This window comes from Xanthomonas maliensis, from assembly GCF_009192945.1.
Lineage (GTDB): Bacteria > Pseudomonadota > Gammaproteobacteria > Xanthomonadales > Xanthomonadaceae > Xanthomonas > Xanthomonas maliensis.
The window spans coordinates 1-57,038 of record NZ_NSET01000030.1 but is presented as its reverse complement, the minus strand read 5'-3'; the positions used below and the strand labels follow the sequence as shown (position 1 = coordinate 57,038).

52 protein-coding genes, 1 other RNA gene and 1 pseudogene (1 of these 54 running past the window's edge) are annotated in these 57,038 nt (G+C 67.2%); 18 read left to right on the top strand and 36 right to left on the bottom strand.

All coding sequences use genetic code 11. The features are described from left to right. A protein-coding gene (gene prfB / locus CKY51_RS10015; RefSeq protein WP_152249164.1) for a peptide chain release factor 2 occupies nt 1–346 on the bottom strand; the annotation gives its coding sequence in 2 pieces (ribosomal slippage) (nt 1–270 and nt 272–346; 1,125 coding nt in all) (it extends 780 nt beyond the left edge of the window). A 257-nt stretch (nt 347–603) separates the two neighbouring features. Beyond that, nucleotides 604–1,551: a LytTR family DNA-binding domain-containing protein gene (locus tag CKY51_RS10010; RefSeq protein ID WP_031339103.1), complete on the bottom strand. Its 948-nt coding sequence runs from the start codon at nt 1,549–1,551 to the stop codon at nt 604–606. Between the two features lie 159 nt (nt 1,552–1,710). Here CKY51_RS10010 and CKY51_RS10005 point away from each other — a divergent pair, with 159 nt between their 5' ends. Together CKY51_RS10005 and CKY51_RS10000 are read left to right on the top strand one after the other, a co-directional pair. After that, entirely contained in the window at nt 1,711–2,922 is a 1,212-nt protein-coding gene (locus tag CKY51_RS10005) for an acyltransferase family protein (protein ID WP_052172232.1), read from the top strand. A gap of 119 nt (nt 2,923–3,041) precedes the next feature. Further along, on the top strand, nt 3,042–4,073 hold the full coding sequence (locus CKY51_RS10000) for a DUF1176 domain-containing protein (protein ID WP_022971557.1): 1,032 nt from the start codon (nt 3,042–3,044) through the stop codon (nt 4,071–4,073). Nucleotides 4,074–4,157: 84 nt separating this feature from the next. Here the strand turns inward: CKY51_RS10000 and recJ are convergent, their stop codons facing one another. The 12 genes from recJ to CKY51_RS09940 form a co-directional block, all read right to left on the bottom strand. Next, entirely contained in the window at nt 4,158–5,897 is a 1,740-nt protein-coding gene (gene recJ, locus CKY51_RS09995; RefSeq protein WP_022971556.1) for a single-stranded-DNA-specific exonuclease RecJ, read from the bottom strand. Further along, a complete protein-coding gene (locus CKY51_RS09990) occupies nt 5,894–6,814 on the bottom strand; it encodes a hypothetical protein (protein WP_022971555.1) in 921 nt (306 codons plus the stop codon). Before CKY51_RS09990 ends, recJ begins: the two co-directional genes overlap by 4 nt. A 19-nt stretch (nt 6,815–6,833) precedes the next feature. Next, nucleotides 6,834–7,298, bottom strand: coding sequence for a transcription elongation factor GreA (gene greA, locus CKY51_RS09985; protein ID WP_031339100.1), 465 nt, complete (start codon nt 7,296–7,298; stop codon nt 6,834–6,836). Nucleotides 7,299–7,306: 8 nt separating this feature from the next. Further along, entirely contained in the window at nt 7,307–10,549 is a 3,243-nt protein-coding gene (gene carB, locus CKY51_RS09980; RefSeq protein WP_022971553.1) for a carbamoyl-phosphate synthase large subunit, read from the bottom strand. A gap of 8 nt (nt 10,550–10,557) precedes the next feature. Next, a complete protein-coding gene (locus CKY51_RS09975; protein ID WP_022971552.1) occupies nt 10,558–11,001 on the bottom strand; it encodes a DUF6973 domain-containing protein in 444 nt (147 codons plus the stop codon). Then, nucleotides 11,001–12,125: a glutamine-hydrolyzing carbamoyl-phosphate synthase small subunit gene (carA, locus tag CKY51_RS09970; protein WP_022971551.1), complete on the bottom strand. Its 1,125-nt coding sequence runs from the start codon at nt 12,123–12,125 to the stop codon at nt 11,001–11,003. The genes CKY51_RS09975 and carA overlap by 1 nt, the downstream gene beginning before the upstream one ends. Nucleotides 12,126–12,360: 235 nt before the next feature. Continuing rightward, a complete protein-coding gene (dapB, locus tag CKY51_RS09965; protein ID WP_022971550.1) occupies nt 12,361–13,077 on the bottom strand; it encodes a 4-hydroxy-tetrahydrodipicolinate reductase in 717 nt (238 codons plus the stop codon). A 111-nt stretch (nt 13,078–13,188) separates the two neighbouring features. Further along, nucleotides 13,189–13,884, bottom strand: a complete 696-nt coding sequence (locus tag CKY51_RS09960; protein ID WP_022971549.1) for an MOSC domain-containing protein — start codon at nt 13,882–13,884, stop codon at nt 13,189–13,191. Between the two features lie 8 nt (nt 13,885–13,892). Continuing rightward, nucleotides 13,893–15,173, bottom strand: coding sequence for an aminotransferase-like domain-containing protein (locus tag CKY51_RS09955; RefSeq protein WP_425509509.1), 1,281 nt, complete (start codon nt 15,171–15,173; stop codon nt 13,893–13,895). A gap of 81 nt (nt 15,174–15,254) precedes the next feature. After that, nucleotides 15,255–15,509, bottom strand: coding sequence for a DUF6587 family protein (locus tag CKY51_RS09950; protein WP_022971546.1), 255 nt, complete (start codon nt 15,507–15,509; stop codon nt 15,255–15,257). Next, nucleotides 15,509–17,368 carry a ferrous iron transport protein B gene (feoB, locus tag CKY51_RS09945; protein ID WP_022971545.1) on the bottom strand — a complete coding sequence of 620 codons (1,860 nt, stop codon included), beginning with the start codon at nt 17,366–17,368 and terminating at the stop codon, nt 15,509–15,511. The genes CKY51_RS09950 and feoB overlap by 1 nt, the downstream gene beginning before the upstream one ends. Continuing rightward, a complete protein-coding gene (locus CKY51_RS09940) occupies nt 17,365–17,613 on the bottom strand; it encodes a FeoA family protein (RefSeq protein WP_031339093.1) in 249 nt (82 codons plus the stop codon). The genes feoB and CKY51_RS09940 overlap by 4 nt, the downstream gene beginning before the upstream one ends. 114 nt (nt 17,614–17,727) lie before the next feature. On the opposite strand from CKY51_RS09940, the gene CKY51_RS09935 reads away from it, so the two are divergent. The 5 genes from CKY51_RS09935 (at nt 17,728) to CKY51_RS09915 (ending at nt 21,148) form a co-directional block, all read left to right on the top strand. Beyond that, nucleotides 17,728–18,528 (top strand): enoyl-CoA hydratase-related protein, encoded by an 801-nt coding sequence (locus CKY51_RS09935; RefSeq protein ID WP_022971543.1) that lies wholly within the window; start codon nt 17,728–17,730, stop codon nt 18,526–18,528. Between the two features lie 85 nt (nt 18,529–18,613). Beyond that, complete coding sequence (locus CKY51_RS09930) at nt 18,614–19,510, top strand: hydroxymethylglutaryl-CoA lyase (protein ID WP_022971542.1); 897 nt, start codon at nt 18,614–18,616, stop codon at nt 19,508–19,510. Nucleotides 19,511–19,613: 103 nt separating this feature from the next. After that, nucleotides 19,614–20,384, top strand: a complete 771-nt coding sequence (locus CKY51_RS09925) for an SDR family NAD(P)-dependent oxidoreductase (protein ID WP_022971541.1) — start codon at nt 19,614–19,616, stop codon at nt 20,382–20,384. Nucleotides 20,385–20,444: 60 nt separating this feature from the next. Further along, complete coding sequence (yeiP, locus tag CKY51_RS09920) at nt 20,445–21,011, top strand: elongation factor P-like protein YeiP (RefSeq protein ID WP_022971540.1); 567 nt, start codon at nt 20,445–20,447, stop codon at nt 21,009–21,011. A gap of 61 nt (nt 21,012–21,072) precedes the next feature. Further along, nucleotides 21,073–21,148: non-coding RNA, sX9 sRNA (locus CKY51_RS09915), on the top strand. A gap of 112 nt (nt 21,149–21,260) precedes the next feature. Here the strand turns inward: CKY51_RS09915 and CKY51_RS09910 are convergent. Genes CKY51_RS09910 through CKY51_RS09900 form a run of 3 tightly spaced genes read right to left on the bottom strand, consistent with a single transcriptional unit; the run spans nt 21,261 to nt 24,880 of the window. After that, nucleotides 21,261–23,138, bottom strand: coding sequence for a DUF7844 domain-containing protein (locus tag CKY51_RS09910; RefSeq protein ID WP_484606915.1), 1,878 nt, complete (start codon nt 23,136–23,138; stop codon nt 21,261–21,263). Continuing rightward, a complete protein-coding gene (locus CKY51_RS09905; RefSeq protein ID WP_022971538.1) occupies nt 23,138–23,428 on the bottom strand; it encodes a DUF2388 domain-containing protein in 291 nt (96 codons plus the stop codon). The genes CKY51_RS09910 and CKY51_RS09905 overlap by 1 nt, the downstream gene beginning before the upstream one ends. Before the next feature lie 33 nt (nt 23,429–23,461). Beyond that, on the bottom strand, nt 23,462–24,880 hold the full coding sequence (locus tag CKY51_RS09900) for an FAD-binding oxidoreductase (RefSeq protein WP_022971537.1): 1,419 nt from the start codon (nt 24,878–24,880) through the stop codon (nt 23,462–23,464). Nucleotides 24,881–25,076: 196 nt separating this feature from the next. Between CKY51_RS09900 and serA the strand changes: the two genes are divergently transcribed. Next, complete coding sequence (gene serA / locus CKY51_RS09895; RefSeq protein WP_022971536.1) at nt 25,077–26,318, top strand: phosphoglycerate dehydrogenase; 1,242 nt, start codon at nt 25,077–25,079, stop codon at nt 26,316–26,318. 83 nt (nt 26,319–26,401) lie between these two features. Here the strand turns inward: serA and CKY51_RS09890 are convergent, their stop codons facing one another. After that, entirely contained in the window at nt 26,402–26,950 is a 549-nt protein-coding gene (locus CKY51_RS09890) for an NUDIX hydrolase (RefSeq protein WP_022971535.1), read from the bottom strand. A gap of 170 nt (nt 26,951–27,120) precedes the next feature. On the opposite strand from CKY51_RS09890, the gene CKY51_RS09885 reads away from it, so the two are divergent. From CKY51_RS09885 to CKY51_RS09860, 6 genes are all read left to right on the top strand, one after another. Continuing rightward, on the top strand, nt 27,121–28,593 hold the full coding sequence (locus CKY51_RS09885; RefSeq protein ID WP_022971534.1) for an amino acid permease: 1,473 nt from the start codon (nt 27,121–27,123) through the stop codon (nt 28,591–28,593). 73 nt (nt 28,594–28,666) lie between these two features. Beyond that, nucleotides 28,667–30,097 carry an amino acid permease gene (locus CKY51_RS09880; RefSeq protein WP_022971533.1) on the top strand — a complete coding sequence of 477 codons (1,431 nt, stop codon included), beginning with the start codon at nt 28,667–28,669 and terminating at the stop codon, nt 30,095–30,097. 71 nt (nt 30,098–30,168) lie between these two features. Beyond that, the gene (locus tag CKY51_RS09875; RefSeq protein WP_022971532.1) at nt 30,169–30,822 is read left to right on the top strand and encodes a methylthioribulose 1-phosphate dehydratase; all 654 of its coding nucleotides are present in this window, start codon (nt 30,169–30,171) and stop codon (nt 30,820–30,822) included. A gap of 30 nt (nt 30,823–30,852) precedes the next feature. Beyond that, nucleotides 30,853–31,419 carry a 1,2-dihydroxy-3-keto-5-methylthiopentene dioxygenase gene (locus CKY51_RS09870; protein ID WP_022971531.1) on the top strand — a complete coding sequence of 189 codons (567 nt, stop codon included), beginning with the start codon at nt 30,853–30,855 and terminating at the stop codon, nt 31,417–31,419. Between the two features lie 2 nt (nt 31,420–31,421). Beyond that, on the top strand, nt 31,422–32,120 hold the full coding sequence (mtnC, locus tag CKY51_RS09865) for an acireductone synthase (RefSeq protein WP_022971530.1): 699 nt from the start codon (nt 31,422–31,424) through the stop codon (nt 32,118–32,120). Nucleotides 32,121–32,399: 279 nt separating this feature from the next. Continuing rightward, the gene (locus tag CKY51_RS09860) at nt 32,400–33,491 is read left to right on the top strand and encodes a C13 family peptidase (RefSeq protein ID WP_081641342.1); all 1,092 of its coding nucleotides are present in this window, start codon (nt 32,400–32,402) and stop codon (nt 33,489–33,491) included. Nucleotides 33,492–33,833: 342 nt separating this feature from the next. Here the strand turns inward: CKY51_RS09860 and CKY51_RS09855 are convergent, their stop codons facing one another. From CKY51_RS09855 to CKY51_RS09810, 10 genes are all read right to left on the bottom strand, one after another. Further along, nucleotides 33,834–35,423 (bottom strand): calcineurin-like phosphoesterase C-terminal domain-containing protein, encoded by a 1,590-nt coding sequence (locus CKY51_RS09855; RefSeq protein WP_022971528.1) that lies wholly within the window; start codon nt 35,421–35,423, stop codon nt 33,834–33,836. Between the two features lie 172 nt (nt 35,424–35,595). After that, complete coding sequence (gene hisIE, locus CKY51_RS09850; RefSeq protein ID WP_022971527.1) at nt 35,596–36,216, bottom strand: bifunctional phosphoribosyl-AMP cyclohydrolase/phosphoribosyl-ATP diphosphatase HisIE; 621 nt, start codon at nt 36,214–36,216, stop codon at nt 35,596–35,598. Further along, entirely contained in the window at nt 36,206–36,982 is a 777-nt protein-coding gene (gene hisF, locus CKY51_RS09845) for an imidazole glycerol phosphate synthase subunit HisF (RefSeq protein WP_022971526.1), read from the bottom strand. The genes hisIE and hisF overlap by 11 nt, the downstream gene beginning before the upstream one ends. Then, on the bottom strand, nt 36,976–37,710 hold the full coding sequence (gene hisA / locus CKY51_RS09840; RefSeq protein WP_022971525.1) for a 1-(5-phosphoribosyl)-5-[(5-phosphoribosylamino)methylideneamino]imidazole-4-carboxamide isomerase: 735 nt from the start codon (nt 37,708–37,710) through the stop codon (nt 36,976–36,978). The genes hisF and hisA overlap by 7 nt, the downstream gene beginning before the upstream one ends. Continuing rightward, nucleotides 37,707–38,309, bottom strand: a complete 603-nt coding sequence (gene hisH, locus CKY51_RS09835; RefSeq protein WP_022971524.1) for an imidazole glycerol phosphate synthase subunit HisH — start codon at nt 38,307–38,309, stop codon at nt 37,707–37,709. The genes hisA and hisH overlap by 4 nt, the downstream gene beginning before the upstream one ends. Continuing rightward, nucleotides 38,306–39,433 (bottom strand): bifunctional histidinol-phosphatase/imidazoleglycerol-phosphate dehydratase HisB, encoded by a 1,128-nt coding sequence (gene hisB, locus CKY51_RS09830; RefSeq protein WP_022971523.1) that lies wholly within the window; start codon nt 39,431–39,433, stop codon nt 38,306–38,308. The genes hisH and hisB overlap by 4 nt, the downstream gene beginning before the upstream one ends. Next, nucleotides 39,430–40,518 carry a histidinol-phosphate transaminase gene (gene hisC / locus CKY51_RS09825; RefSeq protein WP_022971522.1) on the bottom strand — a complete coding sequence of 363 codons (1,089 nt, stop codon included), beginning with the start codon at nt 40,516–40,518 and terminating at the stop codon, nt 39,430–39,432. Before hisC ends, hisB begins: the two co-directional genes overlap by 4 nt. Further along, a complete protein-coding gene (gene hisD / locus CKY51_RS09820; protein ID WP_022971521.1) occupies nt 40,515–41,810 on the bottom strand; it encodes a histidinol dehydrogenase in 1,296 nt (431 codons plus the stop codon). The genes hisC and hisD overlap by 4 nt, the downstream gene beginning before the upstream one ends. After that, nucleotides 41,807–42,721 carry an ATP phosphoribosyltransferase gene (gene hisG, locus CKY51_RS09815; protein ID WP_022971520.1) on the bottom strand — a complete coding sequence of 305 codons (915 nt, stop codon included), beginning with the start codon at nt 42,719–42,721 and terminating at the stop codon, nt 41,807–41,809. Before hisG ends, hisD begins: the two co-directional genes overlap by 4 nt. A 9-nt stretch (nt 42,722–42,730) precedes the next feature. Beyond that, nucleotides 42,731–43,057: a YerC/YecD family TrpR-related protein gene (locus tag CKY51_RS09810; RefSeq protein ID WP_022971519.1), complete on the bottom strand. Its 327-nt coding sequence runs from the start codon at nt 43,055–43,057 to the stop codon at nt 42,731–42,733. Between the two features lie 133 nt (nt 43,058–43,190). Between CKY51_RS09810 and CKY51_RS09805 the strand changes: the two genes are divergently transcribed. Further along, nucleotides 43,191–43,961 carry a hypothetical protein gene (locus CKY51_RS09805; RefSeq protein WP_022971518.1) on the top strand — a complete coding sequence of 257 codons (771 nt, stop codon included), beginning with the start codon at nt 43,191–43,193 and terminating at the stop codon, nt 43,959–43,961. A gap of 42 nt (nt 43,962–44,003) precedes the next feature. Here CKY51_RS09805 and hisS read toward each other — a convergent pair whose 3' ends face one another. After that, on the bottom strand, nt 44,004–45,419 hold the full coding sequence (hisS, locus tag CKY51_RS09800) for a histidine--tRNA ligase (protein WP_022971517.1): 1,416 nt from the start codon (nt 45,417–45,419) through the stop codon (nt 44,004–44,006). Between the two features lie 229 nt (nt 45,420–45,648). Between hisS and CKY51_RS22955 the strand changes: the two genes are divergently transcribed. Further along, nucleotides 45,649–46,272 (top strand): Crp/Fnr family transcriptional regulator, encoded by a 624-nt coding sequence (locus CKY51_RS22955; RefSeq protein WP_202902248.1) that lies wholly within the window; start codon nt 45,649–45,651, stop codon nt 46,270–46,272. 6 nt (nt 46,273–46,278) lie between these two features. On the opposite strand, the gene CKY51_RS09790 is transcribed toward CKY51_RS22955, so the two are convergent. Both CKY51_RS09790 and thrC read right to left on the bottom strand, forming a co-directional pair. Beyond that, nucleotides 46,279–47,040: a murein L,D-transpeptidase catalytic domain family protein gene (locus CKY51_RS09790; protein WP_022971515.1), complete on the bottom strand. Its 762-nt coding sequence runs from the start codon at nt 47,038–47,040 to the stop codon at nt 46,279–46,281. A gap of 303 nt (nt 47,041–47,343) precedes the next feature. Continuing rightward, complete coding sequence (gene thrC, locus CKY51_RS09780; protein ID WP_038219982.1) at nt 47,344–48,648, bottom strand: threonine synthase; 1,305 nt, start codon at nt 48,646–48,648, stop codon at nt 47,344–47,346. A gap of 164 nt (nt 48,649–48,812) precedes the next feature. Between thrC and CKY51_RS09775 the strand changes: the two genes are divergently transcribed. Beyond that, nucleotides 48,813–49,127, top strand: coding sequence for an EthD family reductase (locus CKY51_RS09775; protein ID WP_031339081.1), 315 nt, complete (start codon nt 48,813–48,815; stop codon nt 49,125–49,127). A 747-nt stretch (nt 49,128–49,874) separates the two neighbouring features. Here CKY51_RS09775 and CKY51_RS09770 read toward each other — a convergent pair. Beyond that, the gene (locus tag CKY51_RS09770; protein WP_152249174.1) at nt 49,875–51,530 is read right to left on the bottom strand and encodes a tannase/feruloyl esterase family alpha/beta hydrolase; all 1,656 of its coding nucleotides are present in this window, start codon (nt 51,528–51,530) and stop codon (nt 49,875–49,877) included. Nucleotides 51,531–51,760: 230 nt separating this feature from the next. Here CKY51_RS09770 and CKY51_RS09765 point away from each other — a divergent pair. Continuing rightward, a pseudogene (locus CKY51_RS09765) lies at nt 51,761–51,952 on the top strand (hypothetical protein); the annotation flags it as partial. A gap of 127 nt (nt 51,953–52,079) precedes the next feature. On the opposite strand, the gene CKY51_RS09760 reads toward CKY51_RS09765, so the two are convergent. The 4 genes from CKY51_RS09760 to CKY51_RS09750 all read right to left on the bottom strand — a co-directional run bounded on the left by CKY51_RS09760 (nt 52,080) and on the right by CKY51_RS09750 (nt 56,740). Further along, nucleotides 52,080–53,048: a homoserine kinase gene (locus tag CKY51_RS09760; RefSeq protein ID WP_022971510.1), complete on the bottom strand. Its 969-nt coding sequence runs from the start codon at nt 53,046–53,048 to the stop codon at nt 52,080–52,082. Then, nucleotides 53,045–55,552, bottom strand: coding sequence for a bifunctional aspartate kinase/homoserine dehydrogenase I (gene thrA / locus CKY51_RS09755; protein WP_031339075.1), 2,508 nt, complete (start codon nt 55,550–55,552; stop codon nt 53,045–53,047). The genes CKY51_RS09760 and thrA overlap by 4 nt, the downstream gene beginning before the upstream one ends. A gap of 91 nt (nt 55,553–55,643) precedes the next feature. Next, the gene (locus CKY51_RS22445; protein WP_022971508.1) at nt 55,644–55,790 is read right to left on the bottom strand and encodes a hypothetical protein; all 147 of its coding nucleotides are present in this window, start codon (nt 55,788–55,790) and stop codon (nt 55,644–55,646) included. 455 nt (nt 55,791–56,245) lie between these two features. Continuing rightward, nucleotides 56,246–56,740, bottom strand: a complete 495-nt coding sequence (locus tag CKY51_RS09750; protein ID WP_031339074.1) for a TspO/MBR family protein — start codon at nt 56,738–56,740, stop codon at nt 56,246–56,248. Nucleotides 56,741–57,038: the final 298 nt, after the last annotated feature.

The window sequence follows — 57,038 nt, the reverse complement described above, 5'->3', positions numbered from 1 at the left end:
GAACTCCAGCTTCTCGACCTGCAACTGGTAGCGATCCAGGTCGGCAACCACGGCCAGCGCGGTTTCCTCATCCTGCTCGCTCTCGGCCAGCTCCAGCAGGTCGACCGCGTCGGCCAACCCGGACAGCACATCGGCGATGCCGCCGACGGTCTTCTCGAGCATGGAGCGCTCGCGGCCCAGGCCCTGGGCGCGCTCGGCGTCGTTCCAGACTTCCGGGCTCTCCAGCTCGCGGCTGACTTCCTCTAGACGCTCTTTCTTGGCGTCGTAGTCAAAGATACCCCCTGAGCGAGAGCACGCGATCGTTGAGATCGGTGATGCGCTGGCGGATCGGATTGGTTTCGATCATGACGGAGTTCCGGCAAACAAGCTCGCTAGTTTAGCAAGCGGGCGCCGGTGGCGAAACGCGGCGCTCCCCGCGCGCAGGCAGCAGCCGCAGCACGCTGACGGTTGCGGCAACCGCACTCAGCCGCAGCGCATCGTCCGGCCTCCGTGCGTGATGGCGTCGCGGTGGCACCGGACCGATGCATTGATATGCGTCCAAAGAGGTCGGTCAGGACGCGCAACGGGGCCCCACCGTTGCCCCGTCGCGCTCGACCCGGCCGATCACGCCACCGCGGCTTCAGCTCTCGGCGTCGCCGGCACCTGGCCGGCACGCGCCCGCAGGCCAGCCAGCTGGCTGCGGCTGCAGGGCAGCACCGCGGCATCGCGCAGATGCACGCGTGCGTCGCCGGAATCGGACGGCTCGATCGCCTGCACCTGGCCCAGATTGACCAGATAACTGCGATGGATCCGCACGAACACGCCCGGATCCAGCTTGGACTCGATCGCGGCCATCGTGCTGCGCAGCGGGTAGTCGTGCCCCCGGACGTGCAGGTTGACGTAGTTGCCGGAGGCCTGGATCCATTCGATATCGGCGGTGGCGACCAGGAAATCGCGGCCAAGCGTGCGCACCAGAAAACGTTCCGGGCGTTCCAGTGGCTCCACCGGTGGCCCCTCGTCCGGCGCCGCCAGCAGATGCGCCTCGCCCTGGCGCCTTCGCGCGTACCAGCCCAGCGTGTGTTGCAAGGCAACCAGCAAGGCGAAGGTGCGTAGATCCTTGGACAGTTCGTAGAACCACTGCAACCAACCGCCGAAGTCGTAGTGGGTGCCTGCCAGCACATAGATCGCCTTGCGCAGCAGCACCATGCCGCCGACATGCAGCAGCCACCAGCCCACTGCAGCGGCGAGATACATGGGCAGGCGTCGACGCCAGCCATCGGCATGCAGGGGCCAGCGCGTGCACAGCCACAGGACCGGCGGCAGCAGCAATAGCGAGACCGTGGCGCTGCTCAGCTCCCAGCTCAACACCTGCCACGGGACCAGGACCTCGCCATCGCGGCGCGCCGCCAACCAGGCGGTCAGCACGTTGCCCAGCGCACCGAGGTAGAACACCAGCGACCAGATCACCACGGCCCAGCGCCTCGCGGCCTGGCCGGCCGGGTCACGGGGGATCGGCGGGCGTGGCCCGGTTGCTTCCATTGCAGACGTCCCCAGTTGGCAGCTGCCGATCATAGAGGCCTGCGCGGCGCGGCGAAACTGCCGTCGCGGCCGTCCCGATTCGTCCCTGGAGGGGGGCGATTGATCACTGCGGGAGGGCGATTCCGCCCCTGACCCCAGTACCGGTGCGGGCCAGCGGGCACGATGCCCCCACTTCTCCGCCGATCACCGACCATGACCGAACGCCGCCACGATATCGACGCCCTGCGCGTCTTCGCCTTCGCCTTGCTGATCCTCTACCACGTGGGCATGGCCTATGTGGCCGGCTGGGACTTCCACCTCAAGAGCGCCTACACCAGCGACTGGCTGCAGGCGCCGATGATTGCGCTCAACCGCTGGCGGATGCCGTTGCTGTTCATGATCTCCGGCATCGCGATCGATCTGGCACGTGCCGAGCGCGCGCCCTGGCAGTTCGCCTGGCGCCGCTGCGGCCGGCTGCTGCCGCCACTGCTGTTCGGCATGTTCGTCGTGGTCTCGGTGCAGGCCTACTGCCAGGGCGTCAGCAACGGCAAGGTCGTGCCTGGCTTCGGCAGCTTTCTGCTGCGCTATTGGCAGGTGCAGCCCTGGCCGGCCGGCAGCTTCGATGGCTGGGAGCACGGCATCACCTGGAACCACCTGTGGTACCTCGCCTACCTGCTGCCCTACACCTTGTTATTGATGGCGGTGATTGCCCTGGGCCGCGTACTGCCGCTGACCCTGCCGCAGCTGCCGGCCCGCATTGCCGTCCCCGCCCTGCTGCTGGCACCGATCGCGTGGGAAGCCTTCTGCGTCCTGTGGGTACTGCCGCGCCACCCGCCCACCCATGCGCTGGTCGGCGACTGGTTCGTGCATGCCGAATCCTTACCCTTGTTCGTGCTTGGCTACGTGCTGTCCCGCAATGCACGGTTCTGGGACTGGTCCGTGCAACTGCGCTGGCCGACGCTGATCGTGGCGCTGCTGGCCATTGCCACCGAGCTGAGCATCCGTCATCTGGGCCGTACACTCGATGGCGCCCAGCTCGGCGATCTGCTGGCCAGCGTGCGCTGGGACGTGATCGAACGCCTGGCGCGCGCGGCGTATACCTGGCTGGCGCTGCTGACGCTGCTGGGCTGGGCCAAGCATGCACTGAACCGCCCGTTCGCGTGGCTGCCGTACTGCACCCAGGCGGTGTTCCCCTGGTACATCCTGCACCAGAGCCTGATCATCCTGGCGCTGTACTGGCTGGCACCGCTGCAGCTGGGTCCCTGGCTGGAGCCGACGTTGGTGCTGGCGACCACGGTGGCTGGTTGCCTGCTGCTGCACGAATACCTGATCCGCCGCGTGCGCTGGCTGCGGCCGTTGTTCGGCATGCCGATGCGGGAGCCAACACCCCGCATCCACGAGACGGCACTGGCGATACGAACCTGATCGCTGCCAATGGCGGGTGTGGTCGTACGAGCGCATTCGCCCCTTGCAACGGGTTGTGGCTGGACGCAGTGCAACCAGCATCGCAAGCTGCCGGCCCGACCTGCGTTGAAGGAACCACGATGCGTCCCGCCCTGCTCGCCGCGGCATTGCTGCTCAGCCCTGTGTCCGCCCTGGCCGCACCGGCCACCAACGTCGCGTTCAGCCACGACGATTGGACCATCGCCTGCGACAACACCCGTACCTGCCGCGCAGCCGGGTACCAGCCGGACGAAGGCGAACACCTGCCGGTCTCGGTGCTGCTGACCCGCAAGGCCGGCGCCGGCCAGGCGGTCACCGCAGAACTGATGCTGGGCCAGTACGACGAGGCCAAGCTGCCGGCTTCGCTCAGCCTGCAGATCGATCAGCGCAATCTGGGCAAGCTGGCGCTGGACGGCAACAGCGGCACCGCGTCGCTGAGCAGCGCCCAGGTCGCCGCACTGCTGGCGGCCCTGCCACGCAGCAGCACGATCGTCGCACTCGGCAACGATGGCCGCCGCTGGCAGCTGTCCGACAACGGCGCGTCGGCGGTGCTGCTGAAGATGGATGAATTCCAGGGCCGCCTGGGCACGCGCGGCGCGCTGGTACGCAAGGGCGATCGCGACGAATCCGCCGTGCTGCCGCCGCTGCCGGCACCCCAGGTTCACCAAGCCAAGCTGGCTGCGCCGCAGGCTGGCGACGCACGCCTGGGCAAGATGCCTGCGCTGTATCAGGCGCTACGCGCCACCCTTCCCGCCGATGAGGAATGCAAGGGACTCGACCGCGGGGAGGCATCGGAACCACTGACCATCACCCGCCTGAGCAGCGACAAGCTCCTGGTCTCCACCGACTGCTGGACAGCCGCCTACAACACCGGCACCGGTTTCTGGGTCGTCAATGCACGCGCGCCGTTCGCGCCGACCTTGATCACGCTAAACGCCAGCGACCTGGATGGCGCCACCATCCTGGCCTCGCAACGGGGGCGTGGCCTGGGTGATTGCTACAGCCAGTCTGCGTGGACCTGGGATGGCCGCCGCTTCGTGCAGACTGCCGAATCCAGCTCCGGCCTATGCCGTTTAGTGGCTGTCGGCGGCGCATGGGAACTGCCGACCATCGTGGCGGACGTCAAGCAATAACCGGGCCGATGCCTGCGCGGGCGACGCGCACGCTGGCGCGGAGACGCGTTGCCCGCCTGGCAACAAGCAGGGCGAACGCCGGCATCAACCTGCGGACGATGCCGGTTCGCAATGCTCGACGATCAACTGCACCGCCGTGCCGCCCCGATAGTCGTCGCCGACCAGCCGGTACGCCAGGCGCAGCACGCGCGCGGGGTCGCTGCCGTGCCAGCCGTTGAAGTGGATGGCGTTGAGCGGCTCGGCGCGGCCGGCGCAACGCAGGGTCAGTTTCAGATGGCGTTCCTTGAGCACCCGCCATTGCAGCACTTCGAACTGACCGTCGAACAAGGGTTCGGGAAACCCCTGCCCCCACGGGCCGGCCAGGCGCAGCGCTTCGGCATGCACATGATCCAGTTCGTGCGCGGCCAGTTCGCCGTCGCTGTGCAGTTCGGCCTGCAGCAGCGTGGCGTCCACCATCGTCTGCACCTGCGATCGAAACGCCTGCTCGAAGGCCGGCAACGCCGCGGCCTCGATGCTCAGGCCCGCCGCCATCGCGTGGCCGCCGAACTTCTGCAGCAGACCGGGATGGCGCGCATCCACCGCCGCCAGCACGTCGCGGATATGCAGGCCAGGAATCGAGCGCGCCGAGCCACGCAACTGGCTGCTGCCTGGCTCGGCCGGCGCCAGCGCGATCACCGGCCGGTGTAGCCGATCCTTGAGGCGCGACGCGACCAGGCCGATCACCCCCGGATGCCACTCGGCATCGAACAGGCAGGCCGCGATCGGCACGGCGCCGTCGGCGTCCAGCATCACCTTGGCCACGGCCTGCTCGGCGTCGTCGGTCATCAACTGCTGCACCGCACGGCGCTCGGCATTGATCTCCTCCAGCAGGCTGGCGATCTCGCGCGCACGCGTCCAGTCCTCGCACAGCAGCAGCTCGATACCGAGCGCCATGTCTTCCAGCCGACCGGCGGCATTGAGTCGCGGCCCCAATGCGAAGCCGATGTCGCTGGCGGTCAGGCGCGCCGCGTCGCGGCCGCTGGCCTCGATCAGGGCGCGTAGCCCGATGCAGGCCTTGCCTTCGCGCAGTCGTCGCAACCCCGCGGCCACCAGCGCGCGGTTATTGCCATCCAGCGGCACCAGGTCGGCCACCGTGCCAACCGCCACCAGGTCCAGCAGCGTCGCCAGGTCCGGTTCGGGCCGGCCGACGAAGGCATCGCGCGCGCGCAGCACACCGCGCAAGGCCAGCAGCACGTAGAAGATCACCCCGACCCCGGCCAAGGTCTTGCTGGGAAAGCCGTCGCCGACCAAATTCGGATCGACGATGGCATCGGCAGGCGGCAACGCGGTGCCGGGCAGATGATGATCGGTGACCAGCACCGTCCAGCCGCGCGCCTTGGCGGCGGCGACACCGGCATGGCAGGCGATGCCGTGATCGACGGTGACCAGCAGGTCCGGCCGCAACGGCGCCAGTTCGTCGACCAGCGCCGGCGACAGCCCGTAGCCGTGCACCATGCGATTGGGCACGGCATGGTGCACGTCCAGCGCACCGAGCATGCGCAGTCCACGTACCGCCACCGCGCACGCAGTGGCGCCGTCGCAATCGAAATCGCCTACGACCAGGATGCGGCGTTGAGCGGCAATCGCCTCGGCCAACAGTTCGGCGGCGGCGTGGCTATTGCCGAGCAGATCCGGCGCCAGCAAGTGCGCCAGCCGTGGCTGCGCCGCCTGCGGGTCGGTCGCGCCGCGCGCGGCATACAGGCGACGCAGCAGCGGCAGCACCGTCTCCGGCCACTGTCCGGGCGGACCCGGCGGCCGGCGTACGATCCGCGGTGCGGCCTTCATTCGGCCAATTGCTGGCGTGGCTTGCGCCAGAACCGCCAGCGCTGCGATGGCTGCAGCGAGAGCGTCTCGCCATCCTGGAAATCCAGGATCAGCCGGTCCAGTTCGCCGCGCGCCATCGCCGCCAGCAAGGGCGCGACCGCGTCGTCACTGAACGATTGCAACGAACGCAGATGACGCAGGTCCACCAGCGCGTCCACCGGTTGGTCGGCACTGGCATCGGCACCGGCGGCCAGCGCCAACGCGCGCAACAGGGACTCGCGGCTGCGCACCTGCCGATGCGGCGATTGCACCGCATGCGGCAGCACGCCACCGCCCCAGAACCACAGCGAATTGATCGCCGGCTTGCCGTTGGCGACCCGGCCCTGGTTCCAGGGATGCTGGTGCAGCATCACCTGCGCTTCGGTCAGCAAGGCGCGCCAACGCCGGCCCAGGTCGCCGGCCGGCAGATGATCAAACAAGTCCTCGCCGATCACCGCTTCGGGTGGATCGAAGTCCGGCAGACGCGCATCCGGCGACAGCCGCAGGTACCACCGCGCTGGCGTCGGTGCGTCGAGCAGGAAACCGGCATCGCCGAACATCGGCTTGAGGCTGGGCAACAGCACCGCCACGTCCTCGGCCGTGGGACCGAGCGCTTCGCCATAGCCCATCAGCCGCGCGCCCTGCATATCCGGCACCACGTAGGCCGGATCGGCACGCACCCAGGCCGCGCCGGTCGCGTCGCCGGCGTCCAGCTGACGGGTCAACGCGGCGACCGGCCAGTGCCGCGGCGTCAGCGCGAAGTGCCGCTGCAACTGCTCCACCTCGCCCCCGACGGCCACCTGCCCATCGGCGCGCGCCAGTGCACGCGCCACGGTGGCATCGACCAGCGTGCCGGGCAAACGGCGTTTTTCCGGCAGCAGCAGCGTGGCAGTGGTCATCGCGTGGGCGTGCCTGCGATCAATCCAGGTACGCGACGCTGACCACTTCGTACTCGCGCTGGCCGGCAGGCGCATCGATGGTGACCGAATCGCCTTCCAGCTTGCCGATCAGCGCGCGCGCCAGCGGCGAGGAAATCGCGATCAGCCCCATCTTGATGTCGGCCTCCAGGTCGCCAACGATCTGGTAGCGCTTCTCTTCGTCGGTTTCGGTGTCGGCCAGCGTCACCGTCGCGCCGAACACGATCTTGTTGCCGGCCGACAGCTTGCTGATGTCGATGATTTCCGCATGCGACAGCTCGCCTTCCAGCTGCTTGATGCGGCCTTCGATAAAACTCTGCTGTTCGCGCGCGGCGTGGTACTCGGCGTTTTCCTTCAGGTCGCCGTGTTCGCGCGCTTCGGCGATCGCGGTGATCACCTCCGGCCGCTTGACCGACTTCAGGTGCTCCAGTTCCTCGCGCAGGCGCTGCGCGCCCTTGGCGGTCATGGGTGCTCTCATGCTTCCAGCTCCTTGTGCAGTTCCTGCAGCGACCAGACCGGTCCTGTGCCGCGGAATTCAAGAGAATGCACCAGCGCCTTGGCGCCGGCGACGGTGGTCGAATAGGTCACGCGATGCTGCAGGGCTTCGCGCCGGATCGAGAACGAATCGGAGATGGCCGCACGTCCTTCGGTCGTATTGACGATATAGACGATCTCGCCATTCTTGATCGAATCGACGATGTGCGGGCGCCCCTCGGCGACCTTGTTGACGATTTCGCACTGCAGGCCGTGCTGCTGCAACCAGGCGCCGGTGCCGCGGGTGGCCACCAGGCTGTAGCCGCGCTCGACCAGCGCCTGCGCCACCGGCAGCACGCGCTGCTTGTCCGGATCGCGCACCGACACGAAGGCCTTGCCGACCGGCGGTGCCTTGATGCCACCGGCTTCCTGTGCGCGCGCGAACGCCGCGCTGAAGCTGCGGCCTACGCCCATCACCTCGCCGGTGGAGCGCATTTCCGGCCCGAGGATCGGGTCCACGCCCTGGAACTTGGCGAACGGGAAGATCGCCTCCTTCACCGAGTAGTAGTCGGGCACGATTTCCTTGGTGGCGCCCTGCTCGGCCAGCGTCTTGCCGGCCATGCAGCGGGCGGCGATCTTGGCCAGCGGCATGCCGGTGGCCTTGGAGACGAACGGCACCGTGCGCGAGGCGCGCGGATTGACTTCCAGCAGATAAACCGTGTCGCTGCCGTCGGCATTGGCCTGGATCGCGAACTGGGTGTTCATCAAGCCGACCACGTTCAAGGCCTTGGCCAGTTCGATCACCTGCCGGCGCAGCTCGGCCTGGGTGGCCGGCGACAGCGAATACGGCGGCAGCGAGCAGGACGAATCGCCCGAATGCACACCGGCTTCTTCGATATGCTCCATCACGCCGCCGATCAAGGTGTTGCCCTGGGCATCGGCGATCAGGTCGACGTCGACCTCGACCGCGTTGTCGAGGAAGCGGTCCAGCAGCACCGGCGAATCGTTGGACACCTTCACCGCATCGCGCACGTAGCGCGCCAGATCGGACTCGCCGTAGACGATTTCCATCGCGCGGCCGCCCAGCACATAGCTCGGGCGCACCACCAGCGGGTAGCCGATCTCGCGCGCCAGCACCAAGGCTTCTTCAGCGTTACGGGCGATACGGTTCGGCGGCTGCTTCAGGCCGAGCTTGTCGACCAGTTGCTGGAAACGCTCGCGATCCTCGGCCAGGTCGATCGAGTCGGGCGAGGTGCCGATCACCGGCACGCCATTGGCTTCCAGCGCGCGCGCCAGCTTCAGCGGCGTCTGTCCGCCGTACTGCACGATCACGCCCTTGGGCTGCTCCAGCTCGACGATCTCCAGCACGTCTTCCAGCGTCAGCGGCTCGAAATACAGACGGTCGGAGGTGTCGTAGTCGGTGGAGACGGTCTCCGGGTTGCAGTTGACCATGATGGTCTCGAACCCATCGTCGCGCAGCGCCAGGGCCGCATGCACGCAGCAGTAGTCGAACTCGATGCCCTGGCCGATGCGGTTGGGGCCGCCGCCGAGGATCATGATCTTGTCGCGGCTGCTCGGGTTGGCTTCGCACTCGTCCTCGTAGGTCGAGTACAGATAGGCGGTACTGGTGGCGAACTCGGCTGCGCACGAATCCACCCGCTTGTACACCGGACGCACCTTGAGTGCGCGACGCAGCGTCCGCACCGACTCCTCGTTGGTGCCGGTGAGCTGGGCCATGCGCGCATCGGAGAAACCGGCGCGCTTGAGCACCCGCAGGCGCGCTGCATCCAGGCTGGCGAGGCCATGATCGGCCAGGGTCTGCTCGTGGCTGATCAGTTCCTCGATCTGATCCAGGAACCAGGGGTCGATGAACGACAGCGCATACACCTCGGCCACCGTCATGCCGGCGCGGAAGGCATCGGCGACGTAGAACAGACGCTCCGGGCCCGGTGCCTTGAGCTCGCGCTTGAGCACGGTCAGGTCGTCTTCGCTGCGCAGATCCAGACCGGTCGGATCCAGACCGATCTTGCCGGTCTCCAGACCGCGCAAGGCCTTCTGCAGCGACTCCTGGAAGGTGCGGCCCATCGCCATCACCTCGCCCACCGACTTCATCTGCGTGGTCAGGCGCGCATCGGCCTGCGGGAACTTCTCGAAGGCGAAACGCGGAATCTTGGTGACCACGTAATCGATCGACGGCTCGAACGAGGCCGGGGTCTTGCCACCGGTGATTTCGTTGCGCAGCTCGTCCAGCGTATAGCCCACCGCCAGCTTGGCGGCGACCTTGGCGATCGGAAAGCCAGTGGCCTTGGAGGCCAGCGCCGACGAACGCGACACGCGCGGATTCATCTCGATCACCACCACCCGGCCGGTGCTCGGATTGATGCCGAACTGCACGTTCGAACCGCCGGTATCCACGCCGATCTTGCGCAACACAGCGATCGAAGCATCGCGCAGGCGCTGGTATTCCTTGTCGGTGAGCGTCTGCGCCGGCGCCACGGTGATCGAGTCGCCGGTGTGCACGCCCATCGGGTCCAGGTTCTCGATCGAGCAGACGATGATGCAGTTATCCGCGGTGTCGCGGACCACTTCCATCTCGAATTCCTTCCAGCCCAGCACCGACTCTTCCACCAGCACTTCGGTGGTGGGCGACAGCTCAAGGCCGCGGCCGACGATCTCGATCAGCTCTTCGCGGTTGTAGGCGATGCCACCGCCGCTGCCACCCAGGGTGAAGCTGGGGCGGATGATGGTCGGGTAGCCGACGCGGGTCTGGATGTCCAGCGCTTCTTCCAGCGTGTGGGCGACCGCGGCCTTCGGGCATTCCAGGCCGATCTCGCCCATCGCCACGCGGAACAGCTCGCGGTCTTCGGCCATGCGGATGGCCTCGCGCTTGGCGCCGATCAGCTCCACGCCGTATTTCTCCAGCACCCCATGGTCGGCCAGATCCAGCGCGCAATTCAGCGCGGTCTGCCCGCCCATGGTCGGCAGCAGTGCGTCCGGCTTCTCCTTGGCGATGATCTTTTCGACCGTCTGCCAGTTGATCGGCTCGATGTACACCGCGTCGGCCATGTTCGGATCGGTCATGATCGTGGCCGGGTTGCTGTTGACCAGCACCACGCGGAAGCCCTCGTCCCGCAGCGCCTTGCACGCCTGCGCGCCCGAGTAGTCGAACTCGCAGGCCTGGCCGATGACGATCGGGCCGGCGCCGATGATGAGGATGGTTTTAAGGTCGGTGCGCTTTGGCATGGGGGTCCTCAGTAAAGTCGGTCCTGCCACGCTGCAGGAGCGCGCCAGGTGATCTGGTCGGGCGATCGAGCGTCGATCGCACCATGGTCGACCGCGGCGCGAACCTCACGCTGCATCGCGGCCCAGCTCGGGGCGGCGGCGCCAATGCGCGCGCCGATCTTGTTGTTGTGGGCGTCCATCGCCCGGCTGGCACTGCCCTGCCCGTCCCGCTCCATCACTGCCGTCACCAGGTCCACGCAACGCGGAGACAAGGTGTAGGCAACGATGGCGCTTGCAAGACTGTGCCGGTAGGCGTCGGCTGGACCGTCGCGTCCGCCGGCCAACCCGGCACCGAACCATTGCGTATACACCGCAATCAGCACGAACGCTGGGTAAGCCGCCAGGACCAACGCCACCAGCGCAAGCACGCGCCAGTGGCGCAGTCGCGACGGCGGGGCCAGCGCCGCCTTCATCAGGCCTTGGCCGCCATCAGGTCCACGAACCGATCAAACAACGGTCCCACATCGCGTGGGCCCGGCGAGGCTTCCGGGTGGCCCTGGAAGGAGAACGCCGGTGCGTCGGTGAGCGCAATGCCCTGGTTGGTGCCGTCGAACAGCGAGCGGTGAGTGACGCGCACATTGGCCGGCAGCGTGGTCTCGTCGACAGCGAAACCGTGGTTCTGCGAGGTGATCATCACCCGGCCGCCGTCCAGATCCTGCACCGGATGGTTGGCACCGTGGTGGCCGGTGGTCATCTTGACGGTGCGGGCGCCAGCGGCCAGCGCCAGCAGCTGATGCCCCAGGCAGATGCCGAAGGTCGGCACCTTTTTAGCCACCAGTTGCTTGATCGCATCGATGGCGTAGTCGCAGGGTTCCGGGTCACCCGGCCCATTGGACAGGAACACGCCATCCGGCTGCATGGCCAGCACCTCGGCCACCGGGGTCTGCGCCGGCACCACGGTCACCTCGCAGCCGCGCTCGGCCAGCATGCGCAGGATGTTGACCTTGACGCCGTAGTCATAGGCCACGACCTTGTATTTGGCCGGAACGCTGACGAAGGCGTTGGCATCCAGATCCAGCTGGCCCTCGGTCCACAGGTAGGTCTTCTCGGTCGTGACCACCTTGGCCAGGTCCATGCCCTTCAGGCCCGGGAACGTGCGGGCGGCTTCCAGCGCCTTCTCGACGTCGATCTCGCCCGCCATCAGCGCGCCGTTCTGGGCGCCCTTTTCGCGCAGGATGCGCGTCAGCTTGCGGGTGTCGATGCCGGCGATGGCGACCACGCCACGCGCCTGCAGCCATTCTGGAAGAGCCACCTGGTTGCGCCAACTGCTGGGTCGGCGCGGCACGTCGCGCACGATCAGGCCAGCCGACCAGATCTTGCGGGCTTCGTCGTCCTGGTCGGTGAAACCGGTATTGCCGATGTGCGGATAGGTCAGCGTAACCATCTGACGGGCGTAGGAGGGATCGGTCAACACTTCCTGGTAACCGGTCATGGCGGTGTTGAACACCACTTCGCCGACGGATAGCCCGTTGGCGCCTACGGATTCGCCCTCGAATACGGTGCCGTCTTCGAGGACAAGGATTGCGGGTTGGGTCACGTGGGGTCTCGCTCTGGCTGCCTGGGACTCCGATGCGCTCCCGGCCAAATTCCGGTTGCAGCAAAGCGCGGACGCGGTGCTGAGGACCGGTCCGACGCTAGGTTCGGGCAAGCGAGAATTGTAAAGGCAAGCGGCCTGCGGTGCCAGCCCAGTGCACGTACCTTGTCCCGCAAAGCGACATGAATACGGATAGAGGCGTCGCCGGCTTCACCTGCGGTTGCCGAACAGGCGCGAGTTACAGCACCAGATCGCGCACGCGGTAGCTGCCAGCCGGCTTGCCGACCAGCCGGCGCGCCGCATGCAGTGCGCCGCGCGCAAAGATGTCGCGATTGGTGGCGCGGTGCACCAGTTCCAGGCGCTCGCCCAGGCCGGTGAACTGCACGCTGTGCTCGCCGACGATATCGCCGGCGCGCAGGCTGGCGAAACGCGGCTGCGCCCCGCTGCCGGTCGCCGCCTCGCCCAGGGTCAGCGCGGTTCCGGACGGCGCGTCCTGCTTGTGCACATGATGCGCCTCGACGATGTCGCAGTCCCAGCCCGGCAGACTGCCGGCAGCGCGCTCCACCAGCTCGGTCAGCACGGCCACGCCGAGACTGTAATTGGAGGCCCACACCAGCGGAATGCGGGTGGCCGCATCGAGCAGTGCGGCACGCTGGTCTTCGTCCAGCCCGGTGGTGCCCGACACCAGCGGCACGCCGCGCTGCACGCATAGCGCCAGGATCGGCGCAAAGCCCTGCGGCAAGCTGAAATCGATCGCCACATCGAAGCCGGGTGCGCCGCCGAGTTCGCTGGCGGCAAAGTGCGGCACGCCATCGACCACGCGCTGCGCCGGCGAACGTCCGACCACCGCGGCGACGACCTGCACCGCCGCATCCTCGGCAGCCAGCCGCAACAAGGCCTTGCCCATCCGTCCGGAGGCACCGTGGATCAAAACTTTCAGTGGAGAGGTCGTCATGGCGGCAGGCTATCGAGGCGGCATCGGTTAGACAAGATGATCGCAGGCAGGACACACGCAGGTGATGCTGGCGTACGTGCGCATCGGCACCTGCACCTGGCGCATGCAGCGCTAGCGATCCACGCCGTCCAGCCGCTTGCTCCAGCTCTCGATCCGGCCGTGCTGCAGCCGACGTTCGAACAAGGTCTGCCATGACGGCACCAACGGCAGCAGCAGCACCTCGGCAATGATCGCCGGCGCGATCTGGCGGGCGTACAGCACCTGCTGCAGCCGTGCCAACGGCCACTGCGGATAGGGCCGCTCCAGCAAGCGCAGATCGTCGCCAGCGGCGACCTGGCCAGGCGCCAGAACCCGGTAGTACCACCCGGTACGCCCACTCTCCTGCACCCGCCGCGCCAAGCTGCGCACGCCGAAGCGATCGGACAGCTTCCAGCACGGCTGCCGCAGTTGCGACACTTCCACCTGCGCGGTGCCCAGCGCGTAACGATCGCCCAGGCACACCTCGGCCTCGGTCAGGCCGAGGCTGCTGAGGTTCTCACCGAAGGCGCTGACGGTGTCCAGTAATGGATGCGCGCCCAATTCGTCCCGCCAGGCCGCGTAGTGATCGCGCGGGTAATGGTGGATGGCCTTGTCCGGCCCGCCATGCACGCGGCGGTCGCCCTGCTCGTCGCCGACCAGCCCGTCGCGCTCGATCCGCACCGGGCCGTCGACGCAGCGCTTGTCGATCGCACTGCGGCTGCCAGGCCGGGTGAAGTCGCGTGCATGGCCGATCGCCACACTGTCGATCCGAATCGACAGCGACACCACAGGCGTACTCACCCGCCCTGCCCCGGCAACTCGGCCACGGCCTCGCGCAGTACCTCGCCCAAGACGGCGATGCCAGCGTCGATGCGTTCGCCCGGCACGGTGACGAACGACAGGCGCAGCGTATTGGTCTGCGGCAAGGTGGCAAAGAACGGCGCTCCCGGCACGAAGGCGACATTGCGGGCGATCGCGCGCGCCAGCAACGCCGTGCCGTCGAGCCCGGCCGGCAGGGTCACCCAGAGGAACATGCCGCCCTCGGGACGGTTCCACTGCACCTGCGGCGGGAAATGCCGCTCCAGCGCTTCCAGCATCAGCCCGCATTGGCGCGCATACAAGGCGCGGATCTGCGGGATATGGGTGTCGAGAAAATCGTCCTGCAGGGTCTGATGCACCAAGCGCTGGGTGAACGAGGGCGTATGCAGGTCGGCCGCCTGCTTGGCCTGAATCAGCTTGCCCAGCACCGCCTCCGGCGCCACCACATAGCCCAGCCGCAGGCCCGGCGCCAATACCTTGGAGAACGAGCCCATGTAGATCACCCCCTCCGGATGCAGCGACAGCAGGCTGGGCAGCGGCGCGCCGCGGTAGTACAGCTCGCCGTAGGGATCGTCTTCGACGATCGGCACGCCGGCCGCGGCTGCCCGCTCGACCAACAGTTGGCGCCGCGCCAGCGGCAGCCGCCGGCCGGTCGGATTCTGGAAATTCGGCAGGCAGTACAGCAGGCGGGCGTCGGCCAGTAGGGCCGGCTCGAGTTGCTCGACGATCACGCCGTCGTCGTCGGACGGCATGCCGACGAAGGCCGGCTGGAACAGCGAGAACGACTGCAAGGCGCCCAGGTAGCTCGGCGTCTCCACCAGCACCTTGCTGCCCTCGTCGATGAACACCTTGCCGAGCAAGTCCAAGCCCTGCTGCGAACCGGTCGTGATCAGCACCTGACTGGGACGGATGCTGGCGCCGTCGCGACTGAGCCGCGCCGCGACCCACTCGCGCAGCGGCGCATACCCTTCGGTCGGGCCGTACTGCAACGCCGCCTGCGGGGCATCGCGCAGCACCTGATCGCTGGCCGCGCGCATACGTTCGGCCGGAAAAGTGGTCGGCGACGGCAGGCCACCGGCGAAGGAAATCACCTCCGGCCGCTCAGTGACCTTGAGGAGTTCGCGAATCGCCGAACTGGTCAGCGCCTGTGCACGTCGGGAGATCTGGAAGGTGGTCGTCATGCCGCCAGCATAGCGAGCGCGCAGCGTCGATGCGCGATGCGCTGCAGCGTCACCGCCTCGCTCGTCGGCCGGCCCCATCAAGGCGATGCCCTCGCTGCGCGCGATCAGGGTGCGCCGGTGCGTGCGCCCCCAGGTATCGCGCGCCGAGCGGTGTACGCGTCAGTGCCTGCGTGGGGCCTGTGGACCACAGGTATCGCAGCCGCCGCAGGCTGCCCCCCCCTGCCCGGCCGGCGGCGCGATGCGACGACCGAGGTCCTGCAACCAGGACGCACGCCCGTCGCGCACCAATGCCACGGCGAGCGCGCCGCGCAGGCGCCGCACGGTGCCGGGAAACTGCTTCTTCAGCACGACCCACAGGCTGATCAGCACCGCCAAGGCGACGACCAGGTATTGCAGGGTCAGCGACCAGTCCATCAGCCGGCCCCCAGCAGCACGGCAACCTGGTAGGTCACCAGCGAGGCCAGATAGGCCAGCACGAACAGGTACAGCGCCGCAGCGCCCATCTGTTTCCAGGAATTGGTTTCGCGCCTGATCGTGGCCAAGGTCGAAATGCACATCGGCGCGTAGATGTACCAGACCAGCAGCGACAGCGCGGTCGCCAGCGACCAACCATCGCTGATCAACGGCGACAAGGCCTGCGCGGCGGCATCGTCGTCGGCCGCCGACAACGCATACACGGTCGCCAGCGAAGACACCGCCACTTCGCGCGCAGCCAGTCCGGGAATCAGCGCAATGCAGATCTGCCAGTTGAACCCCAACGGAGCGAAGAACACCGCCAGCGCATGGCCGATACGGCCGGCGAAGCTGTAGTCGATCGGCGGCAGGGTCGCGCCGGCCGGCGGTGCCGGGAACGACAGCAGGAACCACAACAGGATGGTCAAGGCCAGGATGATGCCGCCGACGCGCTTGAGAAAGATCGCCGCACGCTCCCACAGGCCCAGTGCCAGGTCGCGCAGATGCGGCACGCGGTAGGACGGCAGCTCCAGCAACAAGGGGTGTTCGCTCTTGTCGCGCCGCCATTTCTTCATCGTCCACGACACCACCAACGCGCTGACGATCGCGACCACGTACAGGCCGAACAACACCAGCCCCTGCTGATTGAACACGCCCCAGACCTGCTTCTGCGGGATGAAGGCGCCGATCAGCAATGCATAGACCGGCAGTCGCGCCGAACAGGTCATCAACGGCGCCACCATGATCGTCGCCAGACGATCGCGCGGGTCCTGGATGCTGCGGGTCGACATGATGCCGGGCACCGCGCAGGCGAAACTGGACAACAGCGGAATGAACGAGCGACCGGACAGGCCGGCGGAGGCCATCATGCGGTCCAGCAAGAACGCTGCGCGCGGCAAGTAGCCGGATTCCTCCAGCGCCAGGATGAAGGCGAACAGGATCAGGATCTGCGGCAGGAACACGATCACGCCACCCAGGCCGGCGATGATGCCGTCCTTCAGCAGGCTGTTGAGCGGCCCTTCGGGCAGGGTCGTGCCGACCCACTCGCCCAAGGCCGAGGTGCCGCCGTCGATCAGGTCCATCAGCGGCGCCGCCCAGGCATAGACGGCCTGGAAGATCAGGAACATCACCACCACCAGCGTCACCAGGCCCCACACCGGATGCAGCAACCAGCGGTCCAGCGCATCGTCCATCTGCGCGGTCCGGCGCGGCATGCTGACCGCCGCCGCCAGGATCTGCCGCACCTGGGTGTGGTAATTGCCATCGGCAGGCGGCGTCACATCCGGCGCAGGCAGGCTGGTGGCGCGGGCGTCGAGCGCCTCGATGAGCGCTTGCGCGCCGTTGCGGCGCACTGCCACGGTTTCGATCACCGGCACGCCCAGGGCCTGTTCCAGCGCCGGAAGATCGATGACGATGCCGCGCCGTTGGGCGGCGTCGACCATGTTCAACGCCACGATCATCGGCCGCCCCAACTCGCGCAATTCCAGCGCGAAGCGCAGATGCAGGCGCAGGTTGGTCGCATCCATCACGCACACCAGCACATCCGGTGCGGGCTCGCCCGGGTAGAAGCCGCGACACAGATCGCGGGTGATCGCCTCGTCCAGGCTGGCCGGTTGCAAGCTGTAGGCACCGGGCAGGTCCAGCACCGCGAACGCCCGCCCGGACGGCGCGCGGAAGTGCCCTTCCTTGCGCTCGACGGTCACACCGGTGTAGTTGGCGACCTTCTGCCGGCTGCCGGTCAATTGGTTGAACAACGCGGTCTTGCCGCTATTGGGGTTGCCGACCAGGGCCAGCCGCAGCGGCACGCTTGCCGCGCTCATGCCACCGCCTCCTGCTCGCGCACGCGGATCCGCCCGGCCTCGCTGCGCCGCAAGGCGAAGCGCGTATAGCCGACCTGCACCAGCAAGGGTTCGCGCCCGACCGGCCCGGTCGCCAGCACCGTGACTTCCTCCCCCGCCACGAACCCGAGCTCGCGCAGGCGCCGCGCGATCGTGTCGTTGGGTTGACGATCCTCCACCGATTCCACAAAGGCGGCGGTGTGCAGCGGCATGTCGGACAGCGTCACGAAGACAGCCCAATTGTTAGGAATGGTTCTCAATTCTAGCATCGACGCACCGCGTCATGGCTCCATCCAGTCGCCCCGCTATGATGGTTCGCATCCCATTCATGGACGCACGCAATGCAGGACACCGGCTTGATCGTTGAGGACCACGGAGCGGTCCGCACCTTGCGACTCAATCGTCCCGACGTCCATAACGCCTTCGATGCCGGCTTGATCGTGGCACTGACCGAGGCACTGCAGCAGGCGGGTCAATCCAGTGCAGTCCGGGTGGTGGTGGTGACCGGCGGCGGCAGCAGCTTCTCGGCCGGTGCGGACCTGCACTGGATGCGCAGCATGGTGGCCGCCAGCGAAGCAGAGAACGCCGCCGATGCGCTGGCGCTGGCCCGGTTGATGCGCACCCTCGACGAACTGCCCAAGCCCACCATCGCGCGGGTCAACGGCGCCGCGTTCGGCGGCGGTGTCGGCCTGGTGGCCTGTTGCGACATCGCCATCGGCAGCACCGATGCCCGCTTCGGCCTGACCGAAAGCCGGCTCGGCTTGTTGCCGGCGGTGATCTCTCCTTATGTGGTCGCAGCCATTGGCGCGCGCCAGGCCCGGCGCTGGTTCGCCACCGCCGAGATTTTCGATGCCGGTACCGCGCAGGCACTGGGATTGCTGCATCAGTTGGTCGCCAGCGACCAACTGGACGCGGCGGTGCAACGACAGATCAACCTGCTGCTGTCAGCCGCGCCGCTGGCGGCCAGCAGCGCCAAGGCGTTGGTGCGCTCGCTGCTGCCGGGCACCAGCGAGCGCGACGCGATCGACGCCGCCAATGCGGCCTGGATCGCCCGCCTGCGGGTTTCCCCGGAAGGCCAGGAGGGATTGGGCGCGTTTCTCGAAAAGCGTCGTCCAGCCTGGATTCCGGAGAGCCTGACGTGAGTGCCCTCGCCGGCGTCATGGCCGCGCAACGCGGCGCCGATGGCGCGAGCGCGCGGCTGCGCGGCCAATCGTCCAGGGACCTCGCATGAACGCGCTCGTCCGCATCGTCGAGGTCGGCCCGCGCGATGGTCTGCAGAACGAAGCGCAACCGATTGCCACTGCCGACAAGATCGCGCTGATCGATCAGCTGTCGGCAACCGGGCTGCGCAGCATCGAGGCGACCAGCTTCGTCAGCCCCACGTGGGTTCCACAGCTGGCCGATGCTGCCGAGGTCATGGCCGGTATCCGCCGCGATCCGGCGATCCACTACCCGGTACTGGTGCCCAACCTGCAGGGCTATGCCCGCGCCCGTGCGGCCGGCGCGCAGGAAGTGGCGGTGTTCACCGCCGCGTCGGAAGCCTTCAATCGCACCAATACCAATGCCGGCATCGACGAATCGATCGAGCGCTTCCGCCCGGTGCTGGCACAGGCCGCGCAGGATGGCGTGCGGGTGCGCGGCTACGTGTCGACCGTACTCGGCTGCCCCTACCAGGGCGAGGTGCCGGTCGCCACCGTGGTCGATGTCGCCCAACGGCTGCATGCGCTGGGCTGCTATGAGATCTCGCTGGGTGACACCATCGGCGTCGGCACACCGCGCAAGGCGCGGCAGATGCTGGCGGCGGTCGCGCAGGCGGTGCCGATGTCGGCACTGGCCGTGCATTTCCACGACACCTACGGCCAGGCGCTGGCCAATATCGCCGCTTGCCTGGACGAAGGCGTGCGGGTGGTCGACGCCGCCGTTTCCGGGGCCGGCGGCTGCCCCTACGCCAAGGGTGCCAGCGGCAACGTCGCCAGCGAGGACGTGGTCTATCTGTTGCATGGCCTGGGCATCGAGACCGGCATCGACCTGCCGGCGCTGGCACGCACCGGGCGTTGGTTGGCGCAGTTACTCGGCCGCGAGACCGGCAGCAAGGTCGGCAAGGCGCTGGCGGCCGCCAGCTGATCCGGTCGCAACAGGCCAGCGCTGGCGCCGCGCGCGGCCGCACGCTTCGGCTAGAATCGCCGGCCAATCGCTGGCCGGCACCACTGTCTCAGGGAGTTCTTCCATGCAGTCTTCTTCTGTCCTCGCCATCGTCACCGGCGGCGTGTCGGGTCTGGGTCTGGCCGTGGCCACGCGCATCGTCGCCGACGGCGGCAAGGTCGCCTTGTTCGACGTCAATGCCGACAAGGCGCAGGCCGCACTGGCTCAGCTCGGTGCCGGCAACGCGCACTACTTCGCCACCGATGTCACCGACGAGGCGCAGGTCGCCGCACAGATGGCGCAGGCGGCACAGGCGCTGGGCGGCTTGAACCTGGTGGTCAACTGCGCCGGCATCCTCGGCGCCGGCCGGGTGCTCGGCAAGGAAGCGCCGATGCCGCTGGCGACCTTCCGCAACACCGTGCTGATCAATCTGGTCGGCAGCTTCAATGTCGCCAAGGCGGCGGCCGACGTCATGCAGCACAACGCCGCTGGCGAGGACGGCGAGCGCGGGCTGATCGTCAACACCGCCTCGGTGGCCGCCTACGAGGGCCAGATCGGCCAGGCCGCGTATGCCGCCAGCAAGGGCGGCGTAGTCGGCATGACCTTGCCGATGGCGCGCGAACTGGCGCGCTTCGGCATCCGCGTGATGACCATCGCGCCCGGCGTGTTCTGGACGCCGATGGTCGACGGCATGCCAGAGGCCGTGCAGCAATCGCTGGCCGCGTCGATCCCGTTCCCATCGCGCCTGGGCCAGCCCGAGGAATATGCCGAGACCGTGGCCTTCCTGGTGCGCAACCGCTATCTCAACGGCGAAGTGATCCGCCTGGATGGCGGCGTGCGCTTGACTGCCAAATAGCCGGGAATGGCCACCGCCGCCCCTCCCGCATCCCCATTCCCCAATCACTGACTGACTTCCATGAAAGCCAACGACATCAAGAAAGGCAACGTCGTCGAATACAACGGCGGCATCTACCAGATCCGCGACATCGAGCGCAGCTCGCCGCAGGGCCGCGGCGGCAATGTGCGCTTTCGCTTCATCATGTACAGCGTGCCGGGCGGCGCCAAGCTGGATGCCAGCTTCGATGCCGACGACAACCTGAGCGAGGTGGAGCTGCTGCGCCGCCAATCGACCTATTCGTACAAGGACGGCGAGGCCTTCGTGTTCATGGACGACGAGGACTACACCCCGTACACCCTGGATGCGGAGGTGATCGGCACCGACGCCGGTTACATCACCGACGGCTTGACCGGCATCTATGTGCAGGTGATCGATGACCAGCCGGTGGCGGTACAACTACCGCAGACGGTGACGCTGGAAGTGATCGAGACCCCGCCGGAATTGAAGGGCGGCACCGCCACCAAGCGGCCCAAACCAGCCAAGCTCAATACCGGCCTGGAAATCATGGTGCCCGAGTACATCACCAACGGCGAACGCGTGCTGGTCAACACCACCACCGGCGAGTTCGCCGGCCGCGCCGACTAAGAGCAGCCACCAAAACTACTGCGCAGCCGCCAGGCGGGCGCGGCCGGTGCTCGGAATCCTCATGTACCACCCGTACACTGCGGTTCCTGCGCGCCGTCCGCGCCCACCTGACGGCTGCTCGCTACGTTTTGTTAGCCGCTCTAAAGGCTCGCGAGGCCGGCAACGGCCTCGGCGCGCGCGCCGCTGGCCAATCGGCAGCGGCGCGCGCACCGTTCAAACCATTCCGTTTGTATCGCAATGCGCAGCTGCTCAGCTGGACGGCTCTACAGTCTGTGCCGGCGCGATCGCCGGCATTGCTGGCGATTGCGCCAGCCGCCGCAGCCGTGCCTGCAGGCGTGTCACGTTGTCCTGACCCTGGGTGAGCGTGCGGCGCAGATCGGCATGCAGGCGTTGTCGTCCCAGCGATTGCAATTGCTGCCAGCCATCGACCAGCGCCCGGCTGTCCTGCGCCAACTGCGCCTGCAACGCCTGCAATTCGTCTGCCTGTGGCAAGCCATAGCCCGCAGCGCCAAGCAGTGCCGCCGGATGACTCAGCTGTGCCTGCTGGGCGAACAAGACCTGCAGGCGCTGTTCGACAGCGACACGCTCGGCACCGCCGGGGCGCAACAAACGTTTGAACGCATCGCGTTCCAGCAATTCCTGCTGCCGCAATGCGGCCTGTTCCAGCAACAGCGCAGCGGCGGTTTCGCGCAGCCCCCCGCGTTCGATCCACTGCGCGCGCCAGGCCGGCGTTGCCTGCAGCCACTGCGTCAGCGTGGTCGGCGGCAGCGGCATGCCCGCCTGCAACACCGCGAATAGGCGCTGGTAATGCGCGCCCGCCGATTCGAAGTAATAGCCTTGACGAATCGCTGCATCGCGATCGTCCAGCACATGCAGGTCGGCGATGCCAGCATGTTGTAGCCGGGCGCGCACTCCGCGCGGTGTTATCGCCGGCGTGGTGAGTGCCGCCAGCCGCGGCACGCTGTCGCGCAGCAGCCGGTCGGTCTCTACCGCGCAGTTGTTGCTGATGAAGTAGTAACGCCCATCGTAGCTCCAGTGCACCTGCGCCGCGCGCGCCAGCAATGCCGCCATCTCCTCCGGGGACAGCCGCAGCGGTACCGAGGACACCGCGCGCAGCTCCACCTTGGTGTATTCGTCGATCACCTGGCTCAATGGCAGCACGAATAGCCGCGACGGATACGAGCCAGTCAGGCCGCGCCAACTGGAGATCTGCACGTCGCCGACGAAGGCGCGGAACGACAGCACGCGGTGGTATTGCAGGTCCATGCGGCAATCTGGGCCCGGCGCGCGACCCGGCGCGCAGATCACCAAGCGCAGCATGCTGTGGCCCCAGCGGCTCATCGGCTGCGCATTGCCTTCGGCCAGAAGGTAGTCGACCGCATAGACACGCGCTGGATCCAGCGCCAGCAGCGACATTGCGCCGGCATCGTCCTCGGCCTGCAGGTAAGGCAGCGTGCCGGCGCAGGCCGAGGTGCTGGCAACGGTTCCCAATTGCGCGCCGAACCAGGCGGCCAGCGCTGGCCGGCGGCAGGCGTAATCCGGGTCCAGCACGGCATGCTCGAGATTGACCGCGACGAATTCGGCCGGGCTGTACAACTCGTAGCCGTCCGGACTGCGATCGCTGAAGTGATTGCGTACGCGCCCTAACGGCCAGCGGCGCGACGACCAGCCCGCCAACGCGCGCAACTGGCGATCCTGCGACAGTCCTCCCTGCGGTCCGTCATCGAGCACATGCGCCAGTTCGTGGATCAAGGCGGCCAGCGCGGCGCGGGTGGCCGCTACGGTGACATCGCCGCGTTGCGCAGCGGTCTGCGCTTGCCAGGCGGTCAATAGCCGGCGGTCCAGGGCGATCCGCCGCCCGCGTGCATGCCCGTGCACCTGCGACGGCAAGTCATCCCGCCATTGCAGCTGCACCGGCAGCGGCAGACGGGCCTGCCATTGCACCGGCAACCGCTGCCAAGCCTGGGCTGTCAGCTCGGCGCTGGCCTCACGCTCGTCGGTGGTCAGCCCATGCGGATCGAGCTGGACGAACTGCACTGGCGCCGGCGCTGCCGCTGCTGCCTGCGCCATCAGCAGCGCCGGAGCGAGGACTGCGAGCAGCCAGCACGCCCGGCCCCGGCGGGCGATCACTGCGCCAGGATGGCCTGGGCCAGCTCCAGGTCGCTGGCCAGACGGGCGGCCTCGCTGCGGCTGCGCAACTGCACGAAGGCCGCCTCCAGCCGCGCGCCGCGGATCGCGCCAGCGCTGGCGACGAAACCGGCGGCATCGTCACGCGCAGCGGCCACCACCTTGTCATGGCCGGAACTGCTGGCCGACGATCCGGCCGACGAGGCACCGGCCGAGGTGCCAGCCGAGCTGGAAGCGAAGGCTGCCAGCGGCAGGACGGTCAGGGCACAGAACAAGAGGGTGCGCAGCATCGGATGTCGCATCGGTGTGAGGATGACCGCAGCCTACCCGGCCGTCGGGCCGGCGGTCACCTGGTCCATCGTCAACAGCTTGCCGGGATTCAGCAACAGATGCGGGTCGAGCACCTGTTTGATCCCGCGCATCAGCGCGATCTCGGCGGCCGAGCGGGTGCTCGACAGATACGCTTTCTTGACCAGGCCGATGCCGTGCTCGGCCGAGATGCTGCCGCCGAAGCGCTGCAGCGTCTGTGCCAGCAATTTGGTCACCTGCTCGCAGGCCAGGATGAAATCGGCCTGGCTGGTGTCCTCGGGCTTGAGCACATTGATATGCAGGTTGCCGTCGCCGATATGGCCGAACCAGACCACGTCGAACTGCGGATACGCCTGGCCCAGCAAGGCCTGGGTCTCGGTCAGGAACGCCGGCATCGCCGAGATCCGCACCGAGACATCGTTCTTGTACGGGGTATAGCGCGCCAAGGCTTCGGTGATGCCTTCGCGCAGGCGCCACAGCTGCGCCGCCTGCGCATCGCTCTGGCTGATCACCCCGTCGCTGACCCAGCCCTGCTCCATGCAAGCCTCGAACGCCGCCATCGCGGCGGCCTCCTGCTGCGGATCGCCAGCGGCGAATTCGGTCACCACGTAGTACGGGTGCACCTCGGCGAACGGGGCCTGCGCGCCATGCGCCAACACATGTTCCAGCGCGCGATCGGTAAAGAATTCGAAGGCTTCCAGCCGCAGCTGCGCGCGGAACGCAGCGAAGACCTGCATCAGCACCTCGAACGATGGCAGCGCCAGCAGCATCACGTTGCTCGGCGGCGGCGGATCGGTCAGCCGCAGCGTCGCTTCCACCACGATGCCAAGCGTGCCTTCCGAGCCGATCATCAGATGACGCAGGTCGTAGCCGCTGGAATTCTTCACCAGCGCGTTGTTGAGCTCCAGCAGCTCGCCGGTACCGCTCACCACCTTCAGGCCGGCGATCCACTCGCGGGTATTGCCATAGCGGATCACCCGGATGCCACCGGCATTGGTGGCGATATTGCCGCCGATCGAACAGGAACCGCGTGCAGCGAAGTCCACCGGATACAGCAGCCCGTGTTCGCGCGCGGCATTGTGCACGGCCTCCAGTGGCATGCCCGCCTGCACGGTCAAGGTGCGGTCGACCGGGTCGAAGGCCAACGGCTTGTTCATGCGCTCCAGGCTCAGCACCAACTCGCCATTGGCGGCCACTGCGCCACCGGACAGGCCGGTGCGTCCGCCCGATGGCACCACTGCCACGGCTTCGGCAGCCGCCCAGCGCATCACCGCCTGCACCTCGTCCACCGTGCCAGGCAACGCAATGACCAGCGGCGCCGGCGTCCAGCGACGCGTCCAGTCGCGTCCGTAGTGCTCCAGGTCGGCGGGATCGGTTTTCAAGCGCAGGTTTGGCACGACCTGCTGCAGCGAAACGAGGCGAGGATCGGTCATGGCAGACGACGACAGGGCGGGAACCGCACAGCGTGCCAGCGCTCGCCAGCCCCGTCCAGCAGCTCCGCGCGCGCGCGCGACGCGGTTGGATTCAGCTGAAACCGTTGCGCCGCAAGGGCTTGCGGGCCTCCAGAGCTGTCACAGCGCGCATGCGCTCTGGCATAGTGGCCGACCCGATTGCTGCATTGCACCCCTCATGTCGCCGAAGAGAACGTCGTTTCCCAAGCAGGACATTCGCGTACTGCTGCTGGAGGGCATCAGCCAGACCGCCATCGATGTCTTCCGCGCCGCCGGTTACTCGCAGATCGAGAGCCATGGCAAGGCCTTGCCCGAGAACGAACTGAAGGCCCGCATTGCCGAAGCGCACATCGTCGGCATCCGCTCGCGTACCCAGCTCAGCGCTGACGTGCTGGCGCATGCCAAACGGCTGATCGCCGTGGGCTGCTTCTGCATCGGCACCAACCAGGTCGACCTGGATGCCGCCGAGCTGGCCGGCATTCCGGTCTTCAATGCGCCCTACTCCAATACGCGCAGCGTGGCCGAGCTGGTGATCGCCGAGGCCATCCTGCTGTTGCGCGGCATCCCGCAGAAAAACGCCGAATGCCACCGCGGCGGTTGGTCGAAATCGGCCGCCGGCAGCCACGAGACGCGCGGCAAGGTATTGGGCATCGTCGGCTATGGGCATATCGGCACCCAGGTGGGCGTGCTGGCCGAGGCGCTGGGCATGCAGGTGATCTTCCACGACGTCGAGACCAAGCTATCGCTGGGCAATGCCCGCGCGGCGATCGATCTGGACGAGCTGCTGGCGCGCGCCGACGTGGTGACCCTGCACGTGCCGGAGACGCCATCGACCAAGGACATGATCGGCGCGGTGGAATTGGCTCGGATGAAGCCCGGCGCCCATCTGATCAATGCCTCGCGCGGCACCGTGATCGACATCGATGCGCTCGACGCGGCGTTGCGCAGCGGCCAGATCGGCGGCGCGGCGGTGGATGTGTTCCCGGTCGAGCCCAAGGGCAATGGCGATGCGTTCACCTCGCCGCTCACCGCCCACGACAATGTGATCCTGACCCCGCACGTCGGCGGCAGCACGCTGGAGGCGCAGGACAACATCGGCATCGAGGTCGCCGCCAAGCTGGTGCGCTATAGCGACAACGGCAGCACGCTGTCGTCGGTCAATTTCCCCGAAGTCACCCTGCCCGAGCACGCCGAGAGCCTGCGCCTGCTGCACATCCATCGCAATGTGCCGGGCGTGCTGTCGCAGATCAACGAACTGTTCTCGCGTCACAACGTCAACATCGACGGCCAGTTCCTGCGCACCGATCCGAAGGTCGGTTATGTGGTCATCGATGTCAGCGCCAGCGAAGAAGTCGCCGCAGTGCTGAAGGACGAGCTGGGGCAGATCACCGGCACGCTGCGGACGCGCGTGCTGTACTGATTCGGATCAGTTGCCAGGCGCGCTTCGTCGACGCGACGCGCGGCCGCATCGCTTGCATGCGGTGGACGCGCGCTGCCGCATCGCTAATCCCGGCGCTCCAACCACTTCTGCGCCATCCGCCGCAGCGAGGGGTCCAGATCCGGTTCGGCCAGCAGCTCGGCGATCGGACGCCAGGCCAGCGCCAGCGATTCCTCGCTGACCTGGTAGCGCTCGTCGCTGCCGGCCAGCACGACATAGCGGGCATCGTAATGCCAGTGCCCGGGCACGTCGCCGCGCGCGGGAATCCAGTGGCGGTCCAGATCGAACACCACACCATCGGCCAGACGCAGCTCGGCCAGGCCGGATTCTTCCTCCGCCTCACGCAGCGCGACCCGCGCCAGGTCGCGATCGCCATCGGCATGGCCGCCGAGTTGCAGCCAGCGCTGCAGCTTGCGGTGGTGGGTGAGCAAGGTGCGCTGGCCGTCGCCGCTCACCACCCAGGCCGAACCGGTGAAGTGACCTTGCAGGCGCGCGCGCACAAAGGGGTCGGCGGCATCGTCCAGCAACTGCGCGAAGGCATCGGCGACGTCGGCCTCCTCGGGCCAGCGCTCGCGGTAGTCGGCCAGTTGCTGGCGCAGGCTTGCATCGGTCATCGGCACTCTCGGGCGGTACGGTGTCGGCGGCCATTATCCCTGTTCATGCTGCGTACGCGCTTGTCGTGGGCGTGTAGCTTTGGCAAGGTACGTCGCTTGCCTGCCTTCCGGGCGTGGCGACCACCCTTTCCGGGCGCCTGCGCCCCGCACTGCCATTAGGGATGTCACGAATGCTGAAATCACTGTTGCGGGTCAAGCCGATCGCGCCAGCCGGGCATGTCGATGCCGGCGAGCCGGTCGAGGGCAGCCTGGAGGGCGAAGCCACCCTCAAACGCACCCTCACGGCCCGCCACCTGGTGATGCTCGGCGTCGGTGCGGTGATCGGCGCCGGCATCTTCGTGATGACTGGCCAGGCCGCCGCCAACCACGCCGGCCCGGCGGTGATGCTGTCGTTCGTGTTCGCTGGCCTGGCCTGCGCCCTGGCCGGTCTGTGCTATGCCGAGTTCGCCGCGATGCTGCCGGTGTCCGGCAGTGCCTACTCGTACTCCTACGCGACCCTCGGCGAGGGCGTGGCCTGGCTGATCGGCTGGTGCCTGGTGCTCGAATACCTGTTCGCCGGCTCCAGCGTGGCGGTGGGCTGGTCGGCCTATCTGCTCAGTTTCATCACCGGTACCCTGGGACTGCCGTTCCCCGAGGCACTGGCCAGCGCGCCGCTGAACTGGACCGGACACGAGTTCGTTGCCTCCGGTGCCTTGCTCAACCTGCCGGCGGTCCTGATCGTCGCTGCGGTCAGCGGGCTGTGCTATGTCGGCATCACCCAATCGGCCTTCGTCAACGCGATTGTGGTCGCGATCAAGGTCGCGGTGATCTGCCTGTTCGTCGGCTTTGGCGCCAGTCATATCGATCCGGCCAACTGGACGCCCTTCATCCCCGAGAACACCGCCCCGGGCGTGTTCGGCTGGAGCGGCGTGTTCCGCGCGGCGTCGGTGGTGTTCTTCGCCTATATCGGCTTCGATGCGGTCTCCACCTCCGCGGGCGAGACCAAGAATCCACAGCGCAACATGCCGATCGGCATCCTCGGCTCGCTGGCGCTCTGCACGGTGATCTACATCATCGTCTGCGCGGTGCTCACCGGCATGACCAATTACACCTTGCTCGGCACCGCCAAGCCGGTCGCCACCGCGCTGGAAGCCTATCCGCAGCTGGCCTGGCTGAAGACCGCGGTGGAAATCGGCGCGATCGCCGGCCTGTCCTCGGTGGTGCTGGTGATGCTGATGGCGCAGCCGCGCATCTTCTACACCATGGCCCAGGACGGTTTGCTGCCGAAGCTGTTCGGGCGGGTGCACAAGCGCTTCCACACCCCGTATGTCGGCACCATCCTGGTGGGCGTGGTCGCGGCGCTGCTGGCCGGGCTGGTTCCGCTGAGCGTGCTCGGCGAGCTGGTGTCGATGGGCACGCTGCTGGCGTTCGCCACCGTTTGCGTCGGCGTACTGGTCCTGCGCTATACCCGCCCGGAGCTGGAGCGCCCGTTCCGGGTGCCGGCCGTGTGGCTGATTTGCCCGCTGGGAGCGCTGGCCTGCCTGTTCCTGTTCTTCCAGGCATTCCAGGAGCATTGGAAGGTCTTCGTCGGCTGGACCCTGCTCGGCCTGGTGATCTACTTCTTCTACGGCATGCGCCACAGCCGCCTGGCCAAGCGCGCCTGATCTCCTCCAGACCGGCGCGTGCGCCGGTCCTTTCGTTCACCGACGGCGCGCCGCGCCAAGCTGGAACCGCTCCATGTTCAAACAACTCTGGGCCACCAAGCATCCCCACGCCAGCCATGAGGCGGCCGACGGGCTGGGCCTGCAACGCGCGCTCGGCCCCTGGGGCCTGACCGCACTGGGCATCGGCGCGGTGATCGGTGGCGGCATCTTCGTCATCACCGGCCAGGCCGCGGCCAACCACGCCGGTCCTGCGATCATGCTCTCGTTCGTGCTGGCGGCGATCTGCTGTGCGTTCTGTGCGCTCGCCTATGCCGAGTTCGCGGCGATGGTGCCGGTCTCCGGCAGCGCCTATACCTATACCTACGCCACCTTCGGCGAGCTGCCGGCCTGGTTCATCGGCTGGATGCTGGTACTGGAATACGGCGTCTCTGCATCGGCAGTGGCGGTCAGTTGGACCGGCTATTTCCTCAGCCTGTTGCAGCACTTCAACATCCACTTGCCGGCCGCGCTGGTCAACGCGCCGCTGGACGGCAAGCTGCAAGCCACCGGCGCGATCGCCAACCTGCCGGCCGCCGGCATCGTGCTGCTGCTGACCTGGCTGTGCTATGTCGGCATCCGCAAGTCGTCGGCGATGAACATGGCCATGGTCGTGCTCAAGACCGGCTTGATCCTGCTGGTGATCGCGGCGGGCTGGAAATACGTCGATCCAGGCAACTGGCAGCCCTTCATCCCCGCCAACGACGGCCCTGGCAAGTACGGCATGGAAGGCGTGCTGCGCGGCGCGGCGATGGTGTTCTTCGCCTACATCGGCTTCGAAGCGGTGTCGGTGGCTGCGCAGGAATCGCATCGGCCGCAGCGCGACCTGCCGATCGGCATGATCCTGTCGCTGCTGATCTGCACCGTGCTGTACATCGCCATGGCTGCGGTGATGACCGGGCTGGTGCCGTACACCTTGCTCGGCACCGACGAGCCGGTAGTCACCGCCGTGGCCGCGCATCCGCAGCTCAGTTGGCTGCGCATCGTGGTGGAAGTCGGTGCCTTGATCGGCCTGTCGTCGGTGGTGCTGGTGATGATCATCGGCCAACCACGCATCTTCATGATCATCGCCCGCGATGGCCTGCTGCCGTCGCTGTTCACCCGCATCCATCCCAAGTACCGTACCCCGCACATCAACACCGTCATCACTGGCGTCGGCATCGCCGTGCTGGCGGCGGTGTTCCCGCTGGACGTGCTGGGCGAGCTGACCTCGATGGGCACGCTGATCGCCTTTGCCGCCGTCTGCGCCGGCGTGCTGATTCTGCGTCGCACCCATCCGGAGCTGCCGCGTCCGTTCCGCATGCCGCTGCCGTGGCTGATCTGCAGCGCCGGCGTGCTCAGCTGCCTGGCGCTGCTGTCGGCGATGACCCTGCACAACTGGATGCTGATGGGGCTGTGGACGCTGGTAGGCCTGGTGCTGTACTTCGGCTACGGCTATCGCCACAGCCGTTTGCGCACACCGCATTGAGTTCCTGCCTGCGGTGCGCAGCCTGCTGCGCCGCACCTGACCATGTCGCGACGGGGCAGTAGAATGAGGCCATGAACGCGACCACTGCCCCCCTTCCCTACAGCGCCGCGCGGCTGCACGAGCTGGCCCAGCTGCTGATCGGCAATATCCGCGAGCTGGCCCAGGCCGGCTGGACGCCAGCCACCAGCAGCAACTTCTCCCATCGCCTGGACGAGCAGCACGCGGCGATCACCGTGTCCGGCCGCGACAAGGGTCGCCTGGTCGAAGACGACATCATGGTGGTGGACTTCGACGGCCGTGCGGTCGGGCGCCCGCTGCGGCCGTCGGCCGAGACCCTGCTGCATACCCAGCTCTACCGCCGTTTCCCCGAGATCGGCTGCGTGCTGCACACCCATTCGCCAGTGCAGACCATCGCTTCGCGCCTGTATGCCGGCAGCGGCCGCATCCGCCTGGAAGGCTACGAGCTGCTCAAGGCCTTCGATGGCAACACCACCCACGAGACCGCGATGGACGTGCCGGTGTTCGCCAATACCCAGGACATGCAGGTGCTGGCCGCGCAGGTGGAGGCCTTGCTGGACAAACAGTGCATGTGGGGGTATCTCATCGAAGGACACGGCCTGTATGCCTGGGGCCGCAACATGGCCGAAGCACGCCGGCATCTGGAGGCATTCGAGTTCCTGCTGCATTGCGAACTGGAACTGCTGAAGCTGCGCGGCGCGCACTGACCCCGCTCTCCCACACCGAGCCAGACCGCCATGAGCCGACTGCGTATCTTTGCCGACACCAATCCCACCACGCCGCAGTTCGACAGCCGCGACGGCGCTGCGATCGCCGCGGAGCTGCAGAAGATCGGCGTGACCTTCGAACGCTGGCAGGCCAATCAGCCGATCGAGCCTGGCGCCACGCCCGAGCAGGTGATGGCCGCCTACCGCAGCGACATCGACCGACTGACCGCCGAGCATGGCTTCAAGACCGTGGACGTGGTCAGCATCGCGCCGGACAACCCCAAGCGCGAGGAAATGCGCGCCAAGTTCCTCGACGAGCATTTCCACAAGGAGGACGAAGTGCGCTTCTTCGTCGCCGGCTCGGGGCTGTTCACCCTGCATGTGGACCACAAGGTCTACGAAATCGAGTGCGTCAAGGACGACCTGATCGCCGTGCCCGATGGCACCTTGCATTGGTTCGACATGGGACCGGAACCGCACTTCGTGGCCATCCGCTTCTTCACCGAGCCGGACGGCTGGGTCGGCCATTTCACCGGCACCGAGATCGCCCAACAATTCCCCCGCTACGCCCCCGAGAAACCTCACAAGGCCAGCTGACGATGACCCGACCGCAAGCGATCCTCACCGATATCGAAGGTACGACCAGCAGCATTTCGTTCGTCAAGGATGTCCTGTTTCCGTACGCGCGCCGCGCCATGCCCGACTACGTGCGCGAGCACGGCGGCCACCCGCAGGTGCGCCACTGGCTCAACCAGGTGGCCGACGAACTCGGTGAGGACGTGCCGGACGAGCTGTTGATCAGCACGCTGCAGACCTGGATCGACGAGGACCGCAAGCACACGGCACTGAAGGCCTTGCAGGGCATGATCTGGCAGGACGGCTACCGCACCGCCGACTTCACCGCCCACATCTATGCCGACGCGGCGATCCAGCTGAAGGCATGGCATGCGGCCGGCATTCCGTTGTACGTGTATTCGTCCGGCTCGGTGCCGGCACAGAAGCTGTTCTTTGCCCATAGCGATGCCGGCGACCTGAGCGGCCTGATCACCGACTGGTTCGACACCGAGATCGGCGGCAAGCGCGAAAGCTCCAGCTATCGTCGCATCGTCGAACGCATCGGCGTGCCGGCTGGCGAGATCCTGTTCCTGTCGGATGTGATCGAGGAACTGGACGCGGCCAAGCGCGCCGGCATGCGCACCGCCTTGCTCGATCGCCGCGAGGACTATCCCATCCCCCGTTCGGCCGAGGACATCGGCAGCCACCAGCGGGTGGAAAGCTTCAACGAATTGGCGTTCTGATCGCACGACGGCCTCGCGCATCGCTGCGTCGCCGCCCAGCGTTCCGGCCAGTGAGCGTCGCCGCCTTGGCGGCGGCGGTCACGGCGTGACGGGAAGGCGCCGTCCTACTGGCAACCGCGTCAAGCACGCAACGCGGCCTGGCTGATCGCGCCACTCGCGCAACTCATCTTTGCGGTAGCGCTTGGCCCGCATCCCTACACACGGTGGGGTGGCTGCCGCGCGGCTTGCGATGTCCACGCCCACGCGGTACACCTGCGGCCTGCCGCTCTGGTCGCCACCATGTCGCCGTCCGTTTCACTGCCCTCGTCCAAGGTTCTGCTCCATCGCCTGATGGCGGCATTGCTGCTGTCCGCCTGGCTGGCCGGCTGCCATCCGGATGCAGGATCGACGCTGCGGGCCACCACCAGCACCACCAAGCAACCGGCCCCCAATGCTGCCGGCACCGCGGCCGCTGATGAGGATGGCGGCGACGATCCGATCGATCAGGCCGCGCTGGCAAAGGCACTGCAGGCGCTGCAGCCGCAACGCCCCGGCATCACCGATCTCTACGTGGTCGGCTTTGCCGGCGATGCCGGCGACGACGTGTTCCGCAACGAAACCCTGTATCTGCGCCAGCTGTTCGAGCAGCGCTTCGGCGCGCAGGGGCGCGTGGTCACCCTGGTCAATCACCCCGACAACCTGGGCGAGCATCCCTACGCGCCGCTGGCGACCTACGACAACCTCTACGACACACTTGCGGCGATTGGCCAACGCATGGACCGCAAGGAAGACGCATTGCTGCTGTTCGTCACCACCCATGGCACCGAGGACCACACGCTCTACGTCAAGGTGGATGACGACGAAGAGGACTTCATCAGTCCACAGGATCTGCGCCAGGCGCTGGACGATGCCGGCATCGACAACCGCATCATCGTGTTGTCGGCCTGCTACTCCGGCGGCTTCATCCCCGCCCTGCGCTCGCCAGGCACCCTGATCCTCACCGCTGCGCGTGCGGACCGGCCCTCGTTCGGATGCGGTAATACCTCCAACGCCACCTACTTCGGCCAGGCCTGGTTGATTGACGGCATGAACCGGAGCGAGGACCCACTGGCCGCCTTCGCGTTGGCACGCACCGAGATCACCGCACGCGAACGGCGCGAAGGCGAACGTCCGTCGTTGCCGCAGCAGGACGAGGGCAAGCAGATCGGCGAGGTCCTGGCACGTTGGCGCGCAGGACTGCACCTCGGCCCCGCGGTTCCCTATCCGTACCCGCCGCTGCCGATAACAGACCAACCCGACGCCTCCAACGACGCGCCGCAGGCAATCACCACGCAAACGCCTGCCACGGCGGCGGCAGCAGACGTCGGCAAGCAGCTGCCGCACCGCCAGTGAGCCGCGTCGATTGCGTCGCGTCTTGAGAGCAATTCTCGTTTCGTCACCACACAGCCGCCGCCGCTACACTGACGCGGCCAGCCAGCGCACCGCCAGCCAGCATCGATCCCGCCAGCGCGCCTTCGCCTGCCAGCCCGGATCCTACGACGCCTCCCTTGCGGAGGCGTTCGTGCGTCTGGCCCACAGCAACGTCGCCATCGCCAACGCATGACAGTCCGCCATTGCCAATAGCGCAAGCCTGTGCGATCGCGGCCATCGGCGCCGCCGTTGGCGAGCACCGACGACGCTGTCCTCGCCGCCTCCGCTGCATGCCGTCGCTCGCGAAGGCGCTGCTCGCCGCGCTCAGGGATCGGCGTGCTGCAGGCGATAGACCGTGTTGGCCGTGTATTGACCGGTGGGCAGCGTCGCCCGCACCTCGACCCGATGCTCGCCCAGCGCCAGCGTGGTCGGCAGCGACGCGCGCCACAAGTGCTTGGACGGCGTCGCCTCGGGCGAACGGTCGTAGCCGCGCAATTGCTCGGCGGCATCGTCGCGCGCGTTCTCGGCCAGTACGCGCGGATCGCCGCGTTCCACCCGCTTCATCGGCTGCCAGGGACCGCCGTCGATGCGAAACTCCACCGGGGTATCGTCCTGGCCCATGAACACGTTGGCGTAGACGCCCCACGCCGCATACGCCCCCTGCCGCAGCACCTTCGGCGCCGACAGCAGCAGCTGTGCGTCATCGGCGGCGCGCGCAGCGTGGTAGGCCAGTGTGTACTCGCCACCGGGCGCCACCTGCAGCACCGCGTAGCCGTTGGGCGTGCCATCGCTCATGGTCGCATCGGGAATGCCGGAGGCATCCTTCACCCCCGACCAGAACGCACCGCAAGCAGCGCCGACGTTGTATTCGTGCAAGGGACGTGCGCCCGTCCAGCCTTCGTCGGCGCCGTGATAGGCATGCCGCTGGGTATGGCTGTGCCCGCTGAGCACCAGCACGTTGGGAAAGTCCTTCAACAGTGCGAACAAGCGCCGGCGATCGGCATGGCGGAAGGTTTCCTCCCCCGGCGCGGCATCGAACAGATGGATATGCATTCCCAGCACCAGCAGACGCTCGCGCGGCAGCTGCGCCAGATAGCGCTGCAGAAAGGTGAACTGGTCCTCGCGCAAGCCGCCGGCATAGTTGGGCTTGGCACCGGGGGTATAGACCACATCGTCGAGGAACACGAAGCTGGCGTTGCCCTCTTCCACCGCATAGGTGTCCGGCCCGTAGACCGCGCGCCAGGACTCCAGCGAATGCAGATCGTCGTGGGCATCGACGTTGAGGTCGTGGTTGCCCGGCACATGGAACCACGGCACGCCGAGTTGGGTGGTCACCTTGTTCAGGGCCGGATACAGACTCAAATCGTCGCTGACGATATCGCCCAGGGTGGTGCCGAGCCGCGCCGAGGTCTTGCCGACCAGCGGGACCACGATATCGCGCTGGTAATAGCCGACATCGGTGAGGGTGGCGGTCTGGCTGTCGGCGAACACCAGCATCTCGAAGCCCTTGCCGGTGGCCGCCTGGTCGCGCGGGGTCAGCGCGAAATTCCAGTCGTGGGTTTGGGCGCCGGTGGCAGGAATCGTCTTGTATCTGAGCTTGACCGAACCGGTTGGAGCATAGTGGCGCCAGAACGCCGGCAAGCCATCGGCCGCAGGCACGAAGCGGCGGTCGCCCGGTTTGATCACGAACACCGTCTGCCCGTCGCGCACCGGCAGGCGATAACGCCCCTGCGCATCGGTGCGGACGATCTGCTCGCCATTGGACACCGCGATATCGGCCAAGCCAGGCTCGCTGGCGCTGCGCCCGGCCTTGCCGTCGCGCTCTTCATAGACGATGCCATCGACGATCGCATCGCGCGCGTGCGCGCTTGCCGCACACAGACCGAGGGCCAGAAGCGCGTAACGCAATTGCATGGGACTTCCCGCTGAGAAACTACGGGGAATTGTAACTGCGCGCAGCGCAGCCGTGCCGCAGGCGGCGGCGATGGGCGCGTCACGCACAGGCATCCGTGCAGTCGGTCACGCCATGCGCGCGGGAATGGCTGCCCGCTTGCGCATCCGGCGAGCATGCGCCCCGTGGCAGCGCCTATCGGTGGCGCGCTTCCAACACCGCCACCGCATCCCCCAACCCCAGCCCACGGGCACGCAGCAGCACGATCAGGTGGTACAGCAAATCAGCCGATTCGCCGAGCAGCTCCGCATCGCCCTGCACCACGCCGGCCAGCGCGGTTTCCACGCCTTCCTCGCCCACCTTCTGCGCGATACGGCGCGTGCCCTTTTCGAATAGCTGAGTGGTGTAGCTGCCCGGCGGACGCTCGCGCTCGCGCGTGGCAATCAAAGCATCCAGGCTGCCGAGGAACTGCGCCGGGGCCTGCGGAAAGCAGCTGGCGCGCCCCAGATGGCAGGTGGGCCCGTGCGGGCGGGCGGTCACCAGCACGGTGTCGGCATCGCAGTCGGTCTGGATCGCCACCACCCGCAGCACATGCCCGGAGCTTTCGCCCTTGGTCCACAGGCGTTGCTTGCTGCGGCTGAAGAACGTGACCTCGCCGCGCTGCTGGGTCACCGCGAGCGCTTCGGCATTCATGTAGCCGAGCATCAGTACCCGCAGATTGTCCGCGTCCTGCACGATCACCGGCAGCAGACCATCATCTTTGGCCCAATCCAGCGCGTCCAGCCCCTCGCCCACGGTGGCGTCTTCAGTGCCCATCGCGTACCTCGATCTGTTGCGTGCGCAAGAAGCGCTTGAGTTCGGGAATCGGCATCGCCCCGCTATGGAAGACGCTGGCGGCCAGCGCGCCATCGACATCGGCCTGGTCGAACACATCGGCGAAGTGCTGCAGCTCGCCGGCACCGCCGGAGGCGATCAACGGCACCCGACACAACGCACGCACCTGCCGCAGCTGGGCGATATCGTAGCCGCGCCGCACGCCATCGTTGTCCATGCAATTGAGCACGATCTCGCCGGCCCCCAGACGCTGCGCTTCGTCCACCCAGTCCAGGGTGCGCATCGGCAAGGCCTGGGTCTTGCTGGGATCGCCGGTATAGCGGCGCACGCGCCACTGTCCATCGGCCTCGCGGATCGAGTCGATGCCGACCACCACGCACTGCACGCCGAAGGCATCGGCCAGTTCCGAAATCAGCGCCGGGCGGCCCAGCGCCGGTGAATTGATCGAGATCTTGTCGGCGCCGGCATGCAGCACCGCACGCGCGGTCTCCACGTTGCCGATGCCGCCGGCGACGCAGAACGGAATGTCGATCAGCCGCGCCACCCGCTCGACCCAGCCGTAATCCACCGAGCGCCCTTCGGGGCTGGCGCCGATATCGTAGAACACCAACTCGTCGGCGCCCTGGTCGCGATAGCGCAGCGCCAACTCGACGATGTCGCCCATGTCGACGTGATCGCGGAACTTGACGCCCTTGACCACGCGGCCGTGGCGCACGTCCAGGCAGGGAATGATGCGGCGACTCAGCATGCCAGCGCCTCCCGCAATTGCAGATGCCCTTCCAGCAAGGCCTTGCCGAGCACGATGCCGGCGCAGCCCGCCGCCTTGGCGGCGGCGACGTCGGTCAGCGCGCGTGCGCCGCCGGACACCTGCACCTGCAACTGCGGCGCCAGCTGGCGCAGGTGCGCGTACAGCGCCATGTTCGGACCAGACAGCATGCCGTCGCGCGCGATGTCGGTGCACAACAGGTGCTGCAGCCCAACCTCGGCATAGCGCACCGCCAACGCATCGAGCGTGGCTTCACCGGCCTCGGTCCAGCCGTGCACCGGCAATTGCCAAACCCCGTCAGCGTCCTGCCGGGTATCCAGCGCGATGGTCAGGCGCTCGGCGCCGAACTCGCGCAGCCAGCCGATCACCGTTTCGCTCTCGCGCACTGCCAGCGAACCGACCACCACCCGTGCGGCGCCTGCATCCAGCAGGCGTGCCACGTCCTCGCGCGAACGCACGCCACCGCCGGTCTGCACCTGCAAGCCGGTGCTGTCGACGATCTGCCGCAGCAACGCGCTCAAGGTGTAGCCGCCAGCCTTGGCCGCGTCGAGATCGACCAGGTGCATCCAGCTGGCGCCGGCCTCGACAAACGCACGGGCGCGCGGCAATACATCGTCACCGTACTGGGTCTCGCGGGCGTAATCGCCTTGCAGCAGGCGCACCACGCGGCCGTTGCGGATATCCAGCGCCGGGTAGACAGTGAAACTCATGAAAAATTCATCTCAAGGAAATTGCGCAGGATGCGCGCGCCGGTCTCGGCCGAGCGTTCGGGATGGAATTGCGCGCCGCAGCGCAAACCTTGCTGCACCACCGCGGTAAACAGGCCGCCGTGATCGCAGGCGGCCACGGTGTCGGCCGTCACCGGCGCGGCATAGCCGTGCACGAAATACGCGCTGGAGCGTTCGGGCAGGCCAGCGATCAGCGGCGATTCGCGCAGCGGCAGCAGGCGATTCCAGCCCATATGCGGCACCCGGATGCCCAGCGCCGGCGTCATGTGCCGGACAATGCCCGGCAGCAGCCCCAGGCAGTCGACGTCGCCTTCCTCGGAATGCTCGAACAACAACTGCATGCCCAGACAGATGCCGATCAGCGGCACCTGCAACTGCTGCAGCGGCGCGATGAGGCCCTGCGCCTGCAAGCGCGCCATCGCTTCCGGCGCGGCACCCACGCCCGGCAGGATGACCCGCTCGGCGCCTTCCAGACCGGCAGCATCGCGCACCACCCGCGCCTGCACGCCCAGGCGCTCGAGCGCATAGCGCACCGAGCCCAGGTTGGCGCCGCCGGCATCGATCAAGGCCACATCGGTCATAGCGCACCCTTGGTCGAGGGCAGCGCCGTGCCTTCGCGACGGATGGCCTGGCGCAGCGCACGTGCCAAGGCCTTGAAGCAGGCCTCGACCTTGTGATGATCGTTGTCGCCGCGCACGCTCAGATGCAAATTCAATCCCGACGCATCGCACAACGAGCGAAAGAAATGCGGTACCAGCTCGGTGGGCATGTCGCCGACCCGCTCGCGGGTGAACTGACCGTCGAACACGAAGTACGGCCGTCCGCTGAAATCCAGCGCCGCACTGGCGATGGTTTCGTCCATCGGCAGGGTGAACCCATGCCGCGCGGTAGCGCCGGCCACCCGCCACGGACTGTCGTCCGGATCGAACCCGTAGCGGCCGATGCCACGCTTGTCGCCCAGCGCCTCGCGCAACGCCTGGCCCAGAGCCAACCCGGTGTCCTCGATGGTGTGATGCTCGTCGATGTGCAGATCGCCTTCGGTACGGATGTCCAGCGCAAAACCACCGTGCTTGCCGATCTGCTCGAGCATGTGGTCGAAGAACGGAAGGCCGGTGGCGGTGTGCGGTTCGGCGAGGCGATCCAGGTCCAGCTCCACCCGGATACGGGTTTCCTTGGTCGTGCGCTGGACCAACGCGCAGCGCGGCGCATCGGCCAGCGCATGCGCGATGCCTGCCCAGTCCCACTCGCCGCCAAACTGCGCGGTGCGGAGCTGGAAGCCGCGGATATTGAGGTTCTGCGCAAACTGGATGTCGGTCGGGCGATCACCCACCATCGCCGACCGGCTCCAATCGATGCTGCGATCCTGCAGATAGGACACCATCAGGCCGATGCCGGGCTTGCGCGTGGGCGCATTGTCGGCCGGCCAGCTGCGGTCGATCAGCACGTCACGGAAGTGAATGCCCTGGCTGGCAAAGATCTGCAGCATCAGATCGTTGGGACCATCGAAAGCAGCCTGCGGATAGGCATCGCTACCCAGGCCATCCTGGTTGGTGACGATCACGAACTGGTAGCCGGCATCGCGCAGCTTGAGCATTGCCGGAATCACGCCGTCGACGAAGCGCAGCTTCTCGAAGGCATCGATCTGGAAATCCTCCGGCTCGGCGATCAAGGTGCCGTCGCGGTCGACGAACAGGATCGGGCTCATGCGGCCTCCTGCCGGCGCTGCAGCGCGCCCAGCACGCGATCGTTCTGCTCGCGCGTCCCCAGGGTGATGCGCAGGGCATCGCCCAACCGCGGGACCGCGCGTTGGTCGCGCACGACGACTCCTGCCTCCAACAAGGCCTGGAACGCTGACTCAGCGTCGTCGAAACGCAGCAGCAAGAAGTTGCCTTGCGATGGATACACCTGGCGCACGCCGGCCAACTGCGCCAGCGCCACCTGCATGCGCTCGCGCTCTGCACGAATCTCGTCGATGCGCCGACGCGTCACCTCCAGCGCCGGTGCCGACAGCGCCTGCTCGGCCATCCGCGCACACGGTGTGGGCACCGGATACGGCGCCTGGCAGCGCCGCAGCAGGCCGATCAGCGCGGCATCGGCGATCAGGCTGCCGATGCGTGCGGCGGCCAGCGCGTGCGCCTTGGACAAGGTCCGCAGCACTGCCAGATTGGTATAACGGGACAACAACCCGACCGCCGAGGGCACGTCGGAGAACTCGCCATAGGCCTCGTCCACCACCACCAGGGCCTTGCCTTGCAGACGTTGCAAGGCGTTCTCGATCTCCTCCAACGCGATCGCCGAGCCGGCCGGGTTGGAGGGCGAGCACAGGAACACCAGCTTGGCGCGTGCAGCCAGCGCGGCGTCCACGATCGCCGGAATGTCGGCGCGGAACCCGTCCGCACCATCCACCAACGGGACCTCCACCAGCGGAGCGTTCTGCAGCCGCGCGCACACCGCATACATGCCGAACACCGGTGGGGTGACCACCACCGCATCGCGCTCGGGCACGCACAGCCCGCGCACCAGTAGATCGATCGCCTCGTCGCTGCCGCGGCCGATCAGCAACTGCTCCGGCGCGCAACCGTAGAGCTGCGCCAGCGCGCCACGCAGCGCGCCCGGCTGCGGATCCGGATAACGCCGGGTACTCGCGCCCGGATCGGCCGGATTGCCCCAGGCCGCTTCGTTGGCGTTGAGCCAGACCTCGCCTTGCAGCGCGCTGGTGCGCGCCGAGGAATAGCCGACAAACGCGCGCAGATCCTCGCGCACCAACTCCAGGATGGAGGACGCGCTCATGCCGCCACCCCCATCCGCAGCGCCACGGCGTTGGCGTGCGCATCCAGGCCCTCGGCCCGCGCCAGGATCAGCGCGCAATCGCCGATGCTGGCAATGCCGGCCTGGCTGGCGGCCTGCACGCTGACCATGTTCTGGAAGCTGGCCACGCTGACGCCGCTATACGCGCGTGCGGCGCCACTGGTCGGCAGCACGTGGTTGGTGCCGCTGCAATAATCGCCCAGTGCCTCGGGGGTGTAGTCGCCCAGAAACACCGAACCGGCGGCCTCGACCTGCTCCAGCCACGCGCGCGGATCGCGCAAGGCCAGGATCAGATGCTCGGGCGCGTAGCCGTTGCTGATCGCAAACGCTTCCTGCAAGGTCTGCACCTTGATCAGCCGCGATTGCGCCAGCGCCTGGCGTGCGATCTCGGCGCGCGAGAGCTGCGCCAGTTGCCGCTCCAGCTCCACCTGCACCGCTGCGATCAAGGCATCGCTGTCCGAGAGCAGCAGCACCTGTGAATCCGGACCGTGCTCGGCCTGCGACAACAGATCGGCCGCCACGAAGGCCGGCTGCGCGCCGGCATCGGCGATCACCAGTACTTCCGACGGCCCGGCCGGCATGTCGATCGCCGCCGCACCGGATTGCGCCACCTGCTGCTTGGCTTCGGTGACGAAGCTGTTGCCCGGGCCGAACAACTTGTCGCAGCTCGGCACACTGTCGGTGCCATAGGCCATCGCGGCGATCGCCTGCGCACCGCCGAGCTTGAACACGCGGTCCACGCCGGTCAGGCGCGCAGCGACCAGCACCGCCGGATCGACGCTGCCGTCCTTGCGCGGCGGCGTGCACAGCACCACCTCGCGGCAACCGGCCAGGCGCGCGGGCACGCCCAGCATCAGCGCGGTCGACGGCAGCGGTGCACTGCCGGCCGGCACGTACAACCCAACCCGTCCGATCGGACGGACGATCTTCTCGCAGACCACGCCCGGGGCGGTTTCCACTGCGTAGCCGCTGCCCATGCCGGCGCGGTGGAAGGCCTCGATGCGCGTGACCGCCTCCTGCATCGCCTGCCGTAGTTCCGGGGCAACGCTGGCTTCGGCTGCGGCGAATTCGGCCGCGTCCACTGCCAGCGCATCCAGCGACACGCCGTCGAAGCGCGCGGTGATGGTGCGCAGCGCGGCATCGCCGCCTGCGCGCACCTCAGAGATCAATGCGGCCACTGCCTCACGTGTTTGCGTCGCCACGGTCTGCACCGGCCGCGTCAGCGCCTGCGCGCGCGCGGCGGCATCCAGGCGGTTCCAATCGAGACTATTCATGCCAGCGAGCGCTCCACCGTCAATACCATCAAGCCTTGCGCACCTGCGCGTTCCAGTTCTTCCAGGCGTTGCCAGGTCACCGCGCCATGGCACATGGTCTGCAGCCGCAGCGCGCCCTGGCCATCGTCGGGCAATTGCACCAGCGGATCGGCATCGGGCAGCAGGCGACGCAACGCATCCACGTCGCCCTGCTCGGCGCGAAACATCAGCAACTTGCTGTCGCGCACCTTGAGCACGCCGTCCATGCGCCGCAGCAACATGCTCAGCAAGCCGGCACGGGCATCGCTGGGCGCGCGCACCGCACCGGCCAGCACGGCTTCGCTTTGCATCACCAGTTCCACCGGCTTGAGCTGGTTGGCGGCCAGGGTCGCGCCGCTGGACACCAGGTCGCAGATCAGATCGGCCGTGCCCAGCCGCGGAGCGATCTCCACCGAGCCGGAGAGTTCGACCACCGTGGCGGCCACGCCCTGCCGCTCGAGCCAGTCGGCGAGGATGGCCGGGTAGCTGGTGGCGATGCGCTTGCCGGCCAGCTGTTGGACGCCCTGCCAATCCCATTCCTCCGGCACTGCCAGCATCAGCCGGCATTGACCGAAGGCCAGGCCACGCAGCGCGTGGTAGGCCTGCGGGACGCCCGCCTGACGGCGTGCGGCCGCCTGCTCGTCCAGCTCGTTCTGGCCAACGATGCCGAGGTCGCAGACGCCATCGGCGATCAGGCCCGGGATGTCGTCGTCGCGCACCAGCAACAGGTCTACCGGCAACGACTCGCCATAGCAGAACAACTTGTCGCGGCTCTGCCGCCAGCTCAGCCCGCAGGCCGCCAGCAGACTGCGTGCCGGCTCGGCCAGACGGCCACTCTTCTGGATGGCGATACGCAACCGGTCGCGTGCCGGTGCTGCCGTGGAAGCACTCATCGTGGTCTCTCAGTGGGAGTCGAGGGGGCGGGCGGCTTGCTCGCGCAACGCGGCGGCATAGCCACCAGCGCCCTGGTCCAGCGTGCGCGCCACGCGCCCGATGGTGGTGACGCTGACCTGGGTCAGCTCGTGGATCTCGCGGTACGGCACGCCCTTGACCAGCAGCGGCACCACCCGCCAGCGGTCGGACATGGCCTCCAGCTCGGCCGGTGTACACAGGTCGCGTAGGAACGCGGCGACCTCTTCCGGGCGACCGAGCTGAGCCAGTGCATGCGCCAACGCCTGGAACGAGGCGCTGTTGCTGCGCTCAGCAGTGGGGATGGGACGTTGTTTCATTGCACTAATGTAATAGCGCGCTAATACATTGGTCAAGCCTTGGGGCGTGGACATCCTGGAACGACAGGCTGGAACGACAGGGGCTGGGACGTCCCGCCGGTCTCTCCTGACGGGGTCGCCGGCGGCCTGCGAGATGCTGCGGCAGTTCATGCCGGAAGCCTTTATCGCCGACGACGCCAGACAGGTGGATGCAGCGTCGTTGGCATTGCTCTACCGCGCGGTCGCGGCCGCCCAGGCCACCCAGCCGAACGATGAAGGCCTGGAAAGGCAGCTGCAGATCCTGGCACTGCTACGCGTACGCGGCCAGGCCACGGCCAACCAACTGAATGACGCCGGCGACGCGCTGTTGCACGCGCATCGCATCGAAGAGGCACGCCAGCGATTGGCCGAAGGCAGCCACCCCGAGTGGCTGGCCTGGCTGCGCTTCGACGATCACCTGGGCGCGGGAGAACATGGCCCGACCCTGTGGACACTCGATGACAGCGGCACGGTGATGCAACGGCGCGCAATCGACCTGGGGCCAACCCAGATCCTGGTCACCGCCGGCCGTCACTTCTCCGCCGACGCGGCCCGTGCGATCGCCGCCGCCCCCGCGCTTGGGCCGGTGTTCCGCCGCCATGCCCTGTGGTTGACGCCGCCGCCAAGCAGCGAGGACATCACCGCGCTGCGGAGCTGGAACCGCAGCCATCCGCACATACCGCTGCATCCGCTCTACGACGCGGCGGAATGGCCGCTGCTGCCCCACCCCTGGGTAATGCCGACCTTCCTGCTGGTGCGCGACGGCCAGGTACGCGCGCAATTGCAGGGATGGCCGACCGACGATCGCGCACAACTGCGCGCACTGAAGTCCATGCTGCGCGCAGCCGGGTTGCTCACCCAGCCCCAGCACACGCCACGCGCATGACAGCCTGACGGCGGACCGCAGGAGCGGCCGCCGGCTGGCGCCTCAGGCCATGACCTTGGCCTGCTCCAGCTCCACCTGCAGCGTGCTAGCCAGTTCCTCGCGTGGCACGTCGAACTGCTGCTCGCGCACCAGATCCTTGACCGCCACCACGCCGCGCGCCAGCTCGTCGTCGCCAGCCAGCACCACGAAGCGGATGCCGGCGCGGGCGGCATACTGAAACTGCTTGCCGATCTTCTTCGGCTCCATCTGCACTTCGGTGTTGATGCCACCGATGCGCAGCCGGCGGGCGATATCCAGTGCATCGTCCAGCCGCGCCTCGTCCATCAACGCCACCATCGCCTGCACGCTGCTCTCGGCGATGCCCTGAATCAGGCCAGCCTCGCGCAGTTGCCAGAACAGCCGAGTCAGCCCGATCGAGATCCCCACGCCGGGCAGCTTGGACTTGGTGTAATGGCTGGCCAGGCTCTCGTAGCGACCGCCCGAGCAGATCGAACCGATCTGCGGGTGATCGACCAGGCTGGTCTCGTAGACGGTGCCGGTGTAGTAATCCAGTCCGCGCGCGATGGAGAAATTCAGGCAATACGCGCTTTCGGGCACGCCCAGCGCCTTGACCAGTTCGAGCACAGTGCGCAGTTCGTCGGCACCGTCCTGCAGATCCTGGTTGCTGCCGCTGCGCGCGCCCACTTCATTGAGCACCCACGCGATCCTGTCCAGCGCATCGGCATGCGACGTCGAGCGGATCTTGGCGAAATCCAGGATACGCTGCACCGCATCCTCGGCCAGCCCGAAGTCCGGACCGACCAAGGTGGCGCGCACGTCCTCGGCGCTGCGCTTGTCGAGCTTGTCGACCTCGCGCAGCACCAGCGCCTGTTGCTGCGCATCGGCCACGCCCTGGGCCTGGAAGAAACCACGCAACAGCTTGCGGTTGTTCAACTGGATGCGGAACTCGCCGATCCCCAGCTCAGCAAACACGGCATGGATCACCGCCAGCACCTCGGCGTCGTAGCGGATGCTCAACACGTCCTTGCCGATGACGTCGATGTCGCACTGGTAGAACTCGCGGAAGCGCCCACGCTGGGCACGCTCGCCGCGATACACCCGCTGCATCTGGTAACGGCGGAACGGGAAGCTCAGGTCGTGCTCGTGTTCGGCAACATAGCGCGCCAGCGGCACGGTCAGATCGAAGCGCAGCGCCAACTCCGGCAGGCCGCCCTCGCCGCTCTCGGCGGCAGCGGCGTTGGCCAGCGCGCCGGTGGATTGCACGAAGTACACCTGCCGCTCGGTCTCGCCGCCGGACTTGGTCAGCAGCACGTCGGACAGCTCGAACACCGGGGTTTCGATCGGCAGGAACCCGAACCGCTCGTAGTTGCGGCGGATGACGTCCAGCATGCGCTGGAACGCGATCTGCTCGCGTGGCAGCAGTTCCATGATGCCGGGCGGCGTACGGGGCTTGATCACGAGCGAAACTCCTAACGGGACGGTGGGGCGAACGCGCAATTCTACCGGCTACCGGCCGCGCTGGCCGCATGGCGTATCATTCATGCATCCCCGCAGCACGTGCCCCATGTACCGGCAGCTTTCCGACCCCAGCGCGACCTGCCCGGCACCGAACGACGATCCGGCCGGCGATTGCGCGCTGTGCGCGGTCCGCGGCCGCGCCATTTGCGCGGCACTGTCGCCGCAGGAAATGGCAGCGCTCGACCAGGTCACCACGGCACAGGCCCATGCGCCGGGCAGCACGCTGGTGCGCGCAGGCGAGACGCGCCAGCACGTCTACACCCTGACCTCCGGTGCATTGCGACTGGTGCGCACCCTGGCCGACGGCCGCCGCCAGATCACCGGCTTCGTCCTGCCTGGCGACTATGTCGGCCTGACCGAGACCCCGCAGCACCGCCACGACATCGAAGCGATCATCGATAGTCGGGTCTGTCGTACGCCACTGGCGCAGATGCGGCAACTGCGCGAACGCTATCCCCCGCTGGAGCGCAAGCTGCTGCAGCGCGCCAGCATGGAACTGGCCGCCGCCCAGGACACCGGCCTGTTGCTGGCCCGGCTGCAACCCAGCGAGCGCCTCGCCCACTTCCTGTTGCGCCTGGCAGCCCGCTCCACCCAGCCGGGTGCCGCCGGCGACACAGTGGCGCTGCCGATGAGCCGCAGCGACATCGCCGACCATCTTGGCCTGACCATGGAGACGGTCAGCCGCACCTTCACCAAGCTCAAGCAGCAGCACTTGCTCGCGCTGCCACAGCTGCACCTGGTGCAGATCCTCGACTATCCCGCGCTGCGCCGGCTGGCCGGCGACACGGTCTAGCGCCACCTAGCGCTGCGAAGCAGAGGTGCGAGCAGCAGATGCGGCGGCCACACCAGCGCCGCAGCCGCGTTGCAGCAGCTGCGATCCGCGCAACCAGGCCCGATCCGGGTAATAGGCGAACACGAATCCGCCGTTGCGCAAGCTGTCGATCAAGGGCTTGGCCACTGCCGGGCGCACGGCCGGGCAGCCCAGGCTGCGCCCAAGCCGGCCCTGGCTGCGGATCAAGGCCTCGCTGACGTACGGTGCACCGTGGATGACGATGGCGCGGTCGCGCGCATGGTCGTTGAAGCCCGGCTCCAGTCCCTGCAGGCGCAGCGAATAGCCGTTCTGGCCGGTATAGGCCTCCTGCGCGGTAAAGGCCCCGAGGCTGGACTGGAAGCTGCCGTCGTCGTTGGAAAAATGTGCGGCCAGGTTGCTGCCGGTATTGCGACCGTGCGCCACCCACTCTTCGAACAGCAGCTTGCGCCGGGTCAGGTCGAACACCCACAGCCGCCGCTGGGTGGACGGGCGACGGTAGTCGATCACGCTCAGCACGCCGTCATCGCCCACCTGGCCGCGCTGGCGGGCGCAGTGCAAGGCGTCGGTGGCCAGGCGCAGCACCTGGCGGTCCAGCGCCGGCGCCTGCCGGGCCAGGGTATCGACCAGGCCGCTGCGCGTGGCCCCCAGCGCAGGCACGGTCGGTACGGTAAACGTGTCGGCGGCGAGCGCCGCGGCAGCCGTCGTCCACCCGCAGATCAGGGCGACGACGGCGATCCATCGATGAGACATGCACAATCCACCACGTCGCGGTGCCACGCGGACCCGCACCCGTTAGAAATAGCCGCCGCTGCGCTTTTTTCCAAGCCCAGCCGCCTGAACAGGTTGTGCTAGAGCGTGTTATGTCCTTTGAGGTGAGTGCGAAGCGTCCTGTGCCGCGTCGAGACGAGGCGTGCGCTTGGCCGCCTGGCCAAGGCGCGCAACGCGGTCTCGGCGCGCCACAGGACGCTTCTTGGAGGGTTGGCCGTCAGCGGCACGAGCGCGCTCCGCACCGCTGACGACCAACGCATCTCATCTCAACGTGCACAACACGCTCTAGGCCGGCTCGGCCAGCAATCGCTGCCGCAGCGCCGGGTAGTCCGGCGCCAGCGGCTCGGCATGCGCCGGGCGCTGCAGCAGCGCCGCCAGGGCCGGCGGCACCTCCACGTCACGTCCGATCAATGGCTCGACCACGCCTTCGAACTTGGCCGGGTGCGCGGTGGCCGCGACGGCCCAATCGCCGGTGCCGCCTTCGGCGCCCTCGGCACGCAGCTGCGCGAGCACGTGCACGGCGGTGGCGGTATGCGGGCAATGCACCTCGCCATAGCGCGTAAAGCGCTGCTGGATGGTGTGACGGATGGCCGCATCGTCCACCGACAATGCGCGGAATTCCTCGCGCAATGCCGCGTCGTCGCCGTTGTAGAGCCAGCGCAATCGCTCGAAGTTGCTCGGCGCGCCCACGTCCATCGCGTTGGCCACCGTCGCCACGCTGGGCTGCGGCACGTAATCGTCGCCAGCGAAGTAATCCGGCAATACGTGGTTGGCATTGGACGCCAGCGCGATGCGTCCCAACGGCACCCCGAGCGCCCGCGCCAGGATCGCCGCCAATCCATTGCCCAGATTGCCGGTCGGCACCACCAGGTTCAGCACCTCGCCCGAGGCCGCGTGATGCGCGAGCGCCGCATGCGCGTAGTAACTCATCTGCGGCAGCAAGCGTCCCAGGCTGATGCTGTTGGCCGAACTCAGCGGCACCTGCGCCTGCAGCGCCGCATCGTTGAGCGCCTGCTTCACCATCGCCTGGCAATCGTCGAAGCTGCCGGCCACCCGCAGCGCCTGGATGTTGTCGCCGAAGCAGCCCAGCTGGTGCGCCTGCCGCGGCGACACCCGTCCATCCGGATACAGCACCACCACCCGCACGCCAGGCTGGCGATGGAAGGCCGCGGCCACCGCCGCACCGGTATCGCCCGACGTCGCGACAAGGATGGTCAGCGGGCGATCGCTGCCGCGCCGCAGGCGGGTCAGGCAGGCCGCCAGGAAGCGTGCGCCGAAATCCTTGAATGCCGCGGTCGGGCCATGGAACAGCTCCAGCGCGTAGTCGCCGGGCGTGGCCAGCGGCACCAACGGTGCGGGGAAGTCGAAGGCCTCGCTGCAGATCGCCGGCAGCTCGGCGGCCAGCGCATCGCCGGCAAACAATGGCTGCAACAGCGCGGCGGCGGTTTCGGCCAGGGTGCGACCGGCATGCAGCTGACGCGCCGGCGGCAACTGCTGCGGCACATACAGACCGCCATCGGGTGCCAGCCCGGTAGCAATGGCCTGGCTCAGGCTGGTGGCGGGCGCGCCGCCGCGGGTGGAAATGAACATCAACAGGACTCCAAAGAAAGCAATGTCGGGGCCATGCCCAGGAGAACACCGGCAGGCGGTGGCGAGGTGGTCGGGATCTGCCGTGTGGCGGCCCGCCGCCGCGCGGTCATCCATCGCCACCGATGCGGCGCTATGCTGAGCGCACCTTCCCGTGGAGCCGGCAGATGATCAAGGTCAGCGTGATGTACCCGTACCGCGACGGCGCCCGCTTCGATCACGCCTACTACCGCGACCAACACATGCCGCTGGTGAGCGCGCGCATGGGACCGGCCTGTTTGAAATACACGGTGGACAAAGGCATCAGCGGCGGAGACGCCGGCAGCCCGCCGGCGTTCATCGGCATGTGCCACATCTTTTGCGCGTCGCAGGAAGCCTTCAATGCCAGCTTCGGACCGCATGCAGGCGAGATTCTGGGCGACATCGCCAACTACACCGACCTGACCCCGGTGATGCAGATCAGCGAAGTCATGGTTGGCTGAGCCGCGCGGCGCGTGCAGTGCAACATGCCGTGCATCGCACCGCCCTGCGCCCGCACCACGTCGCAGGCGCCGTGCCGCGGCAGCGCACTGTCGAGCAACAGCGCCCGACGCGCAGCGACCGGACGGCATCACGCGGGAATCGCACGCACTGCGAGGCGACCCGTACAGCCCGGATGACGCCACTGTGCTCGGTGCGTCGTCGATCCAGGACGACAATGACTCGATCCACACATCACTTGTTCTGACTCATCTTCTCTAAGGGCTGGCACGGCTCGACTCAGCAAGCGCAGCAGCCGGTCCGGCATGCGCCGCGCGCCCAATCGACCGACGCCCCGCCATCGGGTTCCGTCCGCCGCCACGCGCATCTTCGCAGCGGCGCCATCCGCTCGCGCGTTCGACCACGAACGTTACCAGATTACGAGCGCAGACGCGCCGTCCTTGCGACGCATCGCTTCGCGATGAGACGCGCATCGGCATCTGGCGCCAGCGAACGAGCAATCCGCTGCGGCCAGGCCCTTCTGAGCTTCCTGCGCGCCTGATCCGCCTGTGTAGTCACACAGCCAGTGCGAGCTACCGCTACATTACGGCAGCTCGACGCCTGAAAGACAGCAGGAGTGGGCACGCCAGCACAGGCGCAATGCGCACCCCAACCAGTGCTGATCTTCTGCCTGCACGTCTGATCGACGTGCTCGACTACGCGCATGCTCGACCATGCGCGCTATGGAAGCAACGCACAGATCGGTCTGCTCAGCGCGACAGTCCAGCCTCCGCACTATCTGGATAGGCGCCACGGGGACCATCGAGACAGACGAAGTTCTGCTCCTGGTTGGAATCGCCCCGGCCAGTCCACTGCGCCGCTTGCGGATAGCTGCACAGCGGACGCGTACGCAACACGCCTTGGGTTTGGTCGTCGTTGACGTATTTGGCGGCGATGATGCGATCGGGCGCGACGCCCTGCTCGACCCAGGCTTCCATCGCCGACAACACATCGTGCTGGCGGTCGACCGCCAACCCGGGTGCGCCATACAGCGCGCCAAACGCTGTCGCGCCCGGGCCACCGGTGAAATGGCCCATCCCGGGCACCATGAACAGGCGGAAGAACTGCTGCGTCTGCTGCAATGCTTGGTCGTCGCTGATTGCAGATGCGCTGCCAGCACGCAGCTTTGCAACGACCGATTCGTAATAGGCGATCATTCCGCGCGGCGGCACCACGGGATCTTCCCAGCCGATGTACAGCAGAAGCTTGCCGTTGCGCGCGCGGAACCGGCTCAGATCCGGCGACGTTGCGTTGATCACGTGGGCCAGCCGCTGACCGGCGATGGAGGTACGGTTGGTGAGGGCGACATCGCTGTCGAAGTTGACCTTGGTATGGTCGAACGAGGCGCTAGGGGTGTTGAACACCATGTTGGCGAAGAACTGATTGGCCAGCAGCGCATGCCCACCGCCCGGTATCGTGGCGTTGCCGGTGACCCAGCGGTCCCAGAAGGTCGGCAGGGCGACGGCGAACGGCTCAAACCCATAGTAAATGCGCTGTCCGGTCCGCGGATTGACCGGACCGCTCAGAATCGAGTCCAGTGCCATGATCTGGTCTGCAGTCAGGCAACTGTCGGTTTCGGCGGCAGCGCACAGCAGCACGCTGGGATCGAAGCGGCACAGACGCGGATCGTTGACCACCCCGTCTGCGGTCAGATCCTTGGCATCGCATTGGGCAAGTGCCGCGGCCTGGATCGCCGGCAGCTTGGCCATCGTGATGGTGGCCGCCGGATTGCCGAACTCGGCATCTTCGGACCACAGCCAGGAAAATGCGTTGTGGGTCCAGTCGGCGGACGGCGCATCGGCAATCACGCCATCGAACGCATTCGGATAGCGCTGCACGGCCATCAGCGCATCGCGGCCACCGTTGGAGGAGCCAAAAAAGTAGGAATAGCGCGGTGCGCTCTGCGTATATGCAGACACGATTTGCTTGCTGTCGACGGCCGTCTTGATCAGCGCCCGGTATCCCCAGTCGATGATTTTCTGGGGGTGGTTGAGCGCGAAACTTGCATCGCCGACCGTCGCACGATGACCACCATCGGTGGTGGCGGTGGCGTAGCCACGGCGCAAGGCAAAACCTAGCGAGTTGTACTGGATCGTGCCGGCAAACACCACCGTACCGACCTGCAGATATTTCGCGTTCCAGCCGGAAGAAGGGATCCAGACTTCGAAACCGATCTCCGAATCGCTGTTTGGCCGCGCAACGCCGACCACACGGCAGAACGCCGGCAATCCTTTGACAACGGTGCCGTCGGGCGCGGTGAAATTGCCTGCAGGCACATCGTCGGCCGTGCTGATCGTCGTCGACGGTACCGACAATTTCAGCAGATCCGCGCAGGAAGCAAACGCCGATGTCGCCACGAAGCACAAACCGGTTGCAACCACCACTGGGCCGAGCACGCTCGGCCAGTCCAATCGAGCCATGAAGAATTCCTCGTCAGGCAAGAAGCGGATTTACCGTCTCGACCGGGCGGTCGGGACACCGAACACTCCACATGGCATCTCACGGCGCGCACATCATGATGTCGCCCTGCGTCGGGATGTAAGCCCCTGTCCGCCGCAGGTGACACAGCTTTGCCTGCCGATCGATCGCCATGCCCATGGGCATGGACGTGGGCTTGGATGCTAGCGGCGACCGCAAAATGCCAGATGGCAGAAACGAACGCTGCTATGTGGAAACGAAGCGCGCAAATGTCTGTACGCACAGTGCAGTGGACTCGCAATTCAAAGCGATGTCCGGGTCACAGATCATCGGCATGCGCAGCTGCCGCACGCATGCATCGGCGCCAGCGCAGGGTCTGCGTGCAACGGTCAACTCAGGTCCCTTGCGTGCAGAACGCGCGCTCGATCACGTTGCAGACGGCATTGCCGGAACCACACGCCTCAACCGCGGCGCGCCCACAACTGGTCCCGTGCGCGCTACAGCAGCCTGGCGCCCGGGCAGTTCAGCGCAGACACCCAACTCTGGCTGCCGAAGCCGGCATTGGCGAATGCAGCCTGCACAGGCGCTGCGGCTGCCTCGGCTGCAGCGCGCGTGGCGAACCAGGCAAACACGCTGGGGCCAGCTCCGGAAATGCCCGCACCCATCGCACCCGCAGCCAACGCGGCGGCTTTGGCTGCGTCGAAGCCGCAGATCAACGGCGCACGCCGCGGCTCGATCAGCACATCGCGCATGCCTGCGCGAACCAGCGATTCATCACCGGCATGGCAGCCCGCCAACACCAAAGCAAGATTGGCGCTCTGCGCCACGAATTCATCGAGCCGATAGTTGCCGGCCAGCGCTGCGCGCGCGCGGCGCGTTTCCAGCACCGCATCCGGATGCACGACCAAGCTATGCCATGCCGCGGGCACTGGCACCGGCACGACCCGCTCCAACGTGGACAGCACCAAGCCTCCTAACAACATCGGACCCAGGTTATCGCCATGGCGACTGCCACTGGCCACCGCTTCGCCGTCGAGCGCGTGCAGATAGAGCTGGTCCGGTGACAACGGAGCCTCCAACAGCGCATTGGCCGCTACCAGCGCAGCCACGCACGACGCCGCCGACCCGCCCATGCCCGAACTGAGCGCTATCCCCTTGTCGATCTCCAGCTCGAAGCCAAACGGCAACGCCAACGCGGTACGCAGCGCGATCAATGCCGCCCCCGCGGTGTTGCGTTCGGCCTTCAGCGGAAGCTCGACAGCCGCACCACGGATCGCGGCAATGCGTACTTGCGGCGCATCGATACGGCGCACGGTCACCGTATCGCCAACGCCGTCCAATGCATAACCAAGCAGATCGAACCCGACCGCCACGTTGGCCACCGAGGCCGGGGCGAACGCTCGTGCCTCGCGCGGCGCGGAATGCCCCGCACCTGCGCGCAGCGACGACAGATCTGTAGGGTTCATAGCCGCGCGCCCTCACCTGCCGCCACGCGCAGCAGATCGGCGAACACGCCTGCGGCGGTCACTTCCGGCCCCGCGCCCGGGCCTTGTACCACCAACGGGTTCTCGCAGTAGCGACGCGTGGTGAACTGCACCACGTTGTCGGTTAGGCGCAGGTTGGCAAAGCCATGGTCGGCCGGCAATTCGACCAGCCCGACGCTGGGCGCACGATCAGGCGGTAGCTGCGCCACGTAGCGCAGCACGTTGCCACGCGCACGCGCATCGGCCAGCCGCTGCGCGAACACCGTATCCACTTCGGAGAGCCGAGCCATGAAATCGTCCACGCTGGCCTGACGCAGCCCTTCCGGCACCAGGCTTTCAACCTGCACATCTTCCAGGCTGATGGAGCGCCCTGCTTCGCGCGCCAGGATCACCAGCTTGCGCGCCACGTCAACGCCGGACAGATCGTCGCGCGGATCCGGTTCGGTATAGCCCATACCGCGCGCGGCGGCGACCAGTTCGGAGAACGGCACGCTGCCGTCGTACTTGTTGAACAGCCAGGCCAGGGTGCCGGAGAAGATGCCTTCGATCGAGGTCACCGTATCGCCGGTATCGACCAGATCGCGTAAGGTGGTGATCACCGGCAGCCCTGCCCCGACCGTGGCCTCGTAGCGGAAGCGCGCGCCGCTGGCGTCTGCAGCCGCACGGATCGCCTGGTAGCGTGCCAGCGGACCGGAGCCGGCCTGTTTGTTCGGCGTCACCACATGGATGCCGGCCGCCAGCCAGCTGGCATAGCGCTCGGCAACCTCGGCACTGCCGCTGCAGTCGATGATCACCGCATGCGGCAGATGCGCTGACAGCAGATGCTCGGTGAAGCGCTCCAGATCCGTCCGGTCCGTTGCCGCGGCGAACGCCTGCCGCCAATCGCCGACCAGGCCGCGCTCGTCCAGCAACATGCGCCCGCGCGACACCACCGCCCGCAGCCGCAGGTCCAGGTTCGCCTTGCCCAGCAGCTGCGGCTGCGCGCTGCGCAGTTGATCCAGCAACGCCGCACCCACATTGCCCGGCCCGATGACGCCCACCGAGAACGTCTGTGGCGACAGCCAGAAGCCCGCATGCGCTGCACGCAGGGCCTTGGTGGCATGGGCCGCATCGATGGCGACGGAGATATTGCGCTCGGACGAGCCCTGCGCAATGGCCAAGATGTTGACCTGCGCACGTCCCAACGATTCGAACAACCGTGCTGCCACGCCGGGCTGCCCGGTCATGCCATCGCCAACGGCCGCCAGCACGCTGATGCCGGTGGTCAGCTGCACGCGTTGCACTTGGCCAACGCTCAGTTCGTGCGCAAAGGCCTGCAGCAACGCATTGCGAGCGCGCTCGGACTCATGCTGCTTGACCACGCAACAGATCGAATGCTCCGACGAGCCCTGCGAAATCATCACCACCGAGACCTGCGCGGTGCGCAAGGCCGCGAACACCCGCTCGGCGGTACCGGGCACGCCGATCAAACCGGTGCCCTCCAGGTTCAGGACCGCCAGGTCCGGGCTCAGCGTCAGCCCCTTGATCGGCCCGCTCACCGCGCTGCTGGCGGTGATGCGCGTGCCGGGATGCTCCGGCTGGAAGGTGTTGCGGATGATGATCGGCAGCCCACGCTCGATCGCCGGCGACATGGTCTGCGGGTGCACCACCTTGGCGCCGAAATAGGCCAACTCACAAGCTTCGTCGTAGCTGAGTGCCTCCAACTGCACCGCTTCGGGCACCACCCGCGGATCGGCCGACAGCACACCGTCGACGTCGGTCCAGATATGCAACTCGTCGGCGTCGAATAGCGCGGCGAAGATCGCCCCGGAATAATCGCTGCCGTTGCGGCCCAAGGTGGTGATGCGATTGGCGCGATCGCGTGCGACGAAACCGGTCACCACCACCCGTTTATGCGGATGCGCCTGCCGCCAATCGGCCAGGCGCTGCGCGCTGGTCGCCCAGTCCACATCCACACCCAGCTCGCCGCGGTTGACCACCAGTACCTCGCGCGCGTCCAGCACCGCGCAGTCCTCACCCAATGCGCGTAGATAGTCGCCAAGCAATTGCGCCGAATACACCTCGCCCAGGCCCTGCACGCGATCGAGTACCTCGCGCGGCAACTCGCCGATCACCGCCAGCGCCGCCAGCACCTGTTCCAGCTGCGCAAACCGTGCATCCAGCCACTCCACCGTCGGGCCGGAATGCTCGCCGAGCAAGGCCACCGCCGCGGCGCGATGGCGCGCACGCGTTTCATGCCAACGCTCGCGCCACTCCGGGCGATCCTGTGACGCCAATTCGGCCAGCCCGATCAAGGCATCGGTCACGCCCTTCATCGCCGACACCACGGTGACCTGCACCGCTTCGTCGCGCGCCAGCAACAGGCCGGCGACATGCCGATAGCGCTCGGCATCGGCCACCGACGTGCCGCCGAACTTGTGCACCACGGTGCGGGAGGACGCGACAGAGACGGCAGCGGGTTCGGGCGAAACGGCGAGCGATGACATCGACAGACCTCGTTGGGAGGCCCCGTCCGCATCAGGCTGGGAGGGAAACCCCCGCATCCTGATTCGGGTGCGGGGCCGTTGTTTTCGGAAGTTACGCGAAGACGACGGGCCGCACCGGGCGAATGGTGACGGTAGTAATCATGGTGGTGATACCGGCCACGGCCGGTCCCATCCGCAGGCACGGATCGGGGAGCGGCACAGCGGTGGAAGCAGCATCGATCATGACGTCAAAAGACATCAGCAAGCCAAGCGCTGTCAAGCGGCGCGTGCAAGCACCGTGGCGCGTCTGCAGGAACTCGCGCAGAAAACCTTGCGCGACAACCAGTTAAGCCAAGCCTCGCGCAGGCGATTGATTTCCATGGAAACTTTCCACCCGTCATAGACCTGTCGCATGCGCAAGGAAGGTGAGTCGCGATGCCGACCTGCCTGCGGTGCCGGCGGTCTGTTTCCCACGCCTGACTTCGCAGGACGGCGTGCGGCTTCGCCAGGTGCGGCTGCACAACGCGAGGTCTGCCCTGATTCATGACGGCGCGGGAGACCGCGACGTCAACGGTGGATGGATGCAGGAGGAGCGATTACGTTGGGCAGCAGCGTCGCTGCCTTGCTCATACCTCATTAGAGGCCACGCATGCGCTACTTGCTGCTGCAGCGGCGCGTGAGTGAGGTACCGATCGACGCGCCATCACGCGCTCCTCAAAGCACCTGCGGATTGAATTGCCACACGGCGTAGTTCAATGCCACTGCGAAGCTGACCCAGCCCAGGTACGGCACCAGCAACCACGCGGCCACACGCTGCCGTCTGGCAAAGCCCGCGATCGTCGCCGCCAGCGCCAACCACAGCGCGCAGATATCGACGAAGGCCAAACCGCCCAGATGCCACGCAAAGAACAACCAGCTCCACAGCCCGTTCAAGGCCAACTGCAGCACGAACAAGGCCAGCGCCCCACGCGCCCCAACCCAGCCATCGCGGCGCCACACCAACCACACTGCCACCGCCATCATCCCATACAGCACCGTCCAGACCGGCCCGAACACCCAACCCGGCGGCGCCCACTCGGGCCGATACAACCCCACGTAAAAGCTCGCCGCACGGATCGACGCCATCGCGCCCAGCCCAGCAACCGCGTAGCACAGGGCCAACCATCCAAGCAGCCCCACTCCAACCGACAAGCGACTTTTCACAATCATCTATCCATCCAGCAGCGCAGAACATGCGGTGGGGCAACATTGACATAGCGCGTGTCTAGCGGAGGAAAAGAATGCGATGCATTGGTGACAGCCCGGAAACCTCTAAATCGTGGTTGAATCAAATTTCTTATGGGCGAATGTCGGCTCTTCGGAAAAACGCTTCTTCAAGTCCAATCTCCGTCTCGTTGGGGACTGGTCCCGAATCGCCGTGATACTCAAAGCCGGGGCGTAAGCTCCCCCGATCCGCAGACACCGCATAAGTAGATCTTTCTGGCATCTTTCCCAAGTCAGGAGGTTC

Coding starts and splice junctions, on each gene's coding strand:
- CKY51_RS10010 (WP_031339103.1), bottom strand. CDS start 1,551: ATGATCGGCAGCTGCCAACTGGGGACGTCTGCAATGGAAGCAACCGGG.
- CKY51_RS10005 (WP_052172232.1), top strand. CDS start 1,711: ATGACCGAACGCCGCCACGATATCGACGCCCTGCGCGTCTTCGCCTTC.
- CKY51_RS10000 (WP_022971557.1), top strand. CDS start 3,042: ATGCGTCCCGCCCTGCTCGCCGCGGCATTGCTGCTCAGCCCTGTGTCC.
- recJ (WP_022971556.1), bottom strand. CDS start 5,897: ATGAAGGCCGCACCGCGGATCGTACGCCGGCCGCCGGGTCCGCCCGGA.
- CKY51_RS09990 (WP_022971555.1), bottom strand. CDS start 6,814: ATGACCACTGCCACGCTGCTGCTGCCGGAAAAACGCCGTTTGCCCGGC.
- greA (WP_031339100.1), bottom strand. CDS start 7,298: ATGACCGCCAAGGGCGCGCAGCGCCTGCGCGAGGAACTGGAGCACCTG.
- carB (WP_022971553.1), bottom strand. CDS start 10,549: ATGCCAAAGCGCACCGACCTTAAAACCATCCTCATCATCGGCGCCGGC.
- CKY51_RS09975 (WP_022971552.1), bottom strand. CDS start 11,001: ATGAAGGCGGCGCTGGCCCCGCCGTCGCGACTGCGCCACTGGCGCGTG.
- dapB (WP_022971550.1), bottom strand. CDS start 13,077: ATGACGACCTCTCCACTGAAAGTTTTGATCCACGGTGCCTCCGGACGG.
- CKY51_RS09955 (WP_425509509.1), bottom strand. CDS start 15,173: ATGGGGCCGGCCGACGAGCGAGGCGGTGACGCTGCAGCGCATCGCGCA.
- CKY51_RS09950 (WP_022971546.1), bottom strand. CDS start 15,509: ATGGACTGGTCGCTGACCCTGCAATACCTGGTCGTCGCCTTGGCGGTG.
- feoB (WP_022971545.1), bottom strand. CDS start 17,368: ATGAGCGCGGCAAGCGTGCCGCTGCGGCTGGCCCTGGTCGGCAACCCC.
- CKY51_RS09935 (WP_022971543.1), top strand. CDS start 17,728: ATGCAGGACACCGGCTTGATCGTTGAGGACCACGGAGCGGTCCGCACC.
- CKY51_RS09930 (WP_022971542.1), top strand. CDS start 18,614: ATGAACGCGCTCGTCCGCATCGTCGAGGTCGGCCCGCGCGATGGTCTG.
- CKY51_RS09925 (WP_022971541.1), top strand. CDS start 19,614: ATGCAGTCTTCTTCTGTCCTCGCCATCGTCACCGGCGGCGTGTCGGGT.
- yeiP (WP_022971540.1), top strand. CDS start 20,445: ATGAAAGCCAACGACATCAAGAAAGGCAACGTCGTCGAATACAACGGC.
- CKY51_RS09905 (WP_022971538.1), bottom strand. CDS start 23,428: ATGCTGCGCACCCTCTTGTTCTGTGCCCTGACCGTCCTGCCGCTGGCA.
- CKY51_RS09900 (WP_022971537.1), bottom strand. CDS start 24,880: ATGACCGATCCTCGCCTCGTTTCGCTGCAGCAGGTCGTGCCAAACCTG.
- serA (WP_022971536.1), top strand. CDS start 25,077: ATGTCGCCGAAGAGAACGTCGTTTCCCAAGCAGGACATTCGCGTACTG.
- CKY51_RS09890 (WP_022971535.1), bottom strand. CDS start 26,950: ATGACCGATGCAAGCCTGCGCCAGCAACTGGCCGACTACCGCGAGCGC.
- CKY51_RS09885 (WP_022971534.1), top strand. CDS start 27,121: ATGCTGAAATCACTGTTGCGGGTCAAGCCGATCGCGCCAGCCGGGCAT.
- CKY51_RS09880 (WP_022971533.1), top strand. CDS start 28,667: ATGTTCAAACAACTCTGGGCCACCAAGCATCCCCACGCCAGCCATGAG.
- CKY51_RS09875 (WP_022971532.1), top strand. CDS start 30,169: ATGAACGCGACCACTGCCCCCCTTCCCTACAGCGCCGCGCGGCTGCAC.
- CKY51_RS09870 (WP_022971531.1), top strand. CDS start 30,853: ATGAGCCGACTGCGTATCTTTGCCGACACCAATCCCACCACGCCGCAG.
- mtnC (WP_022971530.1), top strand. CDS start 31,422: ATGACCCGACCGCAAGCGATCCTCACCGATATCGAAGGTACGACCAGC.
- CKY51_RS09860 (WP_081641342.1), top strand. CDS start 32,400: ATGTCGCCGTCCGTTTCACTGCCCTCGTCCAAGGTTCTGCTCCATCGC.
- CKY51_RS09855 (WP_022971528.1), bottom strand. CDS start 35,423: ATGCAATTGCGTTACGCGCTTCTGGCCCTCGGTCTGTGTGCGGCAAGC.
- hisIE (WP_022971527.1), bottom strand. CDS start 36,216: ATGGGCACTGAAGACGCCACCGTGGGCGAGGGGCTGGACGCGCTGGAT.
- hisF (WP_022971526.1), bottom strand. CDS start 36,982: ATGCTGAGTCGCCGCATCATTCCCTGCCTGGACGTGCGCCACGGCCGC.
- hisA (WP_022971525.1), bottom strand. CDS start 37,710: ATGAGTTTCACTGTCTACCCGGCGCTGGATATCCGCAACGGCCGCGTG.
- hisH (WP_022971524.1), bottom strand. CDS start 38,309: ATGACCGATGTGGCCTTGATCGATGCCGGCGGCGCCAACCTGGGCTCG.
- hisB (WP_022971523.1), bottom strand. CDS start 39,433: ATGAGCCCGATCCTGTTCGTCGACCGCGACGGCACCTTGATCGCCGAG.
- hisC (WP_022971522.1), bottom strand. CDS start 40,518: ATGAGCGCGTCCTCCATCCTGGAGTTGGTGCGCGAGGATCTGCGCGCG.
- hisD (WP_022971521.1), bottom strand. CDS start 41,810: ATGAATAGTCTCGATTGGAACCGCCTGGATGCCGCCGCGCGCGCGCAG.
- hisG (WP_022971520.1), bottom strand. CDS start 42,721: ATGAGTGCTTCCACGGCAGCACCGGCACGCGACCGGTTGCGTATCGCC.
- CKY51_RS09810 (WP_022971519.1), bottom strand. CDS start 43,057: ATGAAACAACGTCCCATCCCCACTGCTGAGCGCAGCAACAGCGCCTCG.
- CKY51_RS09805 (WP_022971518.1), top strand. CDS start 43,191: ATGCTGCGGCAGTTCATGCCGGAAGCCTTTATCGCCGACGACGCCAGA.
- CKY51_RS22955 (WP_202902248.1), top strand. CDS start 45,649: ATGGCAGCGCTCGACCAGGTCACCACGGCACAGGCCCATGCGCCGGGC.
- CKY51_RS09790 (WP_022971515.1), bottom strand. CDS start 47,040: ATGTCTCATCGATGGATCGCCGTCGTCGCCCTGATCTGCGGGTGGACG.
- thrC (WP_038219982.1), bottom strand. CDS start 48,648: ATGTTCATTTCCACCCGCGGCGGCGCGCCCGCCACCAGCCTGAGCCAG.
- CKY51_RS09775 (WP_031339081.1), top strand. CDS start 48,813: ATGATCAAGGTCAGCGTGATGTACCCGTACCGCGACGGCGCCCGCTTC.
- CKY51_RS09760 (WP_022971510.1), bottom strand. CDS start 53,048: ATGAACCCTACAGATCTGTCGTCGCTGCGCGCAGGTGCGGGGCATTCC.
- thrA (WP_031339075.1), bottom strand. CDS start 55,552: ATGTCATCGCTCGCCGTTTCGCCCGAACCCGCTGCCGTCTCTGTCGCG.
- CKY51_RS22445 (WP_022971508.1), bottom strand. CDS start 55,790: ATGTCTTTTGACGTCATGATCGATGCTGCTTCCACCGCTGTGCCGCTC.
- CKY51_RS09750 (WP_031339074.1), bottom strand. CDS start 56,740: ATGATTGTGAAAAGTCGCTTGTCGGTTGGAGTGGGGCTGCTTGGATGG.